47 protein-coding genes (2 of these 47 only partly in view) are annotated in these 57,671 nt (G+C 75.1%); 31 read left to right on the plus strand and 16 right to left on the minus strand.

Features of this window, described 5'->3' with window-relative positions; translation table 11 throughout:
• Both PH189_RS07940 and moeZ read left to right on the plus strand, forming a co-directional pair.
• Window positions 1-498, plus strand: the 3' portion of a protein-coding gene (locus PH189_RS07940) for a DUF3152 domain-containing protein (RefSeq protein ID WP_274188222.1). 543 nt of this gene lie to the left of the window's left edge; only the last 498 of its 1,041 coding nucleotides appear in the window; its start codon lies beyond the left edge, outside the window; the stop codon is at window positions 496-498.
• 97 nt (window positions 499-595) lie between these two features.
• Window positions 596-1,771, plus strand: a complete 1,176-nt coding sequence (gene moeZ, locus PH189_RS07945) for an adenylyltransferase/sulfurtransferase MoeZ (RefSeq protein WP_274188223.1) — start codon at window positions 596-598, stop codon at window positions 1,769-1,771.
• On the opposite strand, the gene PH189_RS07950 is transcribed toward moeZ, so the two are convergent.
• On the minus strand, window positions 1,765-3,234 hold the full coding sequence (locus PH189_RS07950) for a cation:dicarboxylate symporter family transporter (protein ID WP_274188224.1): 1,470 nt from the start codon (window positions 3,232-3,234) through the stop codon (window positions 1,765-1,767). The two genes, moeZ and PH189_RS07950, sit on opposite strands and share 7 nt — an antisense overlap.
• A 122-nt stretch (window positions 3,235-3,356) precedes the next feature.
• On the opposite strand from PH189_RS07950, the gene PH189_RS07955 reads away from it, so the two are divergent.
• Window positions 3,357-4,064, plus strand: a complete 708-nt coding sequence (locus tag PH189_RS07955) for a response regulator transcription factor (RefSeq protein WP_274188225.1) — start codon at window positions 3,357-3,359, stop codon at window positions 4,062-4,064.
• Here PH189_RS07955 and PH189_RS07960 read toward each other — a convergent pair.
• Window positions 4,028-5,749 carry an ATP-binding protein gene (locus PH189_RS07960; protein WP_274188226.1) on the minus strand — a complete coding sequence of 574 codons (1,722 nt, stop codon included), beginning with the start codon at window positions 5,747-5,749 and terminating at the stop codon, window positions 4,028-4,030. The two genes, PH189_RS07955 and PH189_RS07960, sit on opposite strands and share 37 nt — an antisense overlap.
• A gap of 484 nt (window positions 5,750-6,233) precedes the next feature.
• Between PH189_RS07960 and PH189_RS07965 the strand changes: the two genes are divergently transcribed.
• Entirely contained in the window at window positions 6,234-10,304 is a 4,071-nt protein-coding gene (locus PH189_RS07965; protein ID WP_274188227.1) for a glycosyltransferase, read from the plus strand.
• A 444-nt stretch (window positions 10,305-10,748) separates the two neighbouring features.
• On the opposite strand, the gene PH189_RS07970 is transcribed toward PH189_RS07965, so the two are convergent.
• From PH189_RS07970 to PH189_RS07980, 3 genes are all read right to left on the minus strand, one after another.
• Window positions 10,749-11,489 (minus strand): dienelactone hydrolase family protein, encoded by a 741-nt coding sequence (locus PH189_RS07970; RefSeq protein WP_274188228.1) that lies wholly within the window; start codon window positions 11,487-11,489, stop codon window positions 10,749-10,751.
• 97 nt (window positions 11,490-11,586) lie between these two features.
• Window positions 11,587-12,435: an SDR family oxidoreductase gene (locus PH189_RS07975; RefSeq protein ID WP_274188229.1), complete on the minus strand. Its 849-nt coding sequence runs from the start codon at window positions 12,433-12,435 to the stop codon at window positions 11,587-11,589.
• 94 nt (window positions 12,436-12,529) lie between these two features.
• Entirely contained in the window at window positions 12,530-13,435 is a 906-nt protein-coding gene (locus PH189_RS07980) for a 1,4-dihydroxy-2-naphthoyl-CoA synthase (protein ID WP_274188230.1), read from the minus strand.
• A 120-nt stretch (window positions 13,436-13,555) separates the two neighbouring features.
• Between PH189_RS07980 and PH189_RS07985 the strand changes: the two genes are divergently transcribed.
• Window positions 13,556-13,885, plus strand: coding sequence for a TfoX/Sxy family protein (locus PH189_RS07985; protein ID WP_274188231.1), 330 nt, complete (start codon window positions 13,556-13,558; stop codon window positions 13,883-13,885).
• Here the strand turns inward: PH189_RS07985 and menE are convergent.
• A complete protein-coding gene (gene menE / locus PH189_RS07990) occupies window positions 13,858-15,012 on the minus strand; it encodes an o-succinylbenzoate--CoA ligase (RefSeq protein ID WP_274188232.1) in 1,155 nt (384 codons plus the stop codon). The genes PH189_RS07985 and menE overlap by 28 nt on opposite strands.
• Before the next feature lie 20 nt (window positions 15,013-15,032).
• Between menE and PH189_RS07995 the strand changes: the two genes are divergently transcribed.
• From PH189_RS07995 to PH189_RS08030, 8 genes are all read left to right on the plus strand, one after another.
• Window positions 15,033-16,016, plus strand: coding sequence for an o-succinylbenzoate synthase (locus PH189_RS07995; protein WP_274188363.1), 984 nt, complete (start codon window positions 15,033-15,035; stop codon window positions 16,014-16,016).
• A 13-nt stretch (window positions 16,017-16,029) separates the two neighbouring features.
• Window positions 16,030-16,482, plus strand: a complete 453-nt coding sequence (gene cynS, locus PH189_RS08000; protein ID WP_274188233.1) for a cyanase — start codon at window positions 16,030-16,032, stop codon at window positions 16,480-16,482.
• A 63-nt stretch (window positions 16,483-16,545) separates the two neighbouring features.
• A complete protein-coding gene (locus PH189_RS08005) occupies window positions 16,546-17,508 on the plus strand; it encodes a TIGR02569 family protein (protein WP_274188234.1) in 963 nt (320 codons plus the stop codon).
• 99 nt (window positions 17,509-17,607) lie between these two features.
• Complete coding sequence (locus PH189_RS08010; protein WP_274188235.1) at window positions 17,608-19,011, plus strand: nitrate/nitrite transporter; 1,404 nt, start codon at window positions 17,608-17,610, stop codon at window positions 19,009-19,011.
• Window positions 19,012-19,095: 84 nt separating this feature from the next.
• On the plus strand, window positions 19,096-19,926 hold the full coding sequence (locus tag PH189_RS08015) for a uroporphyrinogen-III synthase (protein ID WP_274188236.1): 831 nt from the start codon (window positions 19,096-19,098) through the stop codon (window positions 19,924-19,926).
• The gene (locus PH189_RS08020) at window positions 19,923-20,603 is read left to right on the plus strand and encodes a sirohydrochlorin chelatase (protein WP_274188237.1); all 681 of its coding nucleotides are present in this window, start codon (window positions 19,923-19,925) and stop codon (window positions 20,601-20,603) included. Before PH189_RS08015 ends, PH189_RS08020 begins: the two co-directional genes overlap by 4 nt.
• A complete protein-coding gene (locus PH189_RS08025; protein ID WP_274188238.1) occupies window positions 20,600-20,962 on the plus strand; it encodes a hypothetical protein in 363 nt (120 codons plus the stop codon). Before PH189_RS08020 ends, PH189_RS08025 begins: the two co-directional genes overlap by 4 nt.
• Before the next feature lie 49 nt (window positions 20,963-21,011).
• A complete protein-coding gene (locus PH189_RS08030; protein ID WP_274188239.1) occupies window positions 21,012-21,269 on the plus strand; it encodes a hypothetical protein in 258 nt (85 codons plus the stop codon).
• A 91-nt stretch (window positions 21,270-21,360) separates the two neighbouring features.
• Here PH189_RS08030 and PH189_RS08035 read toward each other — a convergent pair whose 3' ends face one another.
• The gene (locus PH189_RS08035; RefSeq protein ID WP_274188240.1) at window positions 21,361-22,338 is read right to left on the minus strand and encodes a hypothetical protein; all 978 of its coding nucleotides are present in this window, start codon (window positions 22,336-22,338) and stop codon (window positions 21,361-21,363) included.
• Window positions 22,339-22,748: 410 nt separating this feature from the next.
• Here PH189_RS08035 and PH189_RS08040 point away from each other — a divergent pair, with 410 nt between their 5' ends.
• The 6 genes from PH189_RS08040 (at window position 22,749) to PH189_RS08065 (ending at window position 28,811) form a co-directional block, all read left to right on the plus strand.
• Window positions 22,749-23,267, plus strand: coding sequence for an MSMEG_0572/Sll0783 family nitrogen starvation response protein (locus tag PH189_RS08040; RefSeq protein ID WP_274188241.1), 519 nt, complete (start codon window positions 22,749-22,751; stop codon window positions 23,265-23,267).
• Window positions 23,268-23,353: 86 nt separating this feature from the next.
• Window positions 23,354-24,493 carry an MSMEG_0568 family radical SAM protein gene (locus PH189_RS08045; protein WP_274188242.1) on the plus strand — a complete coding sequence of 380 codons (1,140 nt, stop codon included), beginning with the start codon at window positions 23,354-23,356 and terminating at the stop codon, window positions 24,491-24,493.
• A gap of 5 nt (window positions 24,494-24,498) precedes the next feature.
• Complete coding sequence (locus tag PH189_RS08050; RefSeq protein ID WP_274188243.1) at window positions 24,499-25,995, plus strand: MSMEG_0567/sll0787 family protein; 1,497 nt, start codon at window positions 24,499-24,501, stop codon at window positions 25,993-25,995.
• Complete coding sequence (locus tag PH189_RS08055; protein ID WP_274188244.1) at window positions 25,992-26,879, plus strand: carbon-nitrogen hydrolase family protein; 888 nt, start codon at window positions 25,992-25,994, stop codon at window positions 26,877-26,879. Before PH189_RS08050 ends, PH189_RS08055 begins: the two co-directional genes overlap by 4 nt.
• A 10-nt stretch (window positions 26,880-26,889) precedes the next feature.
• Complete coding sequence (locus tag PH189_RS08060) at window positions 26,890-27,723, plus strand: carbon-nitrogen hydrolase family protein (RefSeq protein ID WP_274188245.1); 834 nt, start codon at window positions 26,890-26,892, stop codon at window positions 27,721-27,723.
• 2 nt (window positions 27,724-27,725) lie between these two features.
• The gene (locus tag PH189_RS08065; RefSeq protein WP_274188246.1) at window positions 27,726-28,811 is read left to right on the plus strand and encodes an MSMEG_0565 family glycosyltransferase; all 1,086 of its coding nucleotides are present in this window, start codon (window positions 27,726-27,728) and stop codon (window positions 28,809-28,811) included.
• A gap of 130 nt (window positions 28,812-28,941) precedes the next feature.
• Here the strand turns inward: PH189_RS08065 and PH189_RS08070 are convergent, their stop codons facing one another.
• A complete protein-coding gene (locus tag PH189_RS08070; RefSeq protein WP_274188247.1) occupies window positions 28,942-29,241 on the minus strand; it encodes an MGMT family protein in 300 nt (99 codons plus the stop codon).
• 172 nt (window positions 29,242-29,413) lie between these two features.
• Between PH189_RS08070 and PH189_RS08075 the strand changes: the two genes are divergently transcribed.
• The 3 genes from PH189_RS08075 to PH189_RS08085 all read left to right on the plus strand — a co-directional run bounded on the left by PH189_RS08075 (window position 29,414) and on the right by PH189_RS08085 (window position 37,165).
• Entirely contained in the window at window positions 29,414-32,650 is a 3,237-nt protein-coding gene (locus tag PH189_RS08075; RefSeq protein ID WP_274188248.1) for an ATP-dependent helicase, read from the plus strand.
• On the plus strand, window positions 32,647-36,102 hold the full coding sequence (locus PH189_RS08080) for an ATP-dependent DNA helicase (protein ID WP_274188249.1): 3,456 nt from the start codon (window positions 32,647-32,649) through the stop codon (window positions 36,100-36,102). The genes PH189_RS08075 and PH189_RS08080 overlap by 4 nt, the downstream gene beginning before the upstream one ends.
• A gap of 73 nt (window positions 36,103-36,175) precedes the next feature.
• Entirely contained in the window at window positions 36,176-37,165 is a 990-nt protein-coding gene (locus PH189_RS08085) for a pirin family protein (protein ID WP_274188250.1), read from the plus strand.
• A 60-nt stretch (window positions 37,166-37,225) separates the two neighbouring features.
• On the opposite strand, the gene PH189_RS08090 is transcribed toward PH189_RS08085, so the two are convergent.
• A complete protein-coding gene (locus PH189_RS08090; RefSeq protein ID WP_378014929.1) occupies window positions 37,226-39,034 on the minus strand; it encodes a gamma-glutamyltransferase family protein in 1,809 nt (602 codons plus the stop codon).
• Window positions 39,035-39,160: 126 nt separating this feature from the next.
• Between PH189_RS08090 and PH189_RS08095 the strand changes: the two genes are divergently transcribed.
• The 7 genes from PH189_RS08095 to nudC all read left to right on the plus strand — a co-directional run bounded on the left by PH189_RS08095 (window position 39,161) and on the right by nudC (window position 46,957).
• The gene (locus PH189_RS08095; protein WP_274188251.1) at window positions 39,161-39,562 is read left to right on the plus strand and encodes a DoxX family protein; all 402 of its coding nucleotides are present in this window, start codon (window positions 39,161-39,163) and stop codon (window positions 39,560-39,562) included.
• Between the two features lie 75 nt (window positions 39,563-39,637).
• On the plus strand, window positions 39,638-41,041 hold the full coding sequence (locus tag PH189_RS08100) for a M20/M25/M40 family metallo-hydrolase (RefSeq protein ID WP_274188252.1): 1,404 nt from the start codon (window positions 39,638-39,640) through the stop codon (window positions 41,039-41,041).
• Window positions 41,042-41,081: 40 nt separating this feature from the next.
• The gene (locus PH189_RS08105) at window positions 41,082-42,053 is read left to right on the plus strand and encodes an SDR family NAD(P)-dependent oxidoreductase (protein ID WP_274188253.1); all 972 of its coding nucleotides are present in this window, start codon (window positions 41,082-41,084) and stop codon (window positions 42,051-42,053) included.
• Window positions 42,054-42,417: 364 nt separating this feature from the next.
• Window positions 42,418-43,200 (plus strand): hypothetical protein, encoded by a 783-nt coding sequence (locus PH189_RS08110; protein WP_274188254.1) that lies wholly within the window; start codon window positions 42,418-42,420, stop codon window positions 43,198-43,200.
• Window positions 43,201-43,221: 21 nt separating this feature from the next.
• A complete protein-coding gene (locus PH189_RS08115) occupies window positions 43,222-44,511 on the plus strand; it encodes a M16 family metallopeptidase (protein ID WP_274188255.1) in 1,290 nt (429 codons plus the stop codon).
• Window positions 44,508-45,881 carry a M16 family metallopeptidase gene (locus PH189_RS08120; RefSeq protein ID WP_274188256.1) on the plus strand — a complete coding sequence of 458 codons (1,374 nt, stop codon included), beginning with the start codon at window positions 44,508-44,510 and terminating at the stop codon, window positions 45,879-45,881. The genes PH189_RS08115 and PH189_RS08120 overlap by 4 nt, the downstream gene beginning before the upstream one ends.
• Window positions 45,878-46,957: an NAD(+) diphosphatase gene (nudC, locus tag PH189_RS08125; protein ID WP_274188257.1), complete on the plus strand. Its 1,080-nt coding sequence runs from the start codon at window positions 45,878-45,880 to the stop codon at window positions 46,955-46,957. The genes PH189_RS08120 and nudC overlap by 4 nt, the downstream gene beginning before the upstream one ends.
• 130 nt (window positions 46,958-47,087) lie before the next feature.
• Here the strand turns inward: nudC and PH189_RS08130 are convergent, their stop codons facing one another.
• The 4 genes from PH189_RS08130 to PH189_RS08145 all read right to left on the minus strand — a co-directional run bounded on the left by PH189_RS08130 (window position 47,088) and on the right by PH189_RS08145 (window position 52,630).
• Entirely contained in the window at window positions 47,088-47,333 is a 246-nt protein-coding gene (locus tag PH189_RS08130) for a mycoredoxin (protein WP_274188258.1), read from the minus strand.
• Window positions 47,334-47,370: 37 nt separating this feature from the next.
• Entirely contained in the window at window positions 47,371-50,703 is a 3,333-nt protein-coding gene (locus PH189_RS08135; protein ID WP_274188259.1) for a bifunctional proline dehydrogenase/L-glutamate gamma-semialdehyde dehydrogenase, read from the minus strand.
• Window positions 50,704-50,813: 110 nt separating this feature from the next.
• A complete protein-coding gene (locus PH189_RS08140) occupies window positions 50,814-51,653 on the minus strand; it encodes an ABC transporter permease (RefSeq protein ID WP_274188260.1) in 840 nt (279 codons plus the stop codon).
• The gene (locus PH189_RS08145; RefSeq protein ID WP_274188261.1) at window positions 51,650-52,630 is read right to left on the minus strand and encodes an ATP-binding cassette domain-containing protein; all 981 of its coding nucleotides are present in this window, start codon (window positions 52,628-52,630) and stop codon (window positions 51,650-51,652) included. The genes PH189_RS08140 and PH189_RS08145 overlap by 4 nt, the downstream gene beginning before the upstream one ends.
• 123 nt (window positions 52,631-52,753) lie before the next feature.
• Between PH189_RS08145 and PH189_RS08150 the strand changes: the two genes are divergently transcribed.
• Both PH189_RS08150 and PH189_RS08155 read left to right on the plus strand, forming a co-directional pair.
• Window positions 52,754-54,889 (plus strand): ATP-dependent DNA helicase UvrD2, encoded by a 2,136-nt coding sequence (locus PH189_RS08150; RefSeq protein ID WP_274188262.1) that lies wholly within the window; start codon window positions 52,754-52,756, stop codon window positions 54,887-54,889.
• A 482-nt stretch (window positions 54,890-55,371) separates the two neighbouring features.
• Window positions 55,372-55,734 carry a WhiB family transcriptional regulator gene (locus PH189_RS08155; RefSeq protein WP_274188263.1) on the plus strand — a complete coding sequence of 121 codons (363 nt, stop codon included), beginning with the start codon at window positions 55,372-55,374 and terminating at the stop codon, window positions 55,732-55,734.
• Between the two features lie 162 nt (window positions 55,735-55,896).
• Here PH189_RS08155 and PH189_RS08160 read toward each other — a convergent pair whose 3' ends face one another.
• From PH189_RS08160 to PH189_RS08170, 3 genes are all read right to left on the minus strand, one after another.
• Window positions 55,897-57,210, minus strand: a complete 1,314-nt coding sequence (locus PH189_RS08160; RefSeq protein WP_274188264.1) for an ABC1 kinase family protein — start codon at window positions 57,208-57,210, stop codon at window positions 55,897-55,899.
• Window positions 57,211-57,284: 74 nt separating this feature from the next.
• Window positions 57,285-57,548 carry a hypothetical protein gene (locus PH189_RS08165; protein WP_274188265.1) on the minus strand — a complete coding sequence of 88 codons (264 nt, stop codon included), beginning with the start codon at window positions 57,546-57,548 and terminating at the stop codon, window positions 57,285-57,287.
• A gap of 90 nt (window positions 57,549-57,638) precedes the next feature.
• Window positions 57,639-57,671, minus strand: the final stretch of a protein-coding gene (locus PH189_RS08170) for a ThiF family adenylyltransferase (protein WP_274188266.1). It continues 966 nt past the right edge of the window; the window shows 33 of its 999 coding nt (coding positions 967-999); its start codon lies off the right edge, out of view; the stop codon is at window positions 57,639-57,641.

Here is a 57,671-nt window from a genome sequence, read left to right on the forward strand (position 1 = left end):
GCCTTCGCGACGGCCGTCGACGCGACGCTCACCGACCCGCGGAGCTGGGTCGGCTCGGGCCAGATCGCCGTGCGGCGCATCGACACCGGCGACCCCGACTTCCGCGTCAGCCTGTCGGCGCAGATGACCGCGCGTGGCCAGTGCGGCTACGCGATCCGGTACGAGGCGTCGTGCTGGAAGTCCGACATCGGGCGCGTGCTCATCAACGGCGCGCGCTGGGTGCGCGGCGCCGGCGCGTTCGACGGGCAGCTCGGCCTCTACCGCCAGTACGCGATCAACCACGAGGTCGGGCACGTCTTCAACAACCCGCACGTGCCCTGCCCCGCGAACGGCGTCCTGGCGCCGGTGATGATGCAGCAGAGCTTCGGCACGGCGAACGACTACCTCGCGCAGCTCACCGAGGAGAACCCGCAGGGCACGCAGATCCCGCGCGACGGGAAGACCTGCCAGCCCAACGCGTGGCCGTACCCGCAGGGCGCCGTCGCCCCCGCGGGCTGAACTCGGCGGAGCCGGCGGTCAGGAACAATCCCGGGGGCCGCGACGGTTGTGCGTCGTGAGGACCTGAGCATCGAACCGACAGGAGTTGAGGGCCGTCATGGCATCCCTGCCGCCCCTGGTGGAGCCGGCCGCGGAGCTGACCAAGGACGAGGTCGCCCGGTACAGCCGCCACCTGATCATCCCCGACGTCGGCGTCGAGGGTCAGAAGCGCCTGAAGAACGCCAAGGTGCTCGTCGTCGGTGCGGGCGGCCTGGGCAGCCCGGCGCTGCTCTACCTGGCCGCCGCCGGCGTGGGCACCCTCGGTGTCGTCGACTTCGACGTCGTCGACGAGTCGAACCTGCAGCGCCAGGTGATCCACGGGCAGTCCGACATCGGCAAGCCGAAGGCGCAGTCGGCCCAGGAGTCGGTCGCCGAGATCAACCCGCTCGTCACGGTGAACCTCCACGAGGTCCCGCTGGACTCGTCGAACGCGCTGGACATCTTCCGCGACTACGACCTGATCCTCGACGGCACGGACAACTTCGCCACGCGCTACCTCGTCAACGACGCGGCCGTGCTGCTCGGCAAGCCGTACGTCTGGGGCTCGATCTTCCGCTTCGAGGGCCAGGTCTCGGTCTTCTGGGAGGACGCCCCGAACGGCCAGGGCCTGAACTACCGGCACCTCTACCCCGAGCCCCCGCCGCCGGGCATGGTCCCGTCGTGCGCCGAGGGTGGCGTGCTCGGTGTGCTCTGCGCGTCGATCGGTTCGATCATGGTCACCGAGGCGATCAAGCTGATCACCGGCATCGGTGACACCCTGCTCGGCCGTCTCAAGATTTACGACGCGCTCGACATGGAGTACCGCGAGGTGAAGATCCGTCGCGACCCGAACGCCGCGGAGATCACCGAGCTGATCGACTACGAGGCCTTCTGCGGCACCGTCTCCGACGAGGCCCAGACGGCGGCGGTCGGCAACACGATCACCGCGCCCGAGCTCAAGGAGAAGATGGACGCGGGCGACAAGTTCGAGCTCATCGACGTCCGTGAGCCGCACGAGTGGGAGATCGTGAAGATCCCCGGCGCCAAGCTGATCCCGAAGGACAAGATCCTCTCGGGCGAGGCGTTCGCCGAGATCCCCCAGGACCGTCAGACGATCCTGTACTGCAAGTCGGGCGTCCGCTCCGCCGAGGCCCTCTCGGCGTTGCACAAGGCCGGCTTCTCCAACGCCGTTCACGTCGGCGGCGGCGTCACGGGCTGGGCCCAGCAGGTCGACACCACGCTGCCGACCTACTGACGCGAGGCCCCCGGGAACGGAACGAACGCGCCGACCGGGGTGCGGTCGCGGTCGCCGGCCTCGTCGTCGGCGTCCTCGAACCCTTCGACCTCCTGCTCGATGGCGTCGCGCACGAGGTCGGGGTTGTCGAGCGCGGCCTGGAAGCGCTCGTCGTCGCGGTCACCGTTCCACCCCGAGATGACCATGACGGCGACGGTGTTGCCGATGACGTTGGTCAGCGCGCGGCCCTCGCTCATGATGCGGTCGATGCCGGCGATGATCGCGATGCCGATCGCGATCGACTCGACGGTGTAGAACTCCCCGCCGAAGGCCTGCAGGGACGCGGCGAGGGTGACGAGCCCGGCGCCCGAGACGCCGGCGGCGCCCTTGGACGTCAGCAGCATCAGCGCGACGAGGCCGATCTGGACGCCCCAGGGCAGGTCCTGCCCGCCCGCCTGGGCGATGAACAGCGCCGCCATCGTCAGGTAGATGCACGTGCCGTCGAGGTTGAACGAGTACCCGGTGGGCAGCACCATGCTGACCGTCGAGCGCGACGCCCCGGCCGACTCGAGCTTGGCCAGCAGACGCGGCAGCACCGTCTCCGACGAGGACGTCCCGACGATGATGAGGATCTCGTCCTTGATCATCCGGATCAGCTTGAAGATGTTGAACCCGGAGTACGCGGAGACCCCGCCGAGCACGACGACCACGAAGAGCAGACACGTGCCCCAGAAGGTGACCATCAGGGCGGCCAGGTTGCCGAGGCTCTCGCCGCCGAGGGCGCCGACGGTGTAGGCGATCCCGCCGAACGCCGCGAGGGGCGCGAGGAACATGATCAGGCGGATCATGCCGAAGATGACCTTGGCGAACAGGTCGATGCCGCCGACCACGCGCTTGCGCAGCGCCGGCGCGAGCATCGACGTCGCCGCGGCCACGAGGATCGCCAGCACCAGCACGCGCAGGATCTCGTTCTCGACGAACGGCCCCACGAAACTGTCGGGCAGCAGCGTGTTGGTGATGAACCCGATCGCGCCGCCCTCGTCGCCGCCCTCGGCGATGTCGGCCTGCGCCTCGGCGAGCGTCGAGGGGTCGGGCGGGATCGGCGGGAAGCCGGCGCCGGGCTTCACGATGTTGACCACGAGGAGCCCCAGCCCCAGCGCGACCAGCGTCATGAGCAGGAAGTACGCGAGCGCCCGCGCCGCGATACCGCCCGCGGCGGCGAGGCTGCCGATCGAGGCGATGCCGACGATCACGGTGCAGAAGATGACCGGCGCCGTGATCATCTTGATCAGCTGGATGAAGATGTCGGGCAGGAACTTCAGCTCCGAGGCGAAGTCGGGTGCGACGAGGCCGACCACGACACCGGCCGTGATTCCCACGACCACCCAGAACCACAGCTGGGTCCAGACCCCGCGCCGTCGAGAGCCTCCGGAGCTCTCTCCGGAGCCCGGCGCGGGCCCCGCGTCCGCTGCCTGCGTCGACATCGTCGTCTCCTCTGCGCTGGGGTGGCGTGCGTCTCACCTGGCAGGTGAGGCTAGGGCGCCCCTGTGGTGAGGGCGACGTGAACGCCGCGGAGTTGCGGACGAGTTGAGGAACGGGGTGGGCCGTGCTGGTCGTGCTGGTCGAGGACAGCGCGCCGGTCCGCGACGCGCTCACGGCCGCGCTGCGCGCCGCGGGGTACCGCGTGTCCGCCGTGGCCACGGGCGCGGCGGCGCTCGAGGCCGTTGCGGGCCCCGCGGCCGCCGCCGACCCGCCCGACCTCGTGCTGCTCGACATGGGCCTGCCCGACCTCGACGGCGTCGAGGTGTGCCGCCGGCTGCGGGCCCGGTCGACGGTGCCGATCATCGCGGTGACCGCCCGCGGCCACCAGCAGGCGCGGGTGCTCGGGCTGCGCAGCGGCGCCGACGACTACGTCGTCAAGCCCTTCGCCATCGACGAGCTCACCGCACGCATGGACGCCGTGCTGCGCCGCAGCGCCGGGCACGTCGTCGCCCCGGTGATCGAGGCCGGGCCGGTGCGCATCGACCTGTCGCGACGCGTCGTCGAGGTCTCGGGGCGCGAGGTGACCCTGCGGCGCAAGGAGTTCGACCTGCTCGCGGCCCTCGCCCGCCGCGACGGCGCCGTCGTCTCCCGGGCCGACCTGCTCGACGACGTCTGGGGCCTCGCCCCCGACGACCCGGGCCGGGAGCAGGGCCTGCACTCGCTCGAGGTCCACGTCGCCGCGCTGCGCGGCAAGCTCGACGCCCCCGGCGCGGTGGTCACGGTCCGCGGGGTCGGCTACCGGCTGGCCGCGGGGGAGTCGACCGCGGACTGAGCCCGCCGTGGGCGCAGCGGCAGCCGCACCGTGAACACGGTGCCGCGGCCGTCCTCGCCCGCCCCGACCTCGACGCTCCCGCCGCGCCGGTCCACGACGCGGCGCACGAGGGCCAGGCCGAGGCCTCGTCCGTCCCGGCGTCCTTCCTCGGCGTGCTTGGTGGACCAGCCAACCGTGAACGCCGCCTCCGGATCGGCGAGGCCCGGCCCGTCGTCGGCGACCCGGACGACGACCGCCCCGTCCTCGACGTGCAGGTCGAGCTCCACCACGCCGCCGCCCCGTCCGTCGTGGGCGCTCTCGAGCGCGGCGTCCAGGGCGTTGTCGAGGAGGTTGCCGACGACGGTGACGCGGTCGGTCGAGGCCTGCTCGTCCCCGGTGTCGGCCGCGCCGAGCGCCGTGCTCTCCCCGACGCGGAGCGCGAGCCCCCGGTCGCGGGCGTCGGTGGCCTTGTCCAGCACGAGCGCGGCAAGGGCGGGGTCGGCGAGACGGTCGCGCAGGTTCCCGTCGCCCGCACCGTCGCCGGTGTCGAGGAGGTCGCGGGTCCAGCGCTGGGCCAGGTCGCGGGCGTCGTCCTGCGCGCCGAGCTCGATGAGCGTGGACACCGCCTGCAGGTGGTTCGCGTGCTCGTGGGCGGCGAAGCGCAGCGCGCGGGTGACCGAGCGGGCGTCGTCGAGCTCGCGGGTCATCGCCTCGAGCTCGGTGCGGTCCCGCAGGGTCACGACCAGATCCGGCGCCGGGCCGGCCACCTCCGTGCGGTTGACCAGCAGCAGCCGCTCGCCCACGAGCATCGTCTCGTCGGTGACGGGGGAGCGGTCGGCGAGACGCTCGCGCAGGGCCGGGTCGACGCCGAGCTCGTCGAGCGTCGGCCCGGCGGCGCGCGAGGGCGCGAGCGTGGCGGGCAGCCCGAGCAGCCGGGCGGCCTCGGCGTTGAGGACCACCACCCGCCCGGAGTCCGCGTCGAGCACCAGCAGGCCCTCGCGCATCGCGGCCATCACGGCCTCGTGGTGGCGGTGCAGGGCGGTGATCTCGTGCGGCTCGAGGCCCAGGGTGTCGCGCTTGACCCGGCGCGCCGCGAGCCAGGCGAGCCCCACCCCCAGGGCGATCGCCACCGCGGCCGCCAGCGCGAGCACCGCGAGCTCCCGGGTGATCCGGTCGGCGACCTGCACCCGCAGCTGCCCGGCCGCGACCATCCCGACGACGGTGCCGTCCGCCCCGAGCACCGGCACGATCGCCCGCACCGACAGCCCGAGCGTCCCGGGGAACGTCTCCACGAGCGTCGCGCCGCCGGCGGCCGGCAGGAACGTGCCCTGGTAGGTCTCGCCGATCCGCGCCGGCTCGGGATGGCTCAGGCGGGTGCCGGCCGGGTCCATGACGGTGACGAACGAGACGCCGGTGCCGGCGCGCGTCGCCTCGGCGGCGGCCTGGATGCGGGGGACGTCCCGGGCGGCCACCGCGTCCGCCAGCCCCGGCGACGCGGCGAGCGCCACGGACACCGCGAGGACCTTGTCCGCGGCGTCCCGCTCGATCGTCTGCCGGGTGCTCCACGCGCTCACCCCGCCCGCGATCACGGCGGTGAGCACCACCGTCACGATCTCCAGCACGAGCAGCCGGCGCACCAACCGCGAGCCCCGCCGGCCCGGGGCTGCCGGGGGGTCCGAGGGGGCCGACGGGTCCGGAGCGCTCACCGGCCGACCGTCGCGCCCCGGCGCCGCACGCGCAAGCGTGGGTCCGGTCGTGGTCGCGATCCTGGTTGCGGAGAGCGACGGGTGCGCGAGGGGCCGCGACGGACCCGGATGATCACGCTCCGCCACCGTCCCGCAGGCCCGGGCACGGGCCGGACCCCCGCGCGCGGGCCCGCGGAGACGGGCGGATCGGACGCCCGCGACGGAGCGGACCGCGTGGATGCCCCTGCGGCTCGCGCGGCGCTCGGTGCCCTGCTCAGCGGGGGAACGCCGTCCCGCGTGCCGACGGCGCCCCGCGGGCGCTCACGAGAACCGGACACAGTGGGGCACGAGGGCACGGACCGGCACGGAACCGGCGGCGACCGGGCTCGGAACAGTCCCACGCCGCGTGACCGGTTGAGGGCTCCGGATATCGTCTCGTGCACGACGAGGTGACGGTCAGGACACGGTCGTGGTGCGGTGGGGCGGGAGGGGGTGACGCATCGTGATGAACAGGCGCACGCGGCCGACGCCCCCGCGACGCCGGTGGGGCATCTGGACGATGACCGGCGTCCTCGTGCTGATGGTGCTCACCGTGCTCACGGTCTCGGGCCTGGTGAGCTCCAGCATCGGCAACGACGCCCACGCCCGCGCGCCCGAGGGCCACGAGACCGTCCCTGCGGCGATCAGCGCCGGCGGCCCGATCATCGACGCCCGTACCGACCCGGTGCGCTCGGGCCGGCTGCCCGACCGCACCGTCGCCCTGACGTTCGACGACGGGCCCGACCCGGTGTGGACCCCGGAGATCCTCGAGGTGCTCGCGCGCCACCGCGTGCCCGGCACGTTCTTCGTCGTGGGCTCGATGGTCGCCCGGCACCCCGACATGGCGCAGCGGGTCGTCGCGTCGGGTTCCGAGATCGGCGTCCACACCTTCACCCACCCCGATCTCGCCGGCGTGTCCGAGCTGCGCCGCGACCGCGAGATCGCCGACACCGAGCTGGCGATCGCCGGCGCGACCGGCGTCTCCACCCACCTCGTGCGCCCGCCGTTCTCGTCGACCTCCGACGCCCTCGACGACCCGGGCTACGGCACCGTCCTCGCGGCCGGCCGCCAGGGCTACGTCACGGTGCTCACCGACGTCGACGGCGAGGACTGGCAACGCCCCGGCGTCGACGCGATCGTCCGCAATGCGACACCGCAGAACGGCGCGGGCGCGACGGTGCTGCTGCACGACGCCGGCGGCGACCGCGCGCAGACCGTCGCCGCCCTCGACCGGCTGATCCCGCAGCTGCAGGCCCAGGGCTACCGGTTCGCCACCGTCAGCGACGCCGCGGGCCTCGGGCCCCACGGGCAACCCGCGCCGTCCCGCGACCGGATGGTGGGGCAGGGCCTGCTGGCCACGGTCGGCGTCGCGCAGGGCGTCGTCACCCTGATGGAGGTCGCGCTGATCGGTGTCGGCGGCCTGGTGATCGCCCGGCTGGTCGTGATGCTGGTGGTGGCCCGGCGGCACGCGAAGCGCCGTCGCGACCCGTCGTTCTCGTGGGGCGAGCCGGTGACCGACCCCGTGTCCGTGGTCGTGCCCGCGTACAACGAGTCCGACAACATCGAGGCGACCGTCCGCTCGATCCTGGCGAACGACCATCCCCTCGAGGTCGTGGTGGTCGACGACGGCTCCACCGACGGCACCGCCGACCTGCTCGAGGACCTCGCCCTGCCCCGGGTGCGCGTCGTACGTCAGGCCAACGCCGGCAAGTCCGCGGCGCTCAACCGGGGCGTGGCGGCCGCGAAGCACGACCTCATCGTCATGATCGACGGCGACACGATCTTCCAGTCGGACACGGTGGCGCAGCTCGTGGCGCCGTTCGCCGACCCCGCGATCGGTGCGGTCGCCGGCAACGTCAAGATCGCCAACCGCGACCGCCTCATCCCGCGCATGCAGCACCTCGAGTACGTCGTCGGCTTCAACGTCGACCGGCGGGTGCAGGACACCTGGGGCTCGATCTCGACGATCCCGGGCGCGGCGGGCGCGTTCCGTCGCGAGGCCGTGCAGGAGGTCGGCGGGCTCTCCTCGGACACCCTCGCCGAGGACACCGACCTCACGATCGCGCTCGGGCGCGCGGGCTGGCGCGTCGTCTACGCCGAGCACGCGCTGGCCTGGACCGAGGCCCCGGTCTCCGCGGGCCAGCTGTGGCGCCAGCGGTTCCGCTGGAGCTACGGGACCATGCAGGCGCTCTGGAAGCACCGCCGTGCGCTGCGCGAACGCGGTGCGTCGGGCCGCATGGGGCGCCTCGGGCTCGCCCACATCGGGGTCTTCCACGTCGCGCTGCCGCTGGCGGCGCCGCTGGTCGACCTGCTCTTCGTCTACGGGCTGCTCTTCGGCGACCCGGCGGTGGCGCTGCTGCTCTGGGGCTCGATGCTGCTGTTGCAGCTGATCGCCGGCGTGCTGGCGTTCCGGATGGACGGCGAGCCGCTCGGCCCGCTCTGGGCCCTGCCGGTGCAACAGATCATGTACCGCCAGCTGATGTACGTGGTGCTGGTCCAGGCCGTGATCAGCGCGCTCACCGGAGCGGGCGTGCGCTGGCAGAAGCTGCAGCGCACCGGTGCCGTCGCCGAGCACCTGGCGCCCGCGGCCCCGGCCCGGGCGGACACGCGGCTCGGCGACGACGGGCGCTCGCGCCCCGCGGCCGACCGCCTGCCCGTCCCGGCGGCCGTGCGCGGACCGGCCCCGGACGCCGAGCCCGCGGAGCCCGCCGCGACGCGCGCCCCGCGCACCGGCGGTGGCCGCGAACGGTGGCTCGACCTGCTGCGCGCCATCGCGCTGATCCGCGTCGTGACCTACCACGCCTTCGGCGACGGCTGGATGAGCATGGTGTTCCCGTCGATGGGCGTCATGTTCGCCCTCGGCGGGTCGCTCATGGTGCAGTCGCTGCGCCGCGGCGAGGCCCTCGACGTCATCGGCCACCGGCTGCGCCGCCTGCTGCCGCCGTTGTGGTTCTTCGGCCTGCTCGCCGTGCCCCTGATGCTGTGGCACGGCTGGGCGGGGCAGGACGCCGACGGCACGGTGACGTCGCCGCTCGTGTGGTCGGACCTCCTGTACTGGGTCTTCCCGCTGGTCGACCCACCCGGCAGCGACTGGGGCTCCGACGCGGTCGTCGGCCTCTGGTACATCCGCGCCTACCTGTGGTTCGTGCTGCTCACGCCGCTGATGCTCTGGGTGTTCCGGCGGCGCCCGCTGCTGGCGCTGTCGGTGCCGCTGCTCGTCGTCGGCCTCGACGCGGTGCTCGGGTCGCCGATGGGCGAGTGGGGCGCGATCGGCCCCGTGCTCGTCGACGGCGCCACGTTCGCGGCGTGCTGGATGCTCGGCTTCGCCCACCGCGACGGCACGCTGCGCAAGCTGCCCGTGCTGCTCGCCTGGGGCGGCGCCGCCGTCCTCGTGGCGGGCGGCCTGGGCTGGGCGTTCACCCACCCCGCCGGCGACATCGGCATCGACCTCAACGACATCCCGTTCGCCCAGGCCCTGGTCTCGTTCGGTGCGGTCCTGCTCGTGCTGCGGTTCAACCCGCAGGTCGCGTGGCTGGAGCGGGTGCCGCTGCTCGGGCGCCTGGTCACCGTCGTCAACGCCCGGGCGATCACGATCTACCTGTGGCACAACGTGGCCATCGCGGTCTCGCCCACGATCGGCGACGTCCTCGGCTGGGAGTCCGAGGGCCAGCACTTCGCGATCGCCGTCGCCCTGATCGTCGTCAGCGTGCTCGGGTTCGGCTGGGTCGAAGACCTCGCCGCGGGGCGGTCGCTCTCGCTGCTGCCGAACAGCGGCGGCGGAGCCCGTCGCCCGGCCCGTCGGGCTCCCGAGGGCCCCCGCCCGCCGGTGATCCCCAACGACGTCGAGAACGGGGTCACGTCCGCGCTGTCGCAGGGGTCGCTGCGCGCCCTCGTCGGCCGGGTCGTCGGGGCCGCACCGCCGTCGGGGCACGCCGACCGCGTCGCCGCGGTCCTGCCCCGCCCGGGGCAGCCGCGCCCCGGACAGGACGGCGCCGACCAGCCCCGGCCCGACCAGCCCCGTCCTGCCTCCGCGCCGGCTCCCCGCGCGGCGCCCGGGCCGGCGTCGCGGCCGGCGCCGCGGGGAGCACCGACACCGACCGGAGGCGCCCGCCGCCCCGTCCCGTCCTCCCCGGCCACCGGCGTGCCGGTCCCGGTGGGGGCGCGGGGTGCGGCCGGCTCCGCGGGCCCGGGCACCGGCCGCTACACCCCGGTGCCGCGGACCTCGGCCGTTCCCTCCGGCGGGCCCGTCCCCGTGCCGGCCCCGCCGCCCCCGCTGCCCTCGCCGACACCCCGGCCGACACCCCAACCGACTGCCCGGCCCGCACGACCGGCTCCGCGCCTCGTCACGCCGTCCGGCGGGACCGCCCGCCGGCCGTCGGCACCGCCGGACCCGACGGGCTCTCCGGAGACGGTGACCGGGCTCGTCCCCGGCCGTGCCGCGGCCCACGAGCCGGTGCTGTCGTTCGACGACCCGTCGGTCCGGCGCCCCGGCCGGCACCACCGCGCGGGAGACGACGGCTCGTCGCCGCGGGGCTGACCCACCCCGACGCTCCTGTGGACGCCCGGCGAGCGTCCGTCCGCGCCGTTCGTCCAGGTCGAGATGGGGACCGACGACCTCGACGGCCTCCATGCCGACCTCCTCGCGAGGGCGTGCGAGGGCACAACCGGACGGACTGACCACCGCTCACGAGTAGGCGGCGACCATCCCGACGACGACGCCGACCGCGCCGAGCACGGCAACCACGGCGCCCCAGAAGAGCGCCGGGCGTATGTGCGCACGCGTCCGGTGCCCCACATGACGACGGCGGGGCCCCCGACGCGAGCCGAACGTCCGGGATCGAGAAGGCGATCGGCATGACCCCGATCACGACCCCGAGGACCGCCAGGATCGCCCTGCCGACCGGCCCCGGTGGGCGTCGGGCGGGCCTCGGGGCGCAGAAGCGCTCCGTCACGGCGACAGCACGGACGAGCGCCCCGCAGCTCAGGGCGTGAGGTGCGCCGTGAGGAAGGTCGTCATCGTCTCGAGGTGGCGTCGGTCGGCGGCGGGGTCGTGGGTGGGGTTGTCGGGCACCGCGAAGCCGTGGGCGGCGGGGTAGGTCTCGATCTCGGCCCGCACCCCCGCGGCGACGAACGCGTCGCGCAGGCGCCGGTGTTGGTCGGCGTCGAAGGCGGCGTCGTCGGTGGCGGCGGCGACGTAGACGGCGGCGCGGATGCGGTCGGCGACGAGGTGGGGGCTCGTCGGGTCGTCGGCGGCCGCGAGGTTTCCGCCGTGGAACGTGGCCGTCGCGGCCACCGACCCGGGATGGCGGCCGGCGGCGCGCAACGCCATCCCGCCGCCGAAGCAGTACCCGACGGTGCCGAGGGCCGGGTGCGCGACCTCGGGTCGCCGGCCGAGCGCCGCGAGATAGGCGCCGGCGTCGTCGTCGGACTTCTCGGGTGTCAGGGCGCGGACGAGGGCGGTCAGCCGGGCGAACTCCTCGGGGTCCCCGAAGAGGGTCGTCGTGTCGAAGGGCGCGTAGGGCGTCCGGTAGTAGATGTCGGGCAGCAGCACGGCGAAGCCGCGTCCGGCCAGCCGGTCGGCCATGGCGGCGAAGGTCTCCCGGACCCCGCCCGCGTCCGGGTAGTACAGGACGCCCGGCCACGATCCTTTGCCGCCGGGCGTGTGCAGGGTCGCGGGGCAGGTGCCGTCGTGCGTCTCGATCTCGACCGCGGTGCGCGCCAAGGGATCCTCCTCCGCCGGTGGCTCGGGCTGATCGTGTCGTCCGGCGGGCCCCGGCGCGTGCGATCTCGCTGTCGGCGCAAGTCCGATCAGCACCCGCTCAGCGCCCGGCGAGCAGGTCGTCGAGGGAGCGCGCCCGGTGCCCGGTGAGGGTCGGGATGTCGTCGGTGACGCCGTCGAGCTCCCCGCTCGCGATCGCGGTGTAGGTGCTGACCCACGCGTCGAGCTGCCAGTCGGGAGCCTGCCCGGCGCGGGAGGCGTAGGCCTCGTCGACGGTCTGGTCCTCGAACGTCACGGACCGCCCGGTGCGGCGGGAGATGACGCGCGCGGCCTCGTCGAGCGTGAGGGCCTCGGGGCCGGTGAGGCTGTAGGTCGCGCCGTCGTGCCCGCTCGGGTCGACGAGGATCGCGGCGGCCGCCTCGGCGATGTCGTCCTGGGCGACGGCCGCGACACGACCGGTGCGCGCGGGACCGCGGATGACACCGTCGGGCTCGACGAGCTCGGGCAGGAAGTCGAGGTAGAAGTTGTCGCGGAGCAGCACCGTGGACAGCCCGCTCGCGCGGAGGTGCTCCTCGGTGGCCCAGTGGTCGCGGGCGAGGGTGAAGGTCGCCGTGGGGGAGGCCCCGAAGAAGGAGATGTAGACGAGTCGGCGCACGCCGGCGGCCGCCGCGGCGTCGATGAACGTCCGGTGCTGGTCGACGCGGTCGGGCGTCTCGGAGCCGGAGACCATCAGGACCGTCTCCACGCCGTCGAGCGCGCTCCGGACCAGCTCGGGCTGGTCGTACGCGCACCGGACGGGGACGGCGCCCGCGAGGTCCGGCGCACGCTCCGGGCTCCGGACGGCCAGCCGCTGGGCCACGCCGCGCTCGGCGAGGAGCCGCGCCACGCGCCCGCCGAGGCGCCCCGTCGCTCCCGTGACCGCGATCCCCGGCCGCTCGTCCTCACCCATCCGGCGACTCCCTGTGCTCGGCTCCCTCGGTGATCGCGGCAACGCCGGCGGCCGGCCGTGTCTTCCGAACTCGTCGCGGTGGTGTGTCCGGCGGTCAGTAGTACCAGGGGAACGGGCTCCAGTCGGGCGTCCGCTTCTCCAGGAACGCCTCCTTGCCCTCGGTGGCCTCGTCGGTCATGTAGGCGAGGCGCGTCGTCTCGCCGGCGAAGAGCTGCTGGCCGACGAGGCCGTCGTCGGGGAGGTTGAACGCGTACTTCAGCATCCGCTGCGCCTGCGGCGACTTCCCGAGGATCTCGCGGGCCCACTGGATCGCCGTGGTCTCCAGCTCGGCGTGGGGGACGGCCTCGTTCACCGCGCCCATCGCGTGCATCTGCTCGGCGGTGTACGTCCGGCCGAGGAAGAAGATCTCGCGGGCGAACTTCTGGCCGACCGCGCGCGCGAGGTAGGCCGACCCGAACGCGGCGTCGAAGCTCCCGACGTCCGCGTCCGTCTGCTTGAACCGGGCGTGCTCGGCGCTGGCCAGCGTGAGGTCGGCGACGGCGTGCAGCGAGTGCCCCCCGCCGGCCGCCCACCCGTTGACGACGGCGATGACGACCTTGGGCATGAACCGGATCAGGCGCTGGCACTCGAGGATGTGCAGCCGCCCGGACCGCCCCTTCTCGTCGGCGCCGACCTCGGTCTCGGACTCCGCATACTGGTACCCCGTGCGCCCGCGGATGCGCTGGTCGCCGCCCGAGCAGAACGCGTGGCCGCCGTCCTTGCTCGACGGGCCGTTCCCGGTGAGGAGGACGGCACCGACGTCCGCGCTCGTGCGGGCGTGCTCGAGGGCGGTGGCGAGTTCGTCGACGGTGTGCGGACGGAACGCGTTGCGCACCTCGGGGCGGTCGAACGCGATCCGGACGCAGCCCAGCTCGACGTGGCGGTGGTAGGTGATGTCGGTGAAGCTCCTGATCTCGCGCCACACGGACGGATCGAACAGCGGAGCATCGGTGTCGACCATGGGCGGGAGCCTAGGAGGCGACCACCCGTCCCACCTGCGGGAGATGCTTCGGAAACCGAAGCATCTTGCGGCGACGAGTCGTCCCCCCGCGGTGTCGGTGGAGCGCGCCATACTCCCGCCATGGCCTACGACGGGGAGCTCGCCGACCGGTTGCGGGCGCTGCTGGACGGCGAGGAGCACCTCACCGAGAAGCGGATGTTCGGCGGGCTCGCGTTCCTGCTCGACGGTCACATGGCGCTCGCCGCCAACTCCCGGGGCGAGCTCATGGTCCGCATCCACCCGAGCCGCGCGGACGACCTGCTGTCCCGGCCGGGTGTCCAGCCCATGGTCATGCGCGGGCGGCCGATGAACGGCTGGCTGGACGTCGAGGCCACCACGATCGACGACGCCGCGCTGCAGGGATGGGTCGACGAGGGCGTGTCCTACGTGCGCTCGCTGCCCCCGAAGTGAGCGCGCACCGCCGAGCGGTCCGGTTTCCCGATCCCGCGTAGGGGGAGTGCATCGAGCACGGCCACCGAGCGCGGTGCCGCCCGGCCGAGGCCGGGGGCGACGGCGGCGCGCAGGGCGTCGGGGTCGAGCCCGTCGCCCACGACGGCGGCGACGATCCGCGACCCCCACTCGGGATCGGGCAGGCCGACGACGCACGCCTCGCGGACGCCCGCCTGGGCGAGCAGCGCGCGCTCGACCGTCGCCGGCGCGACCTTCTCCCCGCCGGTGACGATGACGTCGTCCGCGCGTCCGAGCACCTCGAGACGGCCGTCCTCGTTCCACGCGCCGAGGTCGTTGGTGCGGAAGCCGCGCGATCCGTCGGCGCCGTCGGTGAACGCCGCGCGGTCCGCCTGGGACATCGCCCCCCGGTACCCCGCGGCCACCGTCGCGCCCCCGAGCCGGATGCGTCCGTCCTCCTCGAGCGTCACCGCGACCCCGTCGAGCGGGCGCCCGTCGTAGACGCACCCGCCGCAGGTCTCGCTCATCCCGTACGTCGTCACGAGGCGAACGCCCGCGGCCCGGGCGCGCTCGAGCACGGTCGGGTCTGCGGCCGCACCCCCGAGCAGGACCGCGGTGAACCTGCGGAGCGCTTCGAGCGCGGGCCCGCCGGCGTCGAGCAGGCGCAGGAGCTGGGTCGGGACGAGCGAGGTGTACGCCGCGCCGGAGCGTGTGGCCGCCTCCGCGAACGCCTCGGCGCGGAACCCCTCGCGCAGGTCCATCACGGCGGCGGGTACGCCGGCGCGGGCCGAGCGCAGCAGCACCTGCAGCCCGGCGACGTGGTGGGCGGGCAGCGCGAGCAGCCACCGGCCGGGCGGCCCGAGGCGGGCGTGCGTTGCGTCGGCCGAGGCCCGCAGCGCGTCGGCGGGCAGCAGGACGGCCTTCGGGGCGCCGGTGGAGCCGGTGGTGGTGACCACTGCGGCGACGGCGTCGTCGACGGGCGCGAGCAGGTCGGCGGTCGGCGCCGGGTCGCCGGGGCCGGTCGGCAGCACGGCGGGCCCGTCGCCCTCGAGCGCCGCCAGGGCCGCGGCACCGAGGCGCGCGGCCGCGTCGGGGCTCCCGTCGGTCGGGACGGTCTCGACGGCGCGCACCGACCTAGGGTAGGTGGGTGATGGGTCCAGCGTCGGTCGTCGCCCTGCCCCTGCGGACGCGGTTCCGGGGCATCACGACGCGCGAGCTCGCGCTGGTCGAGGGCCCGGCGGGGTGGGGCGAGTTCTGCCCGTTCGTCGAGTACGACGACGCCGAGGCGCTGGCGTGGTGGCGGTGCGCCCGGGAGGCCGCGTACGAGGGCTGGCCGGCCCCGGTGCGCGAGCAGGTCGAGGTCAACACCACGGTGCCGGCGGTCGGGCCGGAGCACGCGCACCGGATCGTCGCCGCGTCAGGGGCCCGGACGGCCAAGGTCAAGGTCGCGGAGAAGGGGCAGGACGCGGCCCGGACGTTGACCGACGACCTCGTCCGCGTCGAGGCGGTGCGCGACGCGCTGGGGGCGGGCGGCCAGGTCCGGGTCGACGCCAACGGCGGGTGGGACGTCGACGGCGCCGTCGCCGCGATCCGGGCGCTCGCCCGTGCGGCCGGCGGGCTGGAGTACGTCGAGCAGCCCTGTGCGTCGGTCGACGAGCTCGCCGCGGTGCGCCGCCGCGTCGACGTCCCGGTGGCCGCCGACGAGTCGATCCGCCGGGCCGAGGACCCCCTGCTGGTCGTGCGCGCCGAGGCCGCCGACGTCGCGGTGCTCAAGGTCGCGCCGCTCGGGGGCGTGCGCGCCGCGCTCCGGATGGCCGAGGAGATCGGCCTGCCGTGCGTGGTGTCGTCGGCGGTCGAGAGCTCGGTGGGGCTCGCCGCGGGCCTCGCGCTGGCCGGCGCGCTGCCCGACCTGCCCTACGCCTGCGGCCTCGGCACCGCCGACCTGCTCGCCGCCGACGTCGTCACGGCTCCGCTGCACCCGGTGTCCGGCGTCCTGGACGTGCCCCGGCACCCGCCCGTCCCCGACCTGGAGCTCCTGGCGCGTTACGACGCGGATCCGGACGCGCGGGAATGGTGGACCGCCCGCCTGCGCCGGGTACAGGCTCTCGCCGGAGCGCCCGCACCACCAGCATGAGGAGCACGCCGACATGACCGACAGGGACGACCGCCTCGAGGCCGGCCGCGAGATCGTGCGCGCCAAGGAGGCCGCGGGGGTCAGCTGGGCCAAGCTCGCCGAGGCCCTCGACCGGTCGCTGGTGTGGACGACGTCGGCGCTGCTCGGCCAGCAGCCGCTCGACGCGACGCAGGCCACCGCCGTCGCGAAGCTGCTCGATCTCGACGAGGAGACCGTCGAGGCCCTCCGCCTGCCCCCGGTGCGCGGCGACGCCGCGCTGGACCCGACCGAGCCCGTCACCTACCGGCTCCAGGAGGCCCTGCAGGTGTACGGCACGAGCCTCCACGAGCTCATCCGCGAGGAGTTCGGCGACGGCATCATGAGCGCCATCGACTTCACCCTCGACTTCGAGCGCGTCGAGGATCCGAAGGGCGACCGGGTGAAGCTGACGTTCAACGGCAAGTTCCTGCCCTACAAGGTGTGGTAAAGCCCCCGACACGCCGGTGACGGCTGAGGGGGTCGCTCCGTGCGCGCGAGTAGCGTGCGGAGCGTGACCGCCGCGCCCCCGCACAAGACGGCGCCCTCGCCCGACGAGGACGCCGCGACGGGTGCGGCCGCGTCCGATCCGCACCCCGGTGCCCACCCCGCCGGCCCCGACGCGGGCTCCGGTACCGGCCCCGGCGCCGACCCCCGCCTCGAGCACGGACCGCCGGAGCACGTCCGGACGGCGTTCGGGGTGCGCGAGGCGGTGCCGCGGCCGCGCCCGGATCTGCCCGGTCCGGCGTGGCGCTGCGACGCGCTGGTGCTGCGCCCGGTGGCCGACACGGTGCTCGCCGCGTGGTCGGCCAGCGCGATCGAGGAGCTGGGCACCGCCGGCGTCGACGGTCTGCGCCTGGCCCGTCCGGTCCGCGCGAGCGACGGTCGACGGGTCGTGGCCGGCTGGGCCGCGAGCCACGACGTCCCCGGCCGGGTCGAGCCGCGCCACGACGACGTGATCGCCGCATCCCTGCGCCTGCACCGCGCCACCGCACGTCTCGAGCGCCCGCGCCTGGTGGACGACCGTGACGACCTGCTCGCCCGCGCCGACCGCGCCGCGTTCGGCGAGCGCAAGCCCTCACTGGACCCCGAGACCGGCGGGACGCTGTTCGCCGAGCTCGCGCGCCGCCGACGTCCCCTGGACCGGCCGTCGCAGCTGGTGCACGGCGACCTCTTCGGCACGGTGCTGTTCGACCCCTCCGACCCGAGCGCGCCCCCGGCCGTGCTCGACCTCGTGCCGTTCTGGCGTCCCGTCGAGTGGGCGGCCGCGGTCGTCGTCATCGACGCCCTGGCCTGGGGCGGCGCCGATCCGGGCATCCTCACGCGGTGGTCGCACCTCGCGGAGTGGCCGCAGATGCTGCTGCACGCGCTGCTCTTCCGCCTCGCCGTCCACGCGCAGCACCCGTCGTGCACCCGCGAGTCGCTCCACGGGCTCGAGCACGCCGCACGCCTCGTCGGCAGCCTCCTGCCCTACTAGGGAGCCACCGGCTCCGGTGACGAGCCCCGCACCGCGGGTTCGTCCCGTCGCAACACGCGGTCATCGTCACGTAACACGCGGTTCCTACCGTCCGCCGTCATGACCGCATCCCCGGCCCCATCTCCGGCCCAGCAGGGCGGCAGCCTGCTGCGTGGACGCTGGATCGACGACTGGCGTCCCGAGGACGAGTCGTTCTGGCAGAGCACGGGCAAGAAGATCGCGAAGCGGAACCTGTGGTTCTCGGTGCTCTCGGAGCACATCGGGTTCTCGATCTGGTCGATGTGGTCGGTCCTCGTGCTCTTCATGCCCGAGGCGACCTACCACATCGACACCGCCGGGAAGTTCTTCCTCGTCTCCGTGCCCACCCTCGTCGGGTCGGTGCTGCGCCTGCCCTACACGATGGCGGTGGCGGTCTTCGGCGGGCGGAACTGGACGATCATCAGCGCCGCGCTGCTGCTGGTCCCCACGATCCTGGCCGCGTTCGTGATGCATCCCGGCACCTCGTACACGACGTTCATCGTCGTCGCGATCTTCGCGGGGGTCGGCGGCGGCAACTTCGCCTCGTCGATGACGAACATCAACGCCTTCTTCCCGGAGAAGCAGAAGGGCGCCGCGCTCGGCATCAACGCCGGTGGCGGGAACCTCGGCGTCGCGGTCGTGCAGCTCATCGGGCTGCTGATCATCGCCACCGCGGGTACCGGCGCGCCGCGCATCCTGCTCGGGATCTACATCCCGCTGATCGTCGTCGCGGTCCTGTGCTCGGCGCTGTTCATGGACAACCTGACCTCGGTGCGCAACGACACCGGCGCGCTCAAGGAGGCCACCGGCGACGCGCAGACCTGGATCATCTCGTTCCTCTACATCGGGACGTTCGGGTCGTTCATCGGCTACAGCTTCGCGTTCGGCCTCGTGCTGCAGAACCAGTTCGACCGCACCCCGCTGCAGGCGGCGGCGGTCACGTTCATCGGTCCGCTGCTCGGCTCGCTGATCCGCCCCGTCGGTGGCTGGCTCTCCGACCGCATCGGCGGCACGCGGGTGACGTTCTGGAACTTCGTCGCGATGGCCGTGTCGTCGCTGATCTGCATCTGGGCCTCGACGATCGAATCCCTGGCGATCTTCACGATCGGCTTCGTGCTGCTGTTCATCACCTCGGGCATCGGCAACGGCTCGGTCTACAAGATGATCCCGGCCGTCTTCCGCACCAAGGCGCTCGCGGCGTCCGAGGAGCGCGGGTGGGAGACGTCTGAGGCCCTGCTGTGGGCACGCCGCATCTCCGGGGCGGTCATCGGCATCGCCGGCGCGATCGGGGCGTTCGGCGGGCTGCTGATCAACCTCGCGTTCCGGTCGTCGTTCCGGACCGCGGGCAGCGGCACCCCGGCGTTCTGGTCGTTCGTCGCCTTCTACGCCGTGTGCTTCGTCGTGACCTACGTGGTCTACATGCGCTCGGGCAAGGCCGCGACCGATCCGAAGACCGGTCAGCGGATGTCCTACGCGGAGGTCTGAGGCGTGACGGCTGCCGAGCCCCGGACCGGCCGTCGCGATCTATCCTGTGCGGGTGGTGTCAGGAGTGGTGGAGGTCGGTCGCCCGTGAGCGCGCAGACGCTCGCGGGATGGCGCGTCGGCGTGACGGCCGACCGCCGCGCCGACGACCAGCTCGACCTGCTGCGGCGCAAGGGCGCGGAGGTGCTGCACGGGCCGACGATGCGGATCGTGCCGCTGTCGGACGACGCCCGGCTGGCGGAGACGACGCGGGCGCTGCTCGCCGACCCGCCCGCGGCGGTCGTCGCCACCACCGGGCAGGGCTTCCGGGGGTGGCTCGAGGTGGCGTCGGACTGGGGGCTGGGCGACGCCCTGCACGCGATGCTGGGCTCGGCGACGCTGCTCGCGCGCGGTCCGAAGGCGCGCGGGGCGATCCGCGGTGCCGGGCTGCGCGAGGCGTGGTCGGCCGACGAGACGGAGTCGTCGCCCGAGGTCCTGGCGCACCTGCTCGACGAGGGCGTCGACGGCCGGCGCATCGCGGTGCAGCTGCACGGCGACCCGATGACCGACTTCCTCGCCGCGCTGCGCTCAGCAGGCGCCGACGTGGTGACCGTGGCCGTGTACCGGTGGGAGCCGCCGCCTGACCTGCCCGCCGTCGACACGCTCCTGGACGCGATCGTGGCCCACGAGGTCGACACCGTGACGTTCACCAGCGCGCCGGCGGTCGAGGGGCTCGTCCACCGCGCCGAGAGCCGGGGGCTGCGCGACGAGGTGCTCGCGGCGCTGCGCTCGGGCGAGGTCCTGGCCTGCTGCGTCGGACCGGTCACCGCCGCGCCGCTGGAGCGCCTGGGCGTCGTCGGCATCGCGCCCGAGCGCTTCCGGCTCGGCGCGATGGTGAAGCGGCTGGAGGAGCACGCCACCGTGCTGGCCCGTCCGTGACGGCACCCGCGCTGCTGCTGCTCGCCCACGGCACCGAGGACCCCGCCGGGCAGGCCACCTGGGACCGCCTCGCGTCGGCGGTGGACCGGGTGCTGCCCGAGGCCGAGGTGCGGCTGGCGTACGCGGGGGTGGCGGTCCCGTCCCTGGCGGACGTGCTGGTCGAGCTGCCCGGCCCCGTGGTCGTCGTGCCCGCCTTCCTCGCCTCCGGGTTCCACGTGCGCGTCGACGTGCCCGAGCAGCTCGCGATGACCGGGCGTGACGACGTCGTCGTGGCCGAGCCGTTCGGGCCCGACCCGGCGCTGGTGGGCGTGCTGCTCGACCGGCTCGCCGAAGCCGGCGCGGGGCCCGGCGACACCGTGGTGCTGGCCGCGGCGGGGTCGACCGACCCCGTGGCGCAGGACGACCTGCGCACCGCCGCGGCCCTGCTGACCGCGCGGGTGGGCCACGAGGTGCCGGTGGGCTACATCGCGGGTGGCGAGCCGCGGGTCGCGTCGGTGGTCGAGTCCACCGGGGCTCGAGGTCCGCGCATCGTGATCGCGACCTGGCTGCTCGCGCCGGGGGCGTTCCACCGCTGGCTGGGGTCCTCGGGCGCCGCGCTGGTCGCCGAGCCCCTCGGGGACCACCCGGACGTCGTCGGCGTGGCCGTCGCGCGCTACCGGGCGGCGGTCGGGGCATGAGCGTGGGCCTGGGCCTCGCCGTGCACCTCTACGACTCCGGCGGGCGCTGGATCGCGTGGTACCGCCCGGGGATGCCGTACGTGTGGAACACCCGGGACCGGTGGATCGGCTGGTTCCCGTGGTCGCACGAGTCGTCGCCCGAGCCACGCGACGACGTCCTCGACCCCGCCGACCGCTACCTGGGCACGGTCGTCGGCGACCGTCTGCTGGCACGCACGGCCCGGCAACCGCGATCGATCCCCGCGAGGGTCCCGGAGCCCCAGCGTCCGGTCGGCCCACCCGACATCGACCGGGCGATGGCGCTGCCACCGCCGATCGGGTTCACCGACGTGGCCGCTCATCGCCTTCTCGGCGACTGAGAGCCACCCCGATGTTTACCGTTCGTCACGAAAGGGTGATGCTAGGGGCATGCTCGCACGCGTCATCGGGACCATTGTGATCATCCTGGTGCTGTTCGCGATCATCTCCGATCCCCAGCAGTCCGCCGCCACGACCCGTGAGGGCGCCTCGACCCTGGCCGACGCGGGCTCCTCGATCACCGTGTTCCTGTCGAGCCTCGTCAACAACCTCGCCGTCGTCACCACCGGCTCGTCGTCCTCCACCACGACCACCTACCCCGCCGGGTCCGTCGAGACCGGCGACGGCTCCACCCCGCTCGACGAATAGGTCCTGGGGGACGGCGCTCGGGGGGTGCCAGCGCTGCGTCCACGCTTGCACTCAGCGCCAGGAAATCCGCTTCGTCACCGGGGCGCCGGAGTCAGGCGCTCTCGGGGAGGTCGCGCGGAAAGACCGCACGCGGTGGCGGCAGCATCGCCGCCACGGCAAGGGCATCCAGCACGTCCTGGTGAGTACCTGCCGAGTCGCTGCGCACCTGGACGGGGCGGGTCCCGAGGACGTGGAGCCCGATGCCCGTGAGGGCTCGACGCCGACGCGCCGTGCTGTCCACCTGTTCGGGCGTGGCGAAGTGTGCTTCGACGGAGTCGATCTCCCAGGCGAACCCCAGCTCCTCGACGAGGACGTCGACGATGGCGACGAACCGGCCGTGCTCGTCGAGGACGCGTGCGTTGAACCGGGCCTGGGGGAGGTCGGGGTGGGCGAGCCACCACTCCCGAGCGGTGAACTCCGCGGCGGAACGCACCCCGTCGGCGACCGCCCGCAGGACCAGCCGGGGTGTGGCGCTGCCCTTTCGGCACCCGGCGTCGAGCTCCTGGCGCAGGTGCTCGACGAACAGCATCCGGCGCTGCACCGGCTCGGCGAGCAGGCTCGCGATCTCTTCGGTGTCCTTCAACCGGCGCACGGCGTCGAGCACCGCGCGGGCGAGCGGGGCGACCGGCAGCCCGTCGCGCAGCACAGCGCGCGGCATCCGTTCGGTGCGCTCCACCACGATGTGCCCGACGCTCCGCACCTGGCGGGACTGCGGTACGAGGATGTGGACCCGGGTCAGCTCCGGGCCGCGCCGCAGTCCGTGGTGGCGCACGGCGGAGAGCCCGGTCAGCAGCGCGTCGGGGCCACCGTGCAGAAGGGCCGCGACCTCGAGCTGGCGGACGCTCGGCTCGCCGTTGTGCAGGGCGACGATGCCCGGGGCGAGCAGCTGCCACGGTCCGCCGTCGCGACACCGCCGGTAGACCGTGCTCTCGGGAACACCGAGCTCCACGAGCGCGAGTGCCGCGATCACGCCGTGGTCGCTCGCCCGCAGCAGCCTGTCGGGCTCGTCGGCCCAGGTTCCTCGTCGCACGTCGCCACGGTCGGCCCGATCCTCGTCGTGGGCGAGCATCGGCGCCCGACCTGTGGACGGGTTCGACGGATGGGGACAGCGCCCTGCGCAGCCGGTCGGTGCTCGCGAACGACGAAGCGGCTTTCCTGGCGTTGAGTGCAAGCGAGGACGCAGGGCTTGCACTCGTAGGTGCACTCCCGCCACTCGTCACCCGTCACGACCCCGAAACACGGGGCGGAGGCCGACCCGCTCTCGTAGTCACGAAGAAACACTTCGGAAATGGGCGGTTGGTGAGCTGATCGCAGCGAGGAACCGGGACCCCGGCGGGGTCGGCGAGGACCCCGCACCCCCGACCCCTCGCGCCCGACGCCGTCGGGTGCGCAGGGCGCACCACGTTCCCGCTCCACCGAACGTCTCCGAGGGAGAACCGCATGACCAGCACCGAGCTCTCCGACGTCGAGAAGAAGAGCCTCGAGGAGATCCCGCACCCGTCGCTGCCCGAGGGCTCGAGCATCTACGGCGGGACGAAGGTCTTCCCCGACCTGCAGGCCGAGAACGGCGAGAGCTACTTCACGCTCGTCCACGGCATCGCGCACGAGTCGTCGGTCAGCTTCGTCGCCGTCCTCCAGGCCACCCGGGCGCTGCGCAAGGGCTTCGAGACGGCCATCTACTTCTACGGCCCCGGTTCCCTGAACTGCCTGGCCACGCGCGGCTTCCCCACCACGGGCAGCTCGGCGTTCCCCGGCGAGCACAACATCAACGACCAGCTCAAGACCTTCATCTCCGAGGGCGGCAAGGCCTACTGCTGCCGCTTCGGGCTGTCGCTGCACGGTGCCCGCGAGGAGGACCTCATCGAGGGCGTCATCCCCACGCACCCGCTCGACGTGCAGGACGCGCTCATCCACTTCGCCCGCAAGGGCGCGATCATCAACTCGACCTACCAGCTCTGACACGCACGGCCCCGGTGCGGGGGCGGCACGCCCGTCCCCGCACCGCGCCCGTGACACCCCGAGTCGAGCGCCCCGGAGGTCCGCTGATGTCGTCCCCGCAATCCGACCTGGGCCTGTCCGCCCGTTCCGAAGTGGCCGTCCGCGGTGTGGCGCTCGACCTCCCCTCCGACGAGCCGACCACCTCGGTGGACCTCGGCTCCACCATCCCCCTGCGCCGCCCCGGCGGCGCCGGACCGTCCGCCGACGGCCACGTGCTCGTCGACGGCCTCAGGACCACGATCCCGATCAACCCGGCGAGCCCCTACCGGCTGCGCGACGGGCGCCTCGTGCGCACCGGTCCCGACGGCGGGGTCACCGACCTGGGCGTCGAGGTCGCCACCGTCGCCCGCCCCGCGTTCTACGACCTCACGACGGCCGACGGCGTGCCCTACGAGAAGATCGCCCGCCTGCACGGCGACGACGTGCTCGCGACGACGGTCGTGCAGACCTGCGTGCGCTACGGCGAGCAGGACCGCTGCCGGTTCTGCGCCATCGAGCAGTCGCTGCGCACCGGCGCCACGACCGCGGTGAAGACGCCCGAGCAGCTCGCGGAGGTCGCCGAGGCCGCGGTCCGCCTCGACGGCGTGCGGCAGATGGTGCTGACCACCGGGACGAGCAACGGCCGCGACCGCGGCGCCCGACACCTCGCCCGTTGCGTCCGGGCGATCAGGGCGGCGGTGCCGGGCCTGCCGATCCAGGTGCAGTGCGAGCCGCCCGCGCCCTCCGACCTCGCGGCCCTGCAGGAGCTCCGCGACGCCGGCGCCGACGCCATCGGCATCCACGTCGAGTCCCTCGACGACGACGTGCGCGCACGCTGGATGCCGGGCAAGGCGTCCGTGCCCCTGTCCCAGTACCGGCTGGCCTGGGACGAGAGCGTCCGCCTCTTCGGCCCGAACGCCGTCTCGACCTACCTCATCGTCGGCCTCGGCGAGGACCCCGACGAGCTGGTCGCCGGCGCCGCCGAGCTCGTCGACCGCGGCGTCTACCCGTTCGTCGTCCCCTACCGCCCGATCCCGGGCACCCTGGCGTTCGCCGACGGCGACCCCGCGCCGGATCCCGAGCTGCTCGCCGAGGTCACCGCCCGCGTCGCCAAGATCCTCGTCGCCGCCGGCATGCGCGGCGCCGACCAGGCCGCCGGATGCGCGGCGTGCGGTGCGTGCTCGGCGCTGTCCGCGGCGGGGGGCTGAGGTCCGTGTCGATCCTCGACGACCACGCGTTCGGGCTCGGCGCCGCCGACGAGATCCTCGGCGGCCGGGCGCGCCGCCGTCCCCACGACGTCACGATCACCGAGGCGCCGGCGATCGACGCCCGGCACCCCGACGTGGTCGCCCACCGGGCGCTGCGGCGCGCGGTCTTCGTCGACGAGCAGGGCCTCTTCCCGGGCGGAGCGGCCGGCGACCTCGACGGGCACGACCACGACCCGCGCGCGATCGTCCTCGTCGCCCGCGACGGAGCCGGCGAGGTCCTCGGCGGGGTGCGTCTGGCCCCCGTCGACCCCGACGCCTCGCGTCCCGACCTCGGCTGGTGGACGGGCAGCCGCCTCGTCGTCGCCCCGACGGCGCGCCGACGGGCGGGCGTGCGGGTGGGGGCCGCGCTGGTGCGCGCCGCGTGCGCCCGCGCCGAGGCCGCCGGCGTGCTGCGGTTCGAGGCCGAGGTCCAGGCCGCCAACGAGACACTGTTCGCGCGCCTCGGCTGGCAGCGACTGCGGGACACGACGGTCGCCGGCCGCCCGCACGTGCGCATGCGCCGGCCGATGGGTCGCTTCGCCGACCTCGTCGCCGCCACGAAGGCCCCGCTCGGCGAGCTCGTCGCCGGGCTCGCGGGCTCGGGCCTGCACGTCGGCGACGACGGGGCCCCCGTGCCGGGCAGCGACCTCGTCGCGGCGTGCGACGCGATCCTGCCCGCGATGGTCGAGCGCGACCCGGAGTGGGCGGGCTGGTGCGGGGTGCTCGTCAACGTCAACGACCTCGCCGCGATGGGGGCGGCGCCGACCGCCCTGCTCGACGCCGTCGGGGCGCGCGACGCGTCGTTCGCGCACCGCGTGCTGACGGGTCTGCGCGCCGCCGCCGACGCCTACGGGGTGCCGGTGATCGGCGGGCACACCCAGCTCGAGGTGCCCGCCTCGCTCGCCGTCACCGCGCTGGGCCGCACCGCGAGCCCCGTCCCCGCCGCGGGCGGGCGGACGGGCATGGAGGTCCGGCTGACCGCCGACCTCGCCGGCACCTGGCGCCCGGGCTACACCGGTCGGCAATGGGACTCCACGTCGACCCGCGCGCCCGCCGACCTGCGGGCGATGGTCGCGGCGATCGGCCCGGACGCGCGTCACCGGCCCGCCGCGGCCAAGGACGTCTCGATGGCCGGGGTCGTCGGGACGCTCGGGATGCTCGCCGAGGCTTCGGGCACCGGCGCGGTGCTCGACGTCGCGGCCGTCCCGCGTCCGGTCGGCGCGACCGTCGCCGACTGGCTCACCTGCTTCCCCGGCTTCGCTCTGCTCACCGCCGACGCGCCCGGCGCCCCCGCCCCGTCGGCGGGTCCCGTCACGAGCGCGGTGTGCGGGGTGCTCACGGACCCGGCGACCGGACCGGCCGGGGTCGCCCTGCGCTGGCCCGACGGCGAGGTCACCGAGGCCGTCGCCGGGGCCGTCACCGGACTGGGCAGCGCCCGGATCAGCGAAGGGAACCACCCGTGACCGTGAGGACGTTCGCCGCCGCGGCCGCCGGCTTCGGCCGCGACCTGGACGAGAGCTTCGCGACGATCTCGTCGCTGCTCGAGCGGGCGCGGGCGGCGGGGGCCGACGTGCTGGCCCTGCCCGAGGCCGCGCTCGGGGGCTACCTGTCGTCGCTGCACGACGACCCTGAGGACGTGCCGCCACAGCTGGACGTCGACGGGCCCGAGATCCGCCGCCTGATCGCGCTGGCCGGGGACACGGTCGTCACGGTCGGCTTCTGCGAGCGCGGGGACGGGGCATCCGGCGACCGTCCGTACAACAGCTGCGTCGCGGTGACCGGCGACGGCGTGCTCGGTCATCACCGCAAGGTCCACCAGCCGCTCAACGAGAACACCTCGTACGCCGCGGGCGACCGTTTCGCGGCGTTCGACACGCCGGTCGGGCGGATGGGCATGATGATCTGCTACGACAAGGCGTTCCCCGAGGCCGCGCGCGCCCTCGCGGTCGACGGGGCCCGGATCGTGGTGTGCATGTCGGCGTGGCCGGCGTCGCGCACCAACCCGGCATCGGTGCTCGCCGACGACCGCTGGACCCGCCGGTTCGACCTCTTCGACCGCGCCCGGGCGCTGGAGAACCAGATCGTCTGGGTCTCGGCGAACCAGGCCGGGACGTTCGGGGACATGCACCTCGTCGCGAGCGCGAAGATCGTCGACCCGGGCGGGGAGGTCCTCGACACCACCGGGACCGAGGCCGGCCTCGCGGTGGCGTCGGTCGACGTCGACGCCACCGTGGACGCCGCGCGCCGCTTCATGGGCCACCTGCGCGACCGGCGGCCGGCGTCGTACCTCGGCACGCCGGACGACGCGCCGCCCGTCGTGCCCGCCGTCGCCGCGCGCGCCAGCTAGGCGCGCGCGGGTGGTCCGTCTCGCCGCCGCCGCGGCCCACTTCACGCGGGACATCGGGTTCGACCTCGACCGCATCAAGATGATCATCTCGCACGCGCGGGACGCCGGGGTCTCCCTGCTGGCGCTGCCCGACGGCGCGCTCGGGGGGTACCTCACGGACCTGCGCGGACCCGACGAGGACGACCTGCCGCCGCTGCTGGAGCCGAACGGCGACGAGGTGCGCTCCGTGATCGACTTCGCCGGTGACATGGTGGTGTGCCTCGGGTACAGCGAGCGGGGTCTCGACGACGGGAACGGGCTGGTCCGCTACGACGCGGCGGTCTGCCTCTCCGGTGACGGCATCCTCGGGCGGCACCGCAAGGTCCACCTGCCCGCCGGCGTCGCGTCGCTGTTCACGGCGGGGGACGGGTTCCGCGCGTTCGACACCCCGGTGGGCCGGATGGGCCTGCTCATCGACCACGACAAGACCTTCCCGGAGGCGGCGCGCACCCTGGCCGTCGACGGCGCCGAGATCATCGCGTGCCTCTCCGCCTGGCCGACCTCGCTGACCAACCGCGCGCCGCGGATGGCGCTGGACCGCCAGGCGCGGTTGTTCGACCTCTACGACCAGGCGCGCGCCGCGGAGAACCAGGTCGTCTGGCTGTCGTCGAACCAGAGCGGGCGCTACGGCGCGCTGCACTTCCTGGGCCGGGCGAAGGTCGTCGGGCCGGGTGGGGAGATCCTCGCGCGGACCTGGTCGAAGGGCGGGCTGGCGGTGGCGGAGGTCGACCTCCCGGAGCTGGTCGGGGCGGCGCGGACGGTGCTGCACCACCTCGCCGAGCGTCGTCCGGAGACCTACGGTTGATCGTGCGGATCGCCCTGCTGACCTACTCGACGAAGCCGCGCGGCGGTGTGGTGCACACCCTCGCCCTGGCCGAGGCGTTCGCCCGCGCCGGGCACGCAGTGACGGTGTGGGCGCTGGCGCGGGGCGGGGACACGGGCTTCTTCCGTCCCGTCGACGCCGCGGTGGACGTCCGGCTGGTGCCCGTCGAGGAGGTCGAGGGCGAGACGGTGGGGGAGCGGATCCTGCGGTCGATCGCGCTGCTGGCGTCGGCGTTCGAGGGCTCGTACGACGTGGTGCACGCGCAGGACTGCCTGACGGCGAACGCCGTGGGCCGCGCGCGGGGGTACGCGGGGCTCTGGCGGACCGTGCACCACCTCGACGAGTTCACGACGCCCGAGCTCGCCGCCTGCCACGAGCGGGCGCTGGTGGAGCCGGCGTCGCTGGTGTGCGTCTCGGAGGCGGTGGCGGGCGAGGTCCGGGCGGGCTGGGGCCGCTCGCCCGCGGTGATCTCCAACGGGGTGGCCGCGGCGCGCTTCGCCCGCGCGGCCGAGGCCGGGGCCGGGGAGCCGTGGCGCGCGCGGTACGGGCGCTACGTGCTCGCCGTCGGGGGGATCGAGCCGCGCAAGGGGACGCTGGAGCTGGTGGAGGCGATGGCGCGTCTCCCCGGCGTGCCGTTGCTCGTGGCGGGCGGGGACACCCTGTTCGACTACCGGCCCTACCGCGGGGAGGTGTTCGCGCGCGCGGCGTCGCTGGGCGTGGAGCCCGTGGTGCTCGGCCCGGTCGACGACGCCGACCTGCCGGGCCTGGTGGCGGGCGCCGCGGTGTTCGCGTTCCCGTCGACGAAGGAGGGCTTCGGGCTCGCGGCGATGGAGGCGCTCGCGGCCGGCGTCCCGCTCGTGACCCGTGACCTGCCGGTGCTGCGCGAGGTGTTCGCCGGCGCGGCGCGCTTCGCCGACGGCCCGGAGGGCTTCGCGCGCGAGATCGCGGGGGTGCTCGAGGGGACCGACCCGGACCTCGACCCCGCCCACGCGACCGTCGGCCGCGCCCTGGCCGCCGCGCACACCTGGGACGCCGCCGCCGAGGCGCACCTCGCCCTGTACCGGCACTGAGTGCAAGCCCTGCGGCCTCGCCGGCACTCAGCGCCAGGAACTTCGCTACGTCGGGGTGCTCGGTCGGCGGGGGCAGCTGCGTGCCAGCCTGGGGGGCACGCCGACAATCCACCACAGCACGCCGACAGGGTCAGGAAATCCACCCGCTCGCGAGACGGTGGTTCGCGAGCACCACGCGCCCGTCACGGATCTCGACGCCCTCCTCGCGCAGGCGCGCGTGCTGCTCGTCGGCGATGTGCGGCGCGCTCGACCCGTCGGCGCGCAGGACCCGGTGCCACGGCAGGTCGGCGCCGTCGTCGCGCAGCACCCAGCCGACGACGCGTGCCGAGCGCTCGCCGGCCGCCGCGGCGACGTCGCCGTAGGTGGACACCCGACCCTCCGGGATCGCCCGCACCGCCGCCCGGATGCGCTCGTGGCGCGCCTCGTCCACGGCGTGGAGTCCAGCACGGCGAGCGCATGGCGGGTACCCCGGCCTCGATGATCGTGGGGCTTTCCTGGCCCTGTCGGCGTGCTGTGGTGGATTGTCGGCGTGGCCCCCACGCTGGCACGACACGCCCACCTCCGCGCCGGGGCTGTCGGGGGGTCGTGGTGAAGTGAGCGGCGTGAGTGAGGAGCGTGCCCCCGAGCTGCGGCGCGCCGCGGCGTGGGTGCCGGGCGAGCTGGTGCTCGACGACGCCGCGCGGCGGGTCGTCGAGCACGACGCGGGCTTCCTGCGCGTGTTGGGCGGGCCGGGCACGGGCAAGACGACGCTGCTCGCCGAGCGGGTCGCGCGCCTGCTGCACGAGCGTCCTGACGCGCGCCCGCTGGTGCTCGTCGGCGACCGGCGGGCCGCGGCCGCCCTCCGCGAGCGCATCGCCGCCCGCCGCCGGGTGCTCGACGCGCCGGACCGCGGCGCGTCGGCGGCCGCCGAGCCGCTCGTGCGCAGCGTGCACTCCTACGCCTTCGCCGTCCTCCGGCGCCACGCCACGCGCCGCAGCGAGGCACCGCCGCGGCTGCTGCCCGGCGCCCAGCAGGACGCCATGGTCCGCGAGCTGCTCGCCGGCGAGATCGCGGGCGTCGGCGCGCCGTCGGGCTGGCCGCTGCGCATGCAGCCCGCGCTCGAGGCGCCCGCGTTCGCCGGCGAGGTGCGCGACCTCCTGCTGCGGGCCGCCGAGCGGGGGCTCGGGCCGCGCGAGCTCGCCGACCTCGGCAAGCGCCACGGCGTGCCCGCCTGGATCGCGGCGGGCCGCTTCTATCGCACGTACGAGGAGGTCACGCTGCTGCGGGCGGCGGCAGGCTCGGCCAACCCGCTGGCCTCGGCGCCCCCGCTCGACGCCGCCGAGCTGGTCGCGGCGGTGCTCGACGCCTTCGTCACCGACCCTGACCTCCTCGAGGCCGAGCGCGGCGCCGTGCGCCACCTCGTCGTCGACGACGTGCAGGACATGGACCCCCAGCAGATCGAGCTCGCCCGCGCGCTCGGCGCGGCCGCCGATGACTGGGTGCTCGCGGGCGACCCGGACTCCTCGGTCCTCGGCTTCCGCGGGGCCGACCCGTCGCTGCTGCGCGACGCCGACCCCGGAGGCCTCGCCACGGTCGTCCTGCGCGCCGACCACCGCAGCCGCCCCGCCCTGCGCGGTGCCGTCGCCCGCGTCGTCGCCGCGCTGCCCGGCGCCGGGCCGGGCCGGACGCGGACGGCGCCGACCCCGGAGCACGAGGAGGACGGCCGCGTCACCGTCGACGTCTTCGCCACCACCGGGCGCCAGGCCGCCGCGGCCGCCGACCGGCTGCGCCGGGCGCACCTGCAGGACGGGGTGCCGTGGTCGCGGATGGCGGTGATCGTGCGCTCGGTGTCGGGGTCGCTGCCGCCGTTGCGGCGCGCCCTGCTCGCGTCCGGGGTGCCGCTCGCGGTCCCGGCCGACGACACCCCGCTCGCGGCGCTCCCGGCGGTCGCCCCGCTGCTGACGGTGCTGCGTTGCGCCGCCGACCCGGCACGCCTCGACGCCGACACCGCGCTCGCCCTGCTCGCCTCCCCGCTGGGCGGCGCCGACCCGCTGGCCCTGCGCCGTCTCCGTCGCGGCCTGCTGCGTCGTCACGAGGCCGGCGGGGGCGCGGCGGACACCCCGAGCGACGCGCTCATCGTCGAGGCGCTGATCGACCACATCACGCAGGCGAGGAACCCCCTCGCGTTGCTCAGCACCTCGGAGGCCGCCCCGCTCGCCCGGGTCGGCGAGCTGCTGGCCGCCGCGGCCGCGGCGATCGAGAAGGCCGCCTCGGTGCCCGACGTCCTGTGGGCGGTGTGGGAGCGCAGCGGCCTGCAGCGCCGCTGGGTGGCCGCGAGCGAGCGCGGGGGCGTCACGGGCGCGCAGGCCGACCGCGACCTCGACGCCGTCGTCGCCCTGGTCGAGCGCGCCGCCCGCTACGTCGAGGATCTCCCCGGCGGCACCGTCGCGGGGTTCGTCGCGCAGGCCGACGACCAGCGCATCCGCGCCGACACCCTCGCCCCGCGCGCTCCCGACGGCGAGGCGGTCGCGGTCCTCACCGCCCATGCCTCCCGGGGCCGCGAGTGGGACGTCGTGATCGTGCCCGACGTCCAGGAGGGTGTCTGGCCCGACCTGCGCCGACGGGGCACGCTCCTGGGCGTCGAACGCCTCGTCGACGTCCTCGCCGGGCTCCCCGACGACCCCGCGGTCTCCGCGCAGGCGCCCCTGCTGACCGAGGAGAGGCGCCTCTTCGCCGTCGCGCTCTCCCGGGCGCGGCGCGCCGTACACGTCAGCGCCGTGGAGGCCGAGGACGTCACGCCGTCGCGGTTCCTCGACGACGTCGACGGGGGTCCCGTCACCGACGACCCGGCCGAGGAGAACCGGCCGCGCAGCCGCCCGGGCCGGGCGCTCGTGCTCGCCGAGCTCGTCGGCGAGCTGCGACGTGCGGTCACCGACCCGGACACCTCCCGGCAGCGTCGCGAGCGCGCGGCCGCCGGGCTCGCGCGCCTGGCCGAGGCCGGTGTCCCGGGGGCCGACCCCGACGACTGGTACGGCCTGCTCGCCCCGTCCACCGAGGCGCCGCTGCGCCCGGCGACCGCCCCCGTCGCGGTGAGCCCCAGCGCGGTCGAGACGATCCTGACCTGCCCGTTGCGCTGGGCGCTGCAGGCCCACGGCGGTGACGACGGCGACTCGCTGGCGTCCGTCACGGGCTCGCTCGTCCACGCGCTGGTCCAGCGGGCGGCGGAGGGCGCCGACGAGCGCGAGCTGCAGGACGCCCTCGACGTCGCCTGGGCCTCGGTCGACGCCGGCGCGCCGTGGTTCTCGCGTCGCGAGCTCGCCGGCACCCGGCGCATGCTCGCGTCGTTCCTCGCGTGGCGGGACCAGACCCGCGCGCACCTCACCGAGGCCGCGGTGGAACGCGAGATGGAGGTCGCGGTGGCCGAGGGCGTCCGGGTGCGCGGACGGGTCGACCGCCTCGAGATCGACACCCACGGCCGGCCCGTGATCGTCGACGTGAAGACGGGCAAGACGCCGATCTCCCACGCCGCCGCGCAGGAGCACCCGCAGCTCGCCGTCTACCAGCTCGCCACCGCACTCGGCGCGTTCGCCGAGACCCTCGCGGGCCCCGACCGGACGGCCGCGCGCAGCGCCCCGGGCGGTGCGCGCCTCGTGTACCTGTCGCGGGCGGGCGGCGCGGCGAAGGAACGCGCGCAGGAGCCCCTCGACGACGAGGGCCTGGCCGCGTGGCGCGACCACGTGAGCGCGGCGGCCCGCGCCACCGAGGGGCCGATCTTCGTGGGGCGCGAGAACGACTCCTGCCCGCGCTGTCCGGTGCGCACCGCGTGCCCGGTGCACGTCTCGGGGAGGCAGGTCCCGTGACGGCGCTCGCCCCACCCGGCACCGAGCTCATCGACCCCGTCGAGCTCGCCGAGCGTCTCGGCCTGCGCCGGCCCACCGAGGAACAGGCGGCGGTCATCGGCGCGCCCTCGGAGCCCGCGCTCGTCACCGCGGGCGCCGGGTCGGGCAAGACCGAGACGATGGCTGCGCGCGTGGTGTGGCTCGTTGCCAACGGGCTGGTCCGCCCCGAGCAGGTGCTGGGCCTGACCTTCACGCGCAAGGCCGCGGGCCAGCTCGCCGACCGCGTGCGGCGCCGGCTGCGGGTGCTCGGGTCCTCGAGCCTGCTCGACGAGCTCGACCCCACCGGCGACCGGCGCCTGGCGGCGCGCGCCGGCGAGCCGACGATCTCGACCTACCACGCCTACGCCGGGCGCCTGCTCGCCGAGCACGGTCTGCGTCTGCCCGTCGACCCCGGCGCGCGCCTGCTCTCGCCCACCGCGTCGTGGCAGCTCGCCCACCGCATCGTGTCCACCTGGGCGGCCGACCTCGACACCGACCGCGTGCCCTCCACCGTCACCGCGCTCGTGCAGTCGCTGGCGGGCGAGCTGGGCGAGCACCTCGCCGACCCCAGCACCCTGGCGCTCCACGCCGAGCGCTTCGCCCGGGCGGTCGAGGACGCCCCGCGCGCCAAGGGCCAGAAGGCGGCGCTGCCGGTGGCGCTGGCCACCAAGGTCGCCGCGCAGCGGTTCCGGGCGGCGCTGCTGCCGCTGGTCTCCGAGCTCGCCGAGCGCAAGCGTGCCGAGCGCTGCCTCGACTTCGCCGACCAGATGGCCGCGGCGGCCCGCCTCGCCGAGACCCACGACGAGGTCGGGGCCGCCGAGCGGGAGGCGTTCCGCGCGGTGCTGCTCGACGAGTACCAGGACACCGGGCACGCGCAGCGGATCATGCTGCGCTCGCTGTTCTCCCACGACGAGAACACCTCGGTCACCGCCGTCGGCGACCCGTTCCAGTCGATCTACGGCTGGCGCGGTGCGAGCGCGGCGAACCTGCCGCGGTTCGTCACCGACTTCCCGCGCGTCGACCCCGACGGCGAGACCGTCGCGGCCGCCCGTCACGGACTGCTGACCAGCTTCCGCAACCCGCCCGAGGTGCTCGCCCTCGCCAACGGGATCGCCGAGCCCCTGCGGGCGAGCGGCGTGCCGGTCGACGAGCTGCGGCCCCGCCCCGGCGCCCCGGCCGGCGACGTGCGTATCGCCCTGCACGACGACGTCGAGGCCGAGCGGGCGTGGCTGGCGGACGCGGTCGCCGACCGGTGGCGCGCCGCGGCGGACGCGGACACCGAGCCGCCGACCACCGCGGTGCTCGTGCGTCGCCGCGCCGACATGAGCGCGCTCGCCGCCGCGCTGCGCGCCCGCGACCTGCCCGTCGAGGTCGTCGGCCTGGGCGGGCTGCTCGACGAGCCCGAGGTGCGCGACGTCGTGTCGGCGCTGCGGCTCGTGGTCGATCCGCTGGCCGGCAGCGCGGCGGTCCGGCTGCTCACGGGTGCGCGCTGGCGCATCGGCGGCGCCGACCTCGCCGCGCTCTGGCGCCGTGCCCGCGAGCTGGCGGCGCCGGCCCCGGGAACCGACGCGACCAGCACGGTCAGCAGGGAGGTGCCCGACCCGGTCGCCGCCGCGCTCCCCGGCGAGCACGCCGAGCGGGCCGGCCTGGTCGACGCGCTCGACGACCCCGGGCCCGCGGCGCGCTACTCCGCCGTCGGGTTCGAGCGGCTCAAGCACCTCGCGCACGAGCTCGCGATGCTGCGCCGCCGCGTCACCGCCCCGCTGGTCGACCTCGTCGCCGACGTGGAGCGCGTCCTGCTCCTCGACGTCGAGACCGCCGCGCGGCCCGGTCCGACGGGTCGCGCGCACCTCGACGCGTTCGCCGAGGTCGTGGCCGACTTCTCCGCCGGCGCCGCCTCCTCGGGCGGCACCGCGACGGTCACCGCGCTGCTCGCCTACCTCGACGCCGCCGAGGAGGCCGAGGACGGCCTGACGCCCGGCGAGGTCGACGTCGCCGACCCGGCCACGGGCGGCACGCGCGTGCAGGTCCTCACCGTGCATGCGGCCAAGGGCCTCGAGTGGGAGCTCGTGGCGCTGCCGCACGTCGTCGACAAGGTGTTCCCGGCGGCGAAGCGGTCGGGCTCATGGCTGACGTCGGTCGCGTCGCTGCCCGTGCACCTGCGCGGCGACCGGCCGGACCTCCCCGAGCTCGAGCTGGACGGCGCCGCGGACCGCAAGGAGATCCAGGAGCGGCTCGACGAGCACGAGCGGGCCTTCGACGACCGCCGCCTCGTCGAGGAGCGGCGCCTGTTCTACGTCGCGCTCACCCGCGCCGAGCACGCGCTGCTGGTGTCCGGGCACTGGTGGGGCGAGACCGGCGAGTCGCCGCGTGGCCCGTCGGACCTGCTCGCCGAGGTCGGGGAGCTGGCCGCCGCGGGCGGCGGGCGCTGCGGGGTCGTCGAGGCGTGGGCCGAGCCGCCCGAGGAGGGCGTCGCCAACCCGATGGCGTCGGCGGTCCACGAGACGGCCTGGCCTGTCGATCCGCTGGGCTCGCGGCGGGCCGCGGTCGACGAGGGCGCGGCGCTGGTCCGGGCGGCCCTCGCGCGCCGCGCGGACGAGCCAGAGCCCGACGAGCCCGAGGATCAGGACGACCCCGAGGGCTGGGCCGCCGACATCGAGGTCCTGCTCGCCGAGCGGGCGGCGGCGCGCCACCGGCACGCGCGGGTGCTCCTCCCGCCGCAGCTGTCGGTCAGCCAGCTCGTCGACCTCGCCGCCGATCCCGACGCGCTGGCTCGGCGGCTGCGGCGCCCGGTGCCGCGTCCCCCCGACCCGCGGGCGCGGCGCGGCACCGAGTTCCACGCGTGGCTCGAGCGCTGGTTCTCCGCCACCGAGCTGCTGGAGTTCGACGAGCTCCCCGGCGCGGCCGACGAGGACGCCGACGCGGCCGCCGACCCGGCGGGCGCCGCCGACGCCGCCGAGCTCCGCGAGCGCTTCACCGCCAGCCGCTGGGCCAACCGCACGCCGGTGGCGGTGGAGGTCCCGTTCGAGACCGAGGTCGCGGGCACGCTGGTGCGCGGCCGGATCGACGCGGTGTTCGCCGACGACGACGGCGGCGCCACGGTGGTCGACTGGAAGACCGGGCGGGTGCCGCACGACGACGCGATGCCCGCGCTCGCCGTGCAGCTCGCGGCCTACCGGCTGGCCTGGTCGGCGCTCTCGGGGATCCCCGTCGAGCGGGTGCGCGCGGCGCTGCACTACGTCCGCGACGACGTGACCAGGAGCCCCGCCGACCTGCTCGACGCCGCCGGCCTGCGCGCGCTCGTCGCCACGGTGCCGGAGGAGCAGCGCGTCCCGGAGGGCGATCCGCAGGCCCCGTCCTTCGCCGGCCCCGACGACACCGACCCGGACGCGGACGAGGGCCCGGTCGAGGACGTGGACCCCGACCCCCGCTGACCCCCCCCGCCGCCCGCCCCCGCCGACCCCACAGCAGACCCGAGCACCTGCCACCGAGGAGCAGAATCGAGGAGTGAGCAACACCGAGACCGCGCCCGCCGAGGTGCAGTGCGAGCCCGGCGGGTCGCCGGGGCGTGTCGAGGTCCTGACCCCGCGCGACGTGCCCCTCGGCGGGCCCCGCGCGATGACCGTCCGTCGCACCCTGCCCCAGCGGCAGCGCTCGCTGATCGGGGCCTGGTGCTTCGTCGACCACTACGGGCCCGACGACACCGCGAGCTCGGGCGGCATGGACGTCCCGCCCCACCCGCACACGGGGCTCGCGACGGTCAGCTGGCTGTTCACCGGCGAGGTCGAGCACCGCGACAGCCTCGGCACCCACGCGATGGTCCGCCCCGGCGAGCTCAACCTCATGACCGGTGGGCACGGGGTCGCGCACTCCGAGGTCAGCACGCCGGACACCACCCTCCTGCACGGCGTGCAGCTCTGGGTCGCGCTGCCCGACCATGCGCGCGACCGGCCCCGCGACTTCGCCCACCACGTCCCCGCAGCGACGGACCTCGGAGGCGGCGCCGTCGCCCGCGTCTTCCTCGGCACCCTGGCCGGGTCGACGTCGCCGGTGGTCACCGCGACCCCGCTGCTCGGCGCGGAGCTGCTGCTCGATCCCGGAGCGCGCGTCGAGCTCGCCGTCGACCCGACCTTCGAGCACGGCCTGCTCGTCGACGGCGGTCACGTCACGCTGCAGGGACGCCCGGTGGAGCGCGCCGAGCTCGGCGTCGTCGACCCCGGCCCGTCGACGCTGGAGATCGTCGCGGGCGACGAGCCCGCCCGCCTCGTCCTGCTCGGCGGCCCGCCCTTCGGCGAGCAGATCGTCATGTGGTGGAACTTCGTCGCCCGCACCCACGACGAGATCGTCGCCTTCCGCGCCGACTGGGAGGCCGGAAGCGCGCGGTTCGGGCAGGTCGACGGCTACGTGGGCCGTGACGGGCGGACCGGCGCGGCCGCGCGCCTGCCCGCCCCCGCCCTGCCGCACGCGACGATCCGGCCGCGCGGCAACCCCGCCTGAGGCTCAGCCGGCCTCGCGCCGCACCCGCAGCGCGTGCGCGACCATCGGCGAACCGCCCCGTCAGCGCCCGACCGCGTAGCCCTGCATCCCCCGGGGGTTGGCGGCGCTCCACAGGAGCCCGCGCGCCCGGTCGATCCCGACGGCCGAGAGCCGGCCCAGCGACCAGGGTCCGCTGCGGGTCACCCGGTGTCCGCGCCGCTCGAGACCGTCGACGACGCCGTCGGGCAGGCGGTCCTCGACCACCGCGCCCCCCGGCTCGCGGCCCCGCGGCCAGAACGAGCTGGGCGACGACGTCGAGTGCAGGGCGGGCGCGTCGATCGCCTGCTGGGGGTCGTAGCCGCCCACGAGGGTGCGCAGCAGGTAGAGGAGCTGCCACTGGTCCTGCTGGTCGCCGCCGGGTGTCCCGAGTGCGGCGACGGGACCGTCGTCGTCGAGGACGAGCGTGGGGGTGAGGGTGGTCCGCGGCCGGCGGCCCGGGGTCAGCGTCGAGGGCAGGCCCTCCTGCAGCCAGCTCATCTGCAGCCGGGTGCCCAGGGCCATTCCGAGCTCGGGGATCGTCGGGGACGACTGCAGCCACCCACCCGACGGGGTGGCCGAGACGATGTTGCCCGCGCGGTCGACGACGTCGAGGTGGCAGGTGTCGCCCTTGGTCTCGCCGGAGAGCACGACCGTGGGCTCCCCGATCGTGCCGTCCGAGGTCACCCGGGACGCCGAGCCGTCGAGGGCGAGGTCGGCCAGCAGCGGCTCGCGGCCGCCGAGGCGCCCGGGTCGCAGGTCGGGCGAGGCGGTGTCGGTGATCAGGGCCCGTCGCTCGGCGACGTAGGCGGGGGCCAGGAGGGCGGCGACGTCGAGGGGGTCGCCGGCGTCGCCGAACCACGCCTCGCGGTCCGCCATTGCGAGCTTGGTGGTCTCGAGCACGAGGTGCGCGCCGCGCTCGGAGGACGGGTCGAGGTCGGCGTCGTCGTACCCGTCGAGGACGGCCAGCGCGGCGAGCAGCGCCGGGCCCTGTCCCCAGGCGGGCGTCTTGGCGATCCGCCGACCACGGAACTCCCCGACGGCGGCGTCGACCACCTGCGCCCGGAAGCCTGCCGTGTCCGCGACGGTGAGCACGCCCGCGTGGTCGGTGCCCGACGAGTGCCGGTGGGGCGTGCGGCACGACGCCGCCATCGCCTCCGCGACGAAGCCCTCGGCCCAGACGGTGCGCACCGCGTCGACCCGGGCGGGCCGGTCGCGGCCGTGCGCCGCGGCGGCGAGGCGTTCCAGCGTCTGCGCCCACGCCGGGTTGCGCAGGACCTCGCCCGCCCGCGGCGGCCGGCCACCGGGCAGCCACAGCGCGGCCGAGGTCGGCCAGTGCTCGCGGAACAGGTCGGCGACGGCGCCGACGGTGCTCGCCAGCCGCGGGACGGCGGGCACGCCGTCGCGGGCGTAGCCGATCGCCGGCGCCAGGACGTCGCCGACCTCCCACGTGCCGTGGTCGCGCAGCAGCAGGAACCACGCGTCGACGGCGCCGGGGATCGCCGCGGCCAGCGCACCCGAGCCCGGCACCCGGTCGAGACCCTCGGCGCGGTACGCCGCCGCGGACGCCCCGGCCGGTGCCGGGCCCTGGCCGTCGAGCACCCGGGGTGTCGGGTCGTCGGCGGTCGCGAACACGGCGGTCATGTCGCCACCGGGCCCGTTGAGGTGCGGCTCCACGACGTGCAGCACGAACGCGCCCGCGACGGCGGCGTCGAAGGCGGAGCCGCCGCGCTCGAGGACACCCATCGCGGTGGCGGCGGCCGCCCAATGGGTCCCCGCCGCCATCCCGACCGTGCCCTCCAGCACCGGTCGTGTCGTGAACTCCGGCGGCGGTGTCCATCCCGGGGGTGTCACCGTGTCAGCGAAGCCGATAAGACGGCGTCGACGGAAGAGGAGTACGAGATAGCAATGTGAAAGTATTGACGTAGGACTCCATTCGCGCCAGGCTTCTCCCATCGCACCGGCACCAGGAGGCCCCCGATGAGCACGACCGTCGCCCCGACGCAGGCTCGCAGCCGTCCCGCCACCATCGCGCTGTGGACGCTGCAGGTGCTGCTCGGTCTGATGTTCATCGTCGGGTCGGGCGCCCCGAAGCTCTTCGGCGAGGCCTATGCGGTGCAGATCTTCGAGGACCTCGGCACCGGCCAGTGGCTGCGGGTCGTGGTCGGCCTGCTCGAGGTCGCCGGCGGGATCGGGCTGCTCGTCCCGCGCCTGGCCGGGCTCGCCGCCTCCTGCCTGGTCGCGCTCATGGTCGGCGCCACGATCGCGCAGCTGTTCTTCCTCAGCGCGGGCTTCTGGTACACGCCGGTGATCCTCGGTGTCCTGCTCGGCGTGGTCGCCTGGGTGCGCCGCACCGAGATCCCCCGGGTGCTCGAGCGCTGAATCGCCTGGTCTCCCCGCCCGGTCGTCGCACCCTGCGACGGCCGGGCGGTGTCGTGCGTGGCTAGCGTGGATCGCATGACCAGCACCCAGTCGTCGGAGGCCCGTGAGGTGGCCGCCCGCGCCGAGGCGTTCGTCGAGGACCTGCAGACCTGGCTGCGCATCCCGTCGATCTCCGCCGACCCCGGCCACCACGACGACGTGGCCCGCTCCGCGGCGTGGCTCGCGGAGCGGCTGCGCGCCGAGGGCTGGCCGCAGGTCGAGGTGTGGGACGACACCGACGCGCTGCCCGCGGTGTACGCGTCGTGGCCCGCCCCGGACCCGGCCGCACCGACCGTTCTCGTCTACGGCCACCACGACGTCCAGCCCGCGGACCTCTCCGACGGCTGGTCGTTCGAACCGTTCGTGCCCGAGGTGGTGGGGGAGGAGCTGCGCGGGCGCGGCGCCTCCGACGACAAGGGGCACCTGGCGATGGTGCGGCTCGGCCTCGCCGCGCACCTCGCCGCGACGGGCGCCGACGGCCCCGCCGTGCACCTGAAGATGCTGGCCGAGGGCGAGGAGGAGTCCGGCTCGGCGCACCTCGCGTCCCTGCTCGCGGCGCACCGCGACGCGTTGGCCTGCGACGCGATCGTCGTCACCGACACCGGCATGGTCGGCCGCGACGCCCCGACCGTCTGCACCGGCATGCGCGGGATGGTCGACACCGAGGTCGCCTTCCGCGGCGCCTCGGTCGACCTGCACTCGGGCCAGTTCGGCGGGGCCGTCCCGAATCCGGTCACCGAGCTCGCGCGCCTCGTCGCCGCCCTGCACGACGACCAGGGGCGCGTCCGGGTGCCGGGCTTCTACGACGACGTGCGCCCACCCACACAGATCGAGCGCGACGCCTGGGCCGCCCTGCCCTTCGACGAGCCGGCGTGGCTGGCGGGCTCCGCGGCCGGCGCGCGGGCGACCGCCGGCGAAGCGGGCTGGACCACCTACGAGCGGCTCTGGGCGCGCCCGACCGCCGAGGTCAACGGCCTGCACGGCGGCTACGCCGGCCCCGGGCACAAGACGATCGTGCCGCACTCGGCGATGGCGAAGCTGACGTTCCGGCTGGTCGCCGACCAGGACCCGGCGCGCGTCCTCGCCGCCGTCCGCGACTTCGTCGCCGCGCACACCCCGGCCGGGATCGAGGCCGAGGTGTCGGCCACCGGCCCGGGCGTCGAGCCGCTGATCTGCGACGTCGACTCGGTCCTCGTCACCACGATCCGCGAGGCGATGGGCGTCGCGCTCGGCGCCGAGGTGCTGCCCGCGCGCGAGGGCGGCAGCGGCCCCGAGGCGCTCCTGTCCACCGAGCTCGCGGCCCCGCTGGCCTTCCTCGGCGTCATGCTGCCGTCCGACCGCATCCACGCCCCCGACGAGCGCGCGGTCCTGCCGCTCCTGCTCGCCGGCGCCGAGGCGACCGCCCACCTCTGGCGGCTGCTGGGGGAGCGCGGGGTGTGAGCTTGCGTTCGAGCGCACTCGAAGTCCTAGCGTCGAGGACATGACCACGGCACAGACCCCGATCGGATCCGGATTCGGCGCAGCGACCACCGCGCGCGAGGTGCTGGACGGCATCGACCTCACCGGCCGCCTCGCGGTCGTCACGGGCGGCTACTCGGGACTCGGCCTCGAGGCGACGCGCGCGCTCACCGCGGCCGGCGCCCACGTCGTCGTCCCCGCCCGCCGCCCGGACGCGGCGAAGGAGGCGCTCGACGCCCTCGAGGGGGTGGAGCTCGCCACCCTCGACCTGGGTGACCTCGACAGCGTCGCGGCCTTCGCCGGCGACTTCCTGGACTCTGGGCGCGCGATCGACATGATGATCGACAACGCCGGGATCATGGCGACGCCGGAGACCCGGGTGGGCCCGGGCTGGGAGGCGCAGTTCGCCACCAACCACCTCGGCCACTTCGCGCTGGTCAACCGGCTGTGGCCGGCGATCGAGCGGGGCAGCGACGCGCGCGTGGTGTCGGTGTCCTCCCGGGCCCACCACCGCTCGCCGGTGCGCTTCGACGACCTCGACTGGCGTGCGGGGCCCTACGACAAGTGGGCGGCCTACGGGCAGTCGAAGACGGCCAACGTCCTCTTCGCCGTGCACCTCGACGCGCTCGCGGCCGACCGCGGCGTCCGGGCGTTCTCGTTGCACCCGGGCGGGATCATGACGCCGCTGCAGCGCCACCTGCCCCGCGAGGAGATGGTCGCGCTCGGGTGGCTCGACGAGGACGGCGAGCCGACGCGGGAGGCCGCGGCGAACTTCAAGACACCCGAGGCCGGGGCGGCCACCGAGGTCTGGGCCGCGACCTCGCCGCAGCTCGCCCGACGCGGCGGGCTCTACCTCGAGGACTGCGAGGTCGCCGAGCTCGCCACCGACGACGCGTCGGGACGCGGTGTGCGCGCTTACGCCGTCGACCCCGAGGCCGCAGCCCGTCTCTGGGCCGTCTCGGCCGAGCGGACCGGGGTGGACGCGTTCGGCTGACGCGTTGTGCGCGCACGATGCGTCAGCCGAAGGTGTGACGGTCGCGGGCGGCGTGTCGGGTCGACGGAGGCGATCACCCGCCCGGCGCAGAAGGGCTCGCCGGCGGTCGCTCTCCGGCGCCGCGATGCGCCGGAATCTGCCGTGAACGGCGACTCAAGGTCCGGCGCGCGTGCCCGGAACGCGCTAGCAGACGCCGGATCGTGGACGTCGTGGATACCTCGATCGTGGGACGGCCGGAGGTGTTTGAATCCCGTTCGTGTCGTTCACGGGGACCACGGCGAGGTCGCATCTGGATCGTTCCCACCTGGTGCGGGGCGGGAGTCGATCACCGCGCACCACGGTGCGCCGGGAACGCCGCGGTGCGGTGCTCGGTGTGCTCCTCGCGCTCGCCCTGGGCGCCGCGCTCGCGCTGTGGCTGATCCTCGCGGCGCACCCGGTCGGGGCCCGCGCGGAGGACGGTGCCGCCGGAGTTCCGGACACCCCGGCCGCCGTCGAGACCGTCGGTCCGGCGGTCGTCATCACCAGCAACTCCTGCATCGCCGACGACCCGCGCGATGTCGTCGCCGTCGACGGCCCCGGCGGGCGGCGGCTCATGCCGCTCGACGGGTGCGGGACCCCGGTCGGTTCGAAGCTGACGGTCCGGATGGCGTTCGTCGGCGCCGAGCCGGCGGCCGACACGCCGGCCCGCGTGCTCGGCACCGGGTCCGCGGCCGCGCTCGCCGCCACCGAGCCCGCCGAGTCGCCGCTCACCGGTCGCCTGGCGATCCTGCTCACCGGCGTCGCCGGGCTCGGGATGGCCGGACTGCTCGTCGCCGTGGTGCGCGAGCGGTCCCGCCGGCCCGCGGCGCGCCCGACGGCCCCGCCGGCGCGTCCGACGCGGACCACCACGACCACGGCCGCCCCCCGCCCGGCTGTCGACCGGGCCGTCGAGAGGGGCACCGTCCACCGCCCCGCGTCGCGGCCCGGCCGGTCGGCGACGGCCGGACGGCCCGCCGCGCTCGACGCCGGACGTCGCGTGCCGGCACCCCGCGGGGGCACCTCGCGCCGGATCACCGCGAGCGGCGAGGGCCGCCCGCGCAGCCGGGGCACGGACCGGGGGACCGGCGGCGGGTCACGTCGCCCGGCCGCCGGTCCGCACCGCCGTTAGGTTGGTCATGTGACCTCCAGCGTGACCGCCCCCGCACGGGGGCTGCACCGACGTGTGCTCGACAACGGGCTGCGCGTGCTCCTGGTGCCCGATGCGGCCGCCCCCGTCGTGGGCATCGCCGTCCACGTCGACGTCGGCTTCCGGTCCGAGCCCGAGGGCCGCACCGGGTTCGCCCACCTCTTCGAGCACCTGATGTTCCAGGGCTCGGAGAGCCTGGAGAAGCTCGCCCACTTCCGGCACGTGCAGTCGTCGGGCGGCGTCTTCAACGGCTCGACGCACCAGGACTACACGAACTACTTCGAGGTCCTGCCGTCGGCCGCGCTGGAGCGGGCGCTGTTCCTCGAGGCCGACCGGCTGCGCGCCCCGCGCCTGACGCACGAGAACCTGCGCAACCAGGTGGACGTGGTCAAGGAGGAGATCCGCCTCAACGTCCTCAACCGGCCCTACGGCGGCTTCCCCTGGATCCTGCTGCCGCCGGTGCTCTACGACACCTACCCGAACGCGCACAACGGGTACGGCGACTTCACCGACCTCGAGCAGGCCTCCCTCGACGACGCCGCCGCGTTCTTCGACGCCTACTACGCGCCGGGCAACGCGGTGCTCACCGTCGTCGGGGACCTCGACCCGGACGAGACGGCCGCGCTCGTCGACAAGCACTTCGGCGACATCCCCGCCCGCGCGGTGCCGACGCGCCCGAGCTTCGCCGAGCCCCCGCCCGACGGGGAGCGCCGGGAGTCGGTGGTCGACGCGAACGCCCCGCTGCCGGCCCTGGCGCTGGGACACCGCCTGCCCGACCCGCACGCCGACCTGCCCGGCTACCTCGCGCACGCCGTGCTGGCGAGCCTGCTCACCGACGGCGAGGCCGCGCGACTGACGCAGCGCCTCGTGTACGGCGACGAGCTGGTCACCGACGTCTCCGCCTCCTGCGGGCTCATGGGCGCCCCCCTGGACGCCCGCGACCCCGACACGTTCACGGTCACCGCCGTGTACCCCGGCACGGTCGACCCGCAGCGGATCATCGGCGCGGTCGACGACGAGCTCGCGACCCTCGCCGCCGACGGTCCCGACCCCGACGAGCTGCGCCGGGTGACCGCCCGCTGGGCCTCCTCGCTGCACCGGGAGCACGACCGCCTGATGAGCCGCATGCTCGCGCTCGGTTCGGCCGAGCTGGTCCAGGGCCGCGCCGAGCTCGCCGACGAGCTGCCCGGCCTCATCGCCGCGGTCGAGCCGTCGGCCGTCGCGGCCGCCGCCGGGTCCCTGCGTCCCGACCAGCGCGCCGTCCTCACCGTCACGCCGGGAGGTGCGGCATGACCGGGCGCCGCAGCGCCGAGGAGATCGGCAGCACCCCCACGGGCCCCCGCGCCCTGCCTCCGCTGGGCCCGCAGCGCTCGGTGCCCGCGCCCGAGGAGGTCGACACCGTCCTCGGCTCGGGCCTGCGCGTCGTTGCCGTGCGCCGCCCCGACGTCCCGATGGTCGAGCTGCGCCTGCGGGTCCCGTTCGCCGACACCAGTGGGCGTGACGACTCGGCCCACGCCGCCGTCGCCGAGGTCCTCGCCACGACCATCCTGTCCGGCACCTCGTCGCGCAGCCGCGTCGGCATCGACGACGACCTGGCCGGCGTCGGCGGCGAGATCGGCTTCTCGGTCGACCCCGAGCGCCTCTCGGTCTCCGGGCACGCGCTGGCCGACGGCCTCGACACGCTGCTCGACGTGCTCGCCGACCTCGTGCTCGCGGCGACGCACCCCGACGACGAGCTCGCCCGCGAGCGGGAGCGTCTCGTCGAGCGGATCGAGCTGGCGTCGGCGCAGCCGTCGGTGATCGCCCGCCGCGCGCTGCAGGAGCGCCGCTACGGCGCGCACCCCGTCACGCGCGAGATGCCGCGGCCCGAGGAGGTCACCGCGGTGACCGCCGACGCCGTGCGGTCGCTGCAGGCCTCGGCCCTGCTGCCCGGAGGCTCGGTGCTCGTGCTCGTCGGCGACCTCGACCCGGCCGACGCCGTCGCGCGCGTGGAGAAGGCGCTCGCAGGCTGGTCGGGTGGTCGGGCCGCCCCGCTGCCGGCGCTGCCGGAGCTCCGGGCCCGCGACCTGCTGCTCGTCGACCGGCCGGGCGCCGTCCAGTCGCAGCTGCGGCTCTCCGCGCCGGCGGTCGGCCGGACCGACCCGCGCTATCCGGCGCTGCAGCTGGCCAACCTGGCGCTCGGCGGCTACTTCTCGTCGCGCCTGGTGGAGAACCTGCGCGAGGACAAGGGCTACACCTACCACGCGTCGTCGAGCCTCGAGCTCGATCCGCACGGCGCGGTGCTGGCGGTGGAGACCGACGTCGCGTCCGAGGTCACCGGCCCGGCGCTGCTCGAGGCGCGCTACGAGCTGGGCCGGCTCGCGGTGGTGCCGCCGACCGAGGACGAGGTCGAGTCGGCGCGGCGCTACCTCGTGGGCTCGCTGCTGATCTCGATGACGACCCAGGCCGGCTACGCCTCGACGGTCGCCGCGCTCGCCGCGCACGGGCTCTCGTCGTCGTGGGTGCGCGAGCACCCGGCGCGCCTCGAGGCCGTCACCACCGACGAGGTCGCGGCGGCCGCCACGGAGTTCTTCGCGCCGACGAGGTTCACCGGGGTCGTGGTGGCCGACGCCGCACGGACCGGTCCCGGGCTGCACGCCCTCGGCGGAGTGGAGATTCCGTGACGTCAGGGACCGCGGGCCCCGACCTGCGCGCCGCCTTCCACCTCGACGAGGACCCGTCGCTGTCGCGCTCGACGGTCGACCGCCGCGAGCAACTGCGCGTCGACCCCGAGCACAGCCGCGCGCTGTGGCCCGACGCCCGGGTGGTGCTCGTCGACCCGCACGGCCGGACGCCGGTCGAGCGGGGCGAGGACGGCGCCGTGACGCTGATGATGGTGCCGACCAGCACCCTCGACGACGAGACGCCCGCCGACGCCGTGCTGCTCGGCGAGGAGGACGGGACGGCGTACTGGGCCGTCCGCGTGCCCGACCCGGCCGAGGCGCACGCCAACGACGCGGGCTCGGGCTTCATGACCGCCGAGCAGTGGGCCCGCGCGGGCGGGGGCCCGGACCACGAGAACTGGACCGACCTGCGCACCTCGGGGGCCGACCTCGACGCGCGGGGCGCCGGCCTGCTCACCACCGCGGTGGCCCTGCTCAACTGGCACGACCGCAGCCGATTCTGCGAGCGCGACGGGTCGGAGACGTACGCGATCAAGGCGGGCTGGGCGCGCCTGTGCACCGCGCACCAGCACGAGGAGTACCCGCGCACCGACCCGTCGATGATCTGCCTGGTGCACGACGGTGCGGATCGCGTGCTGCTCGCGCGCCAGCCGATCTGGCCTGCGGGCCGCTACTCGGTGCTGGCCGGGTTCGTCGAGGCCGGCGAGTCGCTCGAGGCGTGCGTCGCCCGCGAGTGCGCCGAGGAGGTCGGCGTGGACGTCCACACGATTTCGTACCTCGGGTCCCAGCCCTGGCCGTTCCCGCGTTCGCTGATGATCGGCTTCTCGGCGGTCGCCGACCCCGACCAGCCGATCAAGCTCCAGGAGGGCGAGATCGAGGGTGCCCGCTGGGTCACCCGTGCCGAGCTCCGCGAGGCCCTGGACGCGGGGGAGTGGTCCCACCGCGACGGTGCACCTCGCGGCGCCCAGGGCGTCGGCGGTACGGCGTTCGAGGCGGGCGCCGGGCGCGAGCTCATCCTGCCCGGCGGCGTCTCCATCGCCCGCGCCATGCTCGAGGCCTGGGCCGCCGCGGGCTGAGCGCTCGCTCGCCTGCCTACCCGGATGACGAACGAACGGCGCTTTCGCTGCTTGTGTAGCAGCGAAAGCGCCGTTCGTTCATTCAGGGCCGCGGCATCCGGGCGCTCGCGCACCTCCGGTCGGCGGAGTCTCAGGAAGCTGCCTCGACGCGCGCCAGCGTCTCCTTGACCTCGGCGAAGCTGGGGTTCGTGGCCGCGCTGCCGTCGGGGTAGACGACGGTCGGCACGGTGCGGTTGCCGCCGTTGACCTCGGTGACGATCTCGGCGGCGTCCGGGACGCGGTCGATGTCGACTTCCTCGTACCCGATGCCCTCGCGGTCGAGCTGGGTCTTGAGGCGTCGGCAGAACCCGCACCAGCTGGTCGTGTACATCGTCATCTGTGCCACGCCCGATGCAACGCACTCGAAGCCGGATTCAGTCCTCGACGTGACCGAAGCGGTGCCGCGTGCGGCTGATCGCCTGCTCACGCAGCACCGTCAGCATCTCGCGCCGCCCGTCGGCCACCACCGGGGCGTCGATGAGGGACGCGCCGACCGAGGCCGCGGCCCGCTGGAGGTCGGCGGGCACCGTCCCCACCACCCGCAGCCGCTCGCCGTGCTCCGGGTCGCCCGCGAACTCCCTCACCGGCACCCCGGCACACGCCGCCGCGAGGCGGACCCGCAGCACGTCGCGCGCGGCGGCGTCCGAGCCGATCACGAGCCGCAGCGCGGGCAGCGTCCGGTAGCGGAAGACGTTGGCCTCGGCGCGCAGGCCCGTCGGGTCGTGCTCGACGGAGAACTCGTCCCGCCACGCGGCGGCGTCCGATCCGGCGGCGGCGCGCAGCCACGCGAGGTCCTCGGCGCCCCAGCGCGGGGCCTCGTCCGCGAGCAGCGCCGCGACCGGCGGCGCGAGGGGCGCGGAGGGGAGCCCCTCGACGGGACCGTCGTGCCACGTCCCGAACTGGGCGACGTAGTTCGGTCCACCGGGCTTCGCGCCCGGCCCGACCACGGAGCCCTTCCAGCCCCCGAACGACTGGCGCTGCACGATCGCGCCCGTGATGTGACGGTTGACGTAGGCGTTGCCGACCTCGACGTGTTCGCTCCAGTGGGCGATCTCGTCCGGGTCGAGGGCGTGCAGGCCGCCGGTGAGCCCGTAGCCCGTGGCGTTCTGCAGTGCGATCGCCTCGTCGAGGTCCGCCGCGTGCATGAGCCCGAGCACCGGCCCGAAGCACTCGGTGAGGTGGAACCACGAACCGGGCGCCACGGGCGCCTTCACCCCCGGTGTCCAGAGCGACGCGCCGAGCCTGCGGGGCTCGACCAGCCACGTCTCGCCCCGGTCGCGGCGGGTCAACGCCCGCTCGAGCTTCTCGTCCGGTGGCCCGATCAGGGGGCCCATCGTCGTCGACGGGTCGCTGCCGTGACCGACGCGCAGGGTGCGGACGGCGTCGGCGAGCTGGCGGTGGAACCGCGACCCGGCCGCCGTACGCGTCGACCGCATCGATCCGACGAGGATCGCGAGCGACGCCGCCGAGCACTTCTGCCCGGCGTGCCCGAACGCCGAGCGCACGAGGTCGGCGACGGCGAGGTCGGGGTCGGCGCTGGGCGTGATCACCAGCGCGTTCTTGCCGCTGGTCTCGGCGATCAGGCGGAGATCGGGGCGCCACGACCGGAACAGCTCCGCGGTCTGCGACGCCCCGGTGAGCACCACGTGGTCGACGGCCGGGTGCGTGACGAGCCGCCGCCCGGCGTCCCCCTCGTCGGTGTGCACGAGCTGAAGGGCGTCCGCCGGGATGCCGCCCCGGTGCAGGGCGGCGACGCCGACCTCGGCGCACGCCCGCACCTGCGGCGCCGGCTTGATCATCACCGCCGCCCCGGCGGCCAGGGCCGCGACGCAGCCGCCGAGCGGGATGGCGATCGGGAAGTTCCAGGGTGGGGTGACCACGACGACGCGGTCCGGGGTGAACGGCGCGCCCTCCAGCTCGTCGGCCCGGTCCGCGTAGTACGCCGCGAAGTCGATCGCCTCGGAGATCTCCGGGTCGGCCTCGGCGATCGTCTTGCCGGCCTCGTCGACCATCACGGTCAGCAGGTCCCCGCGCGCCGCGGCGAGCGCGCGGGCGGCCTCGCGCAGGATCGTCGCGCGCTCACGGGCGGGCCGGGACCCCCACGTGGACGCCGCCGCGGCGTCGATCACCGCGTCCACGGCGCCCGGGTCCGTGAGCTCGGGCTCGCGCACCCCGGGCCCCGCGGCGGTGATCGCCCGCAGCGCCCACTCGCGGTTCGCGGCCAGGGAGGGATCGGTGTCGGGCACGTTGCGGAACCGATGCTCCGCACGTGAGTGATCCGGGTCGTCCTGACGACCCGGATCACTCACGCGCGCGGAGCGCCTCGGCGTCGCCGCCACCGCGTCGCGGTCGCGCACCGAGGCCCGGAAGCGGTCGGTGTACGACGCGGGCCCGGCGTCGGAGAACAACGCGTAGAGGTAGTTCTCCGGCGAGGCGTTCTCCTCGAGCCGGCGCACGAGGTAGGAGACGGCGGCGTCGAAGTCGCCGGTGTGCACCACCGGCGTGTACAGCACGAGCTGCTCCCGGACGTCGCGCGCGACCACCTTCGCCTGCGCCGGCGCCATGCCCTGCAGCATCTCGACGTCGATCTGGCGCTCGGCATCGCGGGCGGCGGCGAGCTCGACGGCCAGCGCGACGTGGTGGAGGTGGTGGCTGGCGACGCCGAGGCGCAGCGCGTCGACCAGATCGCCCCCGATCGCCCGGTCGAGCAGGCGCACGTAGTTCGCATCGACCTCGGCCTTCGTCGTGTACGGCGCCTGCGGCCAGTCGTGCATCTCGGCGTCGACCTTCTCCATGGCGAGGTTCGCGCCCTTGACCAGCCGGACCTTGATCGGCGCGCCACCGGCCGCGACCCGGCGGCGGGCGAACGCGGCCAGCTCCTCCAGCGCGCCGAGGGCGTCGGGGAGGTAGGCCTGCAGCACGATCCCCGCCGCCAGCCCGGTGAACTCGGGGCGATCCAGCAGGGTCGTGAACAGGGCGACGGTGAGGTCGAGGTCCTTGTACTCCTCCATGTCGAGGTTCACGAAGGAGCCGGTCTCGCGCGCCAGGCGGAACAGCGGGGTCAGGCGCTCGACGAGCCGGTCACGGCTGCCCTCGAGGTCCCACGGCACGAGCTGGCTCGCCACCGACGACGCCTTCACCGAGACGTAGTCGACGTCGCCCCGCCGCAGCAGGTCCATCGTTCGGGCGAGTCGACGGTCCGCCTCCTCCTCGCCGAGCACCGCCTCGCCGAGCAGGTTGAGGTTCAGCCGGAAGCCCTCCGCGCGGGCCTCCTCGAGGCGACGCTCCAGCCCGCGGCCGTCGGCGTCGACGATCAGGTGGCCGACGAGGGCCCGGAGCCGACGCCGCGCGAGCGGCACCACCACACGAGGAGCCCTCGGGGCGAGCCTCGCGCCGGCGCGCAGGAGCGCCCGGTCGGCCCCGCCGATGAAGTCCGGCAGCGGCGCGTCCGGGCCCGCCAGGCGCGCGAGCTCCCGGGCCGCGACCTGGTCGTCGGCCGGGCGGGCCACGCGGTCGACGAAGCGCAGGGTGAAGTCGACGCCGGCCGGGTCGTGCATGAGGGCGGCGAGCTGTGCCGAGGGCCCGGTGGCCGCCCCGACGGCGCCGGCCCGCGCCCACTGGTCGGCACGGGCGACAGCCCGCTCGACGAGCTCGTCGGGGATACCGCCGCCGGCCCCGTGGGTGGTCGGCGCGAGCTGCTCGGTCATGGCTCCATCGTGGCCCGATCCGGTCGTCGGGTCTCGTCCGGATTCGACGGGCCCGGCGCCGGATCGACACCGTCGGTGACACGCCGGCGCAGGACCGGCGCCGGGCTCGCTCAGACCCGGGTGCGCAGCGCCCAGACCGCGAGCGGCCCGAACACCGCCGCGAAGGCCACGCCCCAGAGCAGCGTGGCGACGGCGTTGGCCGCCACCGGCCCCCCGACCAGGAGCCCGCGCAGGGCGTCGGCCAGCCGCGTCACGGGATTGATCGACACCCAGGCCTGCAACCAGTCCGGCATCGTCTGCGTGGGCGCGAAGGCGTTGCTCGCGAACGTCAGCGGGAAGAGCACGGTGAACCCGTAGATCTGCACCTTCTCCGGATCGCGCGCGAGCACCCCGAGCAGGACCGAGGTCCACGAGAACGCGACGGTGAACGCGACGAGCAGCCCGAACGCGGCGAGCACCGCGAGCGGGCTGGTGGTGATGCGGAACCCGAGCGCCACCCCGACCGCGAGCAGCACCACCAGCGACCAGAGCTGGCGCACCACGTCGCCCATGATCCGCCCCGACAACGGTGCCGACCGGGCGATCGGCAGGCTGCGGAAGCGGTCGAAGGTGCCCTTCTGCAGGTCGGTCGCCAGCCCGGTGGCCGTGTAGACGGTGAGGAACAGCGCGTTCTGCGCGATCAGCCCGCCGAGGGAGAACTGCAGGTAGGCGTCGGTGGAGCCGCCGATCGCCCCGCCGAACACGAACGTGAACAGCAGCACGAACATGATCGGCTGGATCGAGAGGTCGAGCAGCTCGGAGGGGTTGTGCTTGATCTGGACGAGGCTGCGCCAGGCCATGGTGAGCGACTGGCTCGCCCACTGGGCGGGGGTCGCGCGCCGGGATCGGGGCGCCGGCACGGCGGGGAGGTCGGTGGCGGGCGGGCCCGCCACCGTGCGGTCGAGGGTCACACCAGCTCCCGGTCGGTCGTGCTGTCGGAGTCTGTGCTGGACTCGTCGACCGCGCGGCGGCCGGTGAGCGCGAGGAAGACCTCGTCGAGGGTGGCCCGCCGCAGCGTCAGCTCGGCGAGGCGTACGCCGACGTCGTCGAGTCGGCGGACGACCGCGGGCATGAGGCCGTCGTCGCCCGCGGGGACCGAGACGGTGTCCTGATCGACCGTCGGCGTCGCGCCGGCGAGCTCGGCCGCGATCCGCGTCACCACCGCCACCTGCCCGGCGTCGGTGGGGCGCATCTGGAGCACGGCGGCACCGGCGCGGGCCTTGAGGTCGTCGGGCGTGCCGGTGGCGACCACCGCCCCGCGGTCGATGACGACGATGTCGTCGGCCAGCTGATCGGCCTCCTCGAGGTACTGCGTGGTGAGCAGCACCGTCACGCCGTCGTCGGTGAGTCTGCGGACCATGCCCCACAGCTCGTTGCGGCTGGCCGGGTCGAGCCCGGTGGTGGGCTCGTCGAGGAAGAGGATGCGCGGGCGCCCGACCAGCGACGCCGCGAGGTCGAGCCGGCGGCGCATGCCCCCGGAGTAGGTGCGCGCGGCCCGGCCGGCCGCATCACCGAGCCCGAACTGCCCGAGGAGATCGGCGGCCCGGGCCTTCGCCGCGGCGCGTCCCTGCCCGAGGAGCCGGGCGATGAGCACGAGGTTCTCGGTGCCGGTGAGCGCCTCGTCGACGCCCGCGTACTGCCCGGTGAGCCCGATGAGCGAACGCACGCGGTGCGGCTCGGTGATCACGTCGTGGCCCCCGACGACGGCGCGTCCCTCGTCCGGCGCGAGCAGCGTGGCGAGCACCCGCGTCGCGGTGGTCTTGCCGGCCCCGTTGGGCCCGAGTACCCCCAGCACGGTGCCCTCGGCGGCGGAGAGGCTCGCGCCCGCGAGCGCGGTGGTGGCGCCGAAGCGCTTGACGAGACCGTCGGCCTCGATGGCAGGTGGCACACCATCACCGTGTCAGAGGGGTCCGACAGCCGTCGTGATGTTTTCGGACCTCACACCCGATACCGCGCACGACCCGGCCCGTCCCGCCCCCGGCGGTCGGTCCGGGTTGAGAGCATGAGCCTCGTGGGCAGTACAGCGGGCAGCGGCGAGAACGGGGCGGGGTCGGACGCGGTGGCGGGGCTCGACCCCGAGCAGCGTGCGGCGGTGCTCGCGCCGCGGGGGCCGGTGTGCGTGCTGGCCGGGGCCGGGACGGGCAAGACCCGGACGATCACCCGCCGCATCGCGCACCTGGTCGGCAGCGGCCACGTCTCCTCCGGCCAGGTCCTCGCGGTGACGTTCACGGCCCGTGCGGCGGGCGAGATGCGCACGCGACTGCGCGCGCTGGGTGTCGACGGGCCGGGCCGGCCGCCGGTGCAGGCGCGCACCTTCCACGCCGCGGCCCTGCGCCAGCTGCGCTACTTCTGGCCGCGCGTGGTCGGCGGGGCGCCCTGGGAGGTGCTCGAGGGCAAGCTGCGCTTCGTCGGGCAGGCCGCCCAGCGGGCCGGGGCGCCGACCACCCGCGAGTCGCTGCGCGACCTCGCCGGCGAGATCGAGTGGGCCAAGGCCTCGCTCGTGGCCCCGGACGACTACGCGGCGGCGGCCGGCAGGGCCGCCCGCGACGTCCCGGGCCCGGTCGAGCAGGTCGCGAAGGTCTACGAGACCTACGAGACGCTCAAGAACCGCGCCGAGCAGCTCGACTTCGACGACCTGCTGCTCCACACGTCCGCGGCGCTCGAGGAGCACCCGGAGGTCGCCCACGAGTTCCACGAGCGCTACCGCTGCTTCGTGGTCGACGAGTTCCAGGACGTCACCCCGGCCCAGCACCGCCTGCTGCGGGCCTGGCTCGGCGGGCGTGACGACCTCACCGTGGTCGGCGACGCCAACCAGACGATCTATTCGTTCGCCGGTGCCAGCCCGTCCTACCTGCTCGACTTCCCGCGCGTGTTCCCCGAGGCGACGGTCGTGCGCCTCGTGCGCGACTACCGCTCCACCCCGCAGGTCGTCTCGGCGGCCAACACCGTCATCGGGGCGGCCCGGGGGCGCGCGGCCGGGTCGCGGCTGCGCCTCGAGGGGCAGCGCCCGCCCGGCCCGGAGCCCGACTTCGCCGAGCACGACGACGAGCCCGCCGAGGCGACGGCGGTCGCGGCCGCGATCGGCGAGCTGGTCGAGCAGGGTGTGCCGCCGGCCGAGATCGCCGTGCTGTACCGGGTCAACGCCCAGTCCGAGGCCTACGAGAAGGCGCTCGGCGACGCCGGGATCGCCTATCAGGTGCGCGGCGGCGAGCGCTTCTTCCAGCGCACCGAGGTCCGCACCGCGATCGCCGCCCTGCGCACCGCCGCGACGCGCGCCCCGGACGACGCCACCGGCGACAACATGGTGTCGCTGGTGCGCGCGGTCCTCGGCGAGCAGGGGCTGACCGAGGCCCCGCCCGCCGGGTCCGCCGGCGAGGGCGCCGCCCGCCAGCGCTGGGAGTCGCTGCGCGCACTGGCCGAGCTCGCCGAGGAGCTCGTCACCACCGTCCCGGAGGCCGACCTCGGTGCCTTCCTCACCGAGCTGAACGCCCGCGCGCAGGCCCAGCACCCGCCGACCGTGCAGGGCGTGACGCTCGCGTCCCTGCATGCCGCGAAGGGCCTGGAGTGGGACGCCGTGTTCCTCGTCGGGCTCACCGACGGCACGATGCCCATCCAGCACGCCGACGGCGACGACGACGCGGTCGAGGAGGAGCGCCGGCTGTTCTACGTCGGCGTCACCCGCGCCCGCGTGCACCTGCGGCTGTCCTGGGCGCTGTCGCGCAACGCCGGCGGACGGCGCTCGCGGCGACGCAGCCGTTTCCTCTACGGCCTCGTGCCCGAGGAGCACCCGGCCGCCCGGGTGCCCACCGGGCGCGGCGAGAACGGCGGCTCGCGGGGCAAGCCGACCTGCCGGCTCTGCGGCAAGCCGTTGCCGGACCCCGCGTCGGCCAAGCTGGGGCGCTGCAGCACCCACCCGTCGGACGTGGACGAGGAGCTCCTCGAGGCGCTGCGGACGTGGCGCTCCGCGGAGGCCAAGTCCCGGTCCGTGCCCGCCTACGTGGTGTTCACCGACGCCACGCTCATCGCGCTCGCCGAGCAGCGGCCCGCCGACCCGTCGGGGCTCGTGGCCATCCCCGGGATCGGGTCGTCGAAGCTCGAGCGCTACGGCACCGAGGTGCTCACCCTGCTGCGGGAGCACGCCTCGTAGGAGGTCGTCCGCGTCCGGTCGGAAGAACTCCGGGAAAACGTCCCGAAAATGCGTTGCCCTCCTGCGAGGGACCGCCCTACGGTCGATCACACACCGGCGCACGAGGCTGCCGGTCGGGCGGTTCGCCGCACGTGGGACATCGAGGGGGGCTCGCAGACATGGACATCGTCACCGTCGCGGGCACCGGTCGCCACGTCGCGAGCTGGCGCTACTCCACGGCTTTGACGCGTTCGAGCGTCGCCGTGTGCGGGCCGAGGGGACAGCAGCAGCGGCCCGTCGTCCGTGAGCGCGATCTCGTGAATCTCCCGACCTTCGACCCGCAGCGGACGTCCGCGCCCCGTCGGTGGGGCCCCTGACCTTCAGGACCCACCGGATCACACGAGGCCGCGGACCCGCTCCAGGGACCGCGGCCTTCGTCGTCGTCTAGGCGACCGACCTCCGCGGCTCCCGGCCCCGCCGACCCGCCCACCGGAGGTAGCACCGTGTCCCCCGCCGGACTACTCGAACGCCCGACCGTCACCGACCCCGGTCCCGAGCTCCCCGACCTCTTCGACGCCCTGACCTCCGTCGAACTCCCCTGTCGGCTCGCCGAGGAGGACCTCTGGTTCTCCGAGGCACCGGCCGACCTCGAGCGGGCCAAGGGCCTCTGCGGTGCCTGCCCGATCCGACGGGCGTGCCTCGCCGGCGCGCTCGAGCGGCGGGAGTACTGCGGGGTGTGGGGCGGGGAGATCTTCGACCGGGGCGCCGTGATCGCCCGGAAGCGGCCCCGGGGTCGGCCGTCCAAGGCCGACCTCGCCCGGGACGCGGAGCTCGCCGCCGCCCGGGCCGCCACCGGGGTCGCCTGACCCCACCCGGCCGCGAGCGAGGGTCACCCCGACTGCCCCGGAGGCAGCGAGGGTGACCCTCGCTCCGGTCACCCAGGACCCCCGAGGGGGGAGAAGGGGGCCCGGTGCGCTCTGGTCGACGCCAGCGTGCGCACCGGGCCCCGGACGAGAGGTCGTTTCAGTTCAGGCGGCGAAGCCCGGCTGCCACTGCTCGAAGATCCCCCGCAGCGGGATCTCGGCGTCGAGCTGACAGAGCACCGCCACCGACGCGAGCGTCACCCGGTGCACCAGCAGGTACTGCGGCGGCAGGTTGAGCCCGCGGCCGGTGGTGAACTCGGGGCGGCGCAGGTCGCCCAGGCGGTCGGCCTGCCCGCGCAGCCAGGACCGCGTGAAGTGGAACTTCTCGGTGCGCAGCGGGTCGGTGAGCGGACCGAGGTACGCGATCGCCTCGTCCGAGCCCATGTCGACGCCGGGCAGCACGAAGTTCAGCTGCTTGAGCAGCTCCAGGAGCTCCTCGGCGCGGTCCTCGACCGCCAGCCGCAACATGTGCCCGAGCTCGTAGGGCAGTCCGTCGGGCAGCTTCGCCACGGCCCCGAAGTCGATCACGCACAGCCGGCCGTCGGGCAGCAGCTGGAAGTTGCCGGGGTGCGGGTCGGCGTGGAGCAGGCCCACCCGCGCGGGCGACGAGAAGTGGAAGCGCGAGAGCAGCAGGCCGACGCGGTCGCGCTCCTCGGGCTCGCCGGACCGGATGATCGCCGACAGCGGCGTCCCGGTGACCCACTCGGAGACCATCGCCTTCGGCGCCGACGCCACCACGCGGGGCACGACGACGTGCGGGTCGCCCTCGTACGCGGCGGCGAAGGCGCGCTGCGCGTCGGCCTCGTCGCGGTAGTCGAGCTCCTCGGCCATGCGGTCGCGGAGCTCGGAGAGCAGCGGCTTGATCTCCATGCCCGGCACCAGCGGCTGGACCATGCGGCTGAAGCGCTGGAGCTGGCGCAGGTCGGCCATGATGGCCTCCTCCGCGCCCGGGTACTGGACCTTCACCGCGACGTCGCGGCCGTCGTGCCACACGGCGCGGTGGACCTGCCCGATGCTCGCGGCCGCCGCCGGGGTGTCGTCGAACTCGCGGAACCGCTCGCGCCAGCCCCGCCCGAACTGCTCGGCGAGGACGCGGTGGGTGCGCGCGGTAGGCATCGGGGGCGCGGCCGTCTGCAGCTTGGTGAGGGCCTCGCGGTAGGGCTCGGCCATCTCCGGGGGCACAGCGGCCTCGAACACGCTGAGGGCCTGGCCGAACTTCATGGCCCCGCCCTTGAGCTCGCCGAGGACCGCGAAGAGCTGCTCGGCGCCGCGGCGGGCGACGTCCGCGGTGATCTCGCCCTGGTCGCCGCCGGCCAGCCGGCGACCCCAGCCCGCGGCGGTGCGGGAGGCGAAGCCGAGCGGCAGCGAGGCCAGCCGGGCCGACCGCTGGACCGACCGGCGGGGGATGTCATCGGTCACGGGTCCGATTCTCCCTCGCGCGCTCGGTGACGGCGCGCCCAGGTCGGCTCGCGTCGGCGTCGCGGAGCGGTCTCTCAGGGCGTGTCGACGACCGACGCGTCGAGCTCCAGCCACCGGCGGCGGTCGAGCAGGCGGTCGATCTCGGATCGGAACAGCGCGATCAGCGCGGGGAACCGCGGGGTCGCGTGCCCGAGCCGGTCGCACAGCCTCGCGAGGTGCGCGTCGACCGACTGCAGGTCAGGGCAGCTGTAGGTCGCGCCCTCGGCGCCGAACACGGTGATCAGGGGGTCGTGGCCGCGGGTGTCGATCGCCGGGGGCCGCGTCATGGTGGAGGCCATGGCCGTCTCCTTCTCGAGGTTCACCGGAAGGTTCGCCGACCGCACCGATCCACTAACGCAGGATGTGATGTGCAGCCCGTGTTCCGGTCGTCACGCTGCGACCATCGGGTGGCGGCTCGTGGC

Source organism: Actinomycetospora chibensis, from assembly GCF_028737215.1.
In the GTDB taxonomy this organism is placed as follows: domain Bacteria; phylum Actinomycetota; class Actinomycetes; order Mycobacteriales; family Pseudonocardiaceae; genus Actinomycetospora; species Actinomycetospora chibensis.

What these genes read in the sequence shown, in the direction of transcription:
- PH189_RS08130 (WP_274188258.1), bottom strand. Translation starts at nt 47,333, where the DNA reads ATGACGATGTACACGACCAGCTGGTGCGGGTTCTGCCGACGCCTCAAG.
- PH189_RS08120 (WP_274188256.1), top strand. Translation starts at nt 44,508, where the DNA reads ATGACCGGGCGCCGCAGCGCCGAGGAGATCGGCAGCACCCCCACGGGC.
- PH189_RS08030 (WP_274188239.1), top strand. Translation starts at nt 21,012, where the DNA reads ATGCTCGCACGCGTCATCGGGACCATTGTGATCATCCTGGTGCTGTTC.
- PH189_RS08135 (WP_274188259.1), bottom strand. Translation starts at nt 50,703, where the DNA reads ATGACCGAGCAGCTCGCGCCGACCACCCACGGGGCCGGCGGCGGTATC.
- PH189_RS07975 (WP_274188229.1), bottom strand. Translation starts at nt 12,435, where the DNA reads ATGGGTGAGGACGAGCGGCCGGGGATCGCGGTCACGGGAGCGACGGGG.
- PH189_RS07965 (WP_274188227.1), top strand. Translation starts at nt 6,234, where the DNA reads ATGAACAGGCGCACGCGGCCGACGCCCCCGCGACGCCGGTGGGGCATC.
- PH189_RS07980 (WP_274188230.1), bottom strand. Translation starts at nt 13,435, where the DNA reads ATGGTCGACACCGATGCTCCGCTGTTCGATCCGTCCGTGTGGCGCGAG.
- PH189_RS08040 (WP_274188241.1), top strand. Translation starts at nt 22,749, where the DNA reads ATGACCAGCACCGAGCTCTCCGACGTCGAGAAGAAGAGCCTCGAGGAG.
- PH189_RS08100 (WP_274188252.1), top strand. Translation starts at nt 39,638, where the DNA reads ATGACCAGCACCCAGTCGTCGGAGGCCCGTGAGGTGGCCGCCCGCGCC.
- PH189_RS07985 (WP_274188231.1), top strand. Translation starts at nt 13,556, where the DNA reads ATGGCCTACGACGGGGAGCTCGCCGACCGGTTGCGGGCGCTGCTGGAC.
- PH189_RS07950 (WP_274188224.1), bottom strand. Translation starts at nt 3,234, where the DNA reads ATGTCGACGCAGGCAGCGGACGCGGGGCCCGCGCCGGGCTCCGGAGAG.
- cynS (WP_274188233.1), top strand. Translation starts at nt 16,030, where the DNA reads ATGACCGACAGGGACGACCGCCTCGAGGCCGGCCGCGAGATCGTGCGC.
- PH189_RS08095 (WP_274188251.1), top strand. Translation starts at nt 39,161, where the DNA reads ATGAGCACGACCGTCGCCCCGACGCAGGCTCGCAGCCGTCCCGCCACC.
- PH189_RS07995 (WP_274188363.1), top strand. Translation starts at nt 15,033, where the DNA reads ATGGGTCCAGCGTCGGTCGTCGCCCTGCCCCTGCGGACGCGGTTCCGG.
- moeZ (WP_274188223.1), top strand. Translation starts at nt 596, where the DNA reads ATGGCATCCCTGCCGCCCCTGGTGGAGCCGGCCGCGGAGCTGACCAAG.
- PH189_RS08010 (WP_274188235.1), top strand. Translation starts at nt 17,608, where the DNA reads ATGACCGCATCCCCGGCCCCATCTCCGGCCCAGCAGGGCGGCAGCCTG.
- PH189_RS08165 (WP_274188265.1), bottom strand. Translation starts at nt 57,548, where the DNA reads ATGGCCTCCACCATGACGCGGCCCCCGGCGATCGACACCCGCGGCCAC.
- PH189_RS08025 (WP_274188238.1), top strand. Translation starts at nt 20,600, where the DNA reads ATGAGCGTGGGCCTGGGCCTCGCCGTGCACCTCTACGACTCCGGCGGG.
- PH189_RS08105 (WP_274188253.1), top strand. Translation starts at nt 41,082, where the DNA reads ATGACCACGGCACAGACCCCGATCGGATCCGGATTCGGCGCAGCGACC.
- PH189_RS08045 (WP_274188242.1), top strand. Translation starts at nt 23,354, where the DNA reads ATGTCGTCCCCGCAATCCGACCTGGGCCTGTCCGCCCGTTCCGAAGTG.